We start from the raw sequence: 54,109 nt of genomic DNA, 5'->3' as shown, positions 1-54,109 counted from the left end.
CCACGACCTGTCCGGTCATCAGCAGCGTCTCGCCGTGCGAGGCGTAGCCGCGCCGCTCCAGCCGCTCGGCCAGATCCGCCGGCGCCGTCGCCCCGTCGGTCAGCTTGAAGCGCACCGGCAGGCCGCGGGCGGCGTAGAAGGCCTCGACCGCGTCGATGGCCGCCTCGGGATCTCGGTCCGGCTCGCCCAGCGGCCAGCAAGCGTTGATGCGCAGCGAGAAGCCGTCGGCAGCGTTGAGCCGCCAGCCGCCCAGGCGCTCGCGCTCCCGAGCAGGCCAGGCCGAGTCGGCGATGGGCTCCAGAGTCTCGGGGCTCACTTCTCGGCCAGCAGGGCTTCGACCAGGCCGCGGGCCTCGGGGCTGGACCAGTCGGCCTCGCCGGCGATGCGAGCCCGCTCACGCCCCTGCTTGTCGTAGATGACCGTGGTCGGATAGCCGACGGCGCGCGGCTGCAGGTCGAACGACATCTTGTAGCTCTTGTCGCGGAACGAGACGAGCGGCCGGTTGGCGGCCATCTCGGCCTGGATCAGGTTGACGTCGCTGTCGCGGTCGACGCTGATCGGCAGCACCTTCAGCGGCTGGGCGGCGTAGGCGCCCGCCAGCTTGGCCAGGGTGGGCATCTCCTTCTTGCAGGGCCCGCACCAGGTGGCCCACAGGTTCATGACCACGACCTGGCCCTTGAAGTCGGCCAGGGTGTGGGGCTGGTTGTCCATGTCGGTGAACACGGTGGTCGGCGCGGCGCGCGGCTGGGCCGGCACGTCCAGCTTGGCTAAAGACCCCTTCTTGAATTCCTTGAGGTCAGCGAGCTCTGCGGGTTTGAACGAAGCCTGGGCGATGACGTATAGGACCGCGACGACGCCGACGACCATGACGGCGCCGATCGCCCATTTCAGACCGTCGCGCTTTTGCGGCCCACCCGACTGGACTTCGCTCATATGACCGACAACGCCTCCAAATCGCCCGCCGCGAACGGCCAGGGCCAAGCCATGTGGGGCGGCAGGTTCTCGGCCAAGCCGGCCGAGCTGATGCAGGCGATCAACGTCTCCATCGGCTTCGACAAGCGCCTTTGGGCGCAGGACCTGGCGGGCAGCCGCGCCCACGCGCGGATGTTGATCAGCCAGGGCGTCATTGCAAGCAGCGACGGCGAGGAAATCCTCGAAGGCCTGGCCAGGATCGAGGACGAGCTGACCACCGGGACCTTCCCGTTCCGCGACGAGTACGAAGACATCCACATGAACATCGAGGCGCGGCTGCGCGAGCTGATCGGCCCGACGGCCGGCCGGCTGCACACCGCCCGCTCGCGCAACGACCAGGTGGCCGTCGACTTCCGCCTGTGGGTGCGCGACGCCGCCGACCGTTCGGCCGCCCAGCTCGTGGAGCTCCAGAAAGCCCTGCTGGCCCAGGCCGAGGCCTATGCCGACGCCCTGATGCCGGGCTTCACCCACCTGCAGCCGGCCCAGCCGGTGACCTTCGGCCACCACCTGATGGCCTATGTCGAGATGTTCGGCCGTGACGCCGGCCGCTTCCGCGACGCCCGCGCCCGCATGAACGAGTGCCCGCTGGGCGCGGCGGCCCTGGCCGGTTCGCCCTTCCCGATCGACCGCCACCAGACCGCCGCCTCGCTGGGCTTCGACCGTCCGACCGCCAACTCGCTGGACAGCGTCTCCTCGCGCGATTTCGCGCTGGAAGCCCTGTCGGCCGCCTCGATCACCGCCACGCACCTGTCGCGCCTGGCCGAGGAGATCGTGCTGTGGACGACGCCGATGTTCGGCTTCATCAAGCTGACCGACGCCTTCACGACCGGCAGCTCGATCATGCCGCAGAAGAAGAACCCCGACGCGGCCGAGCTGATCCGCGCCAAGGTCGGCCGGATCCTGGGCAGCCTGACCACCCTGACCGTGGTCATGAAGGGCCTGCCGCTGGCCTATTCGAAGGACATGCAGGAGGACAAGGTCCCGACCTTCGAGGCCTTCGACGCGCTGGAACTGTCCCTGCTGGCCATGGCCGGCATGATCGCCGACCTGACGCCGAACACCGAGAAGATGGCCGCCGCCGCCGGCGCCGGCTTCTCGACCGCCACCGATCTGGCCGACTGGCTGGTGCGCGAACTGAACATGCCTTTCCGTGACGCTCACCACGTGACAGGCTCGGCCGTGAAGGCTGCGGAAACCAAGGGCGTGGATCTGGCCGAGCTGAGCCTGGCCGAGTTCCAGGCCATCGAGCCGCGGATCACCGACGGGGTCTATGCCGTCCTCACCCCGGCCGCCTCGGCGGCCAGCCGCATGAGCTATGGCGGGACCGCCCCCGCCCAGGTGCGCGCCCAGATCGCGCGTTGGAAGGAAACCCTGGCATGATCCGCCCCGCCACGCTGCTCGCCATCGCCGCCCTGGGCCTGACCGGCGCCGCCCTCTCCGCCTGCGGCAAGCAGGCCGAGCTGGAGCGCCCCGCGCCGCTGTGGGGTCCGGAAAAGAAGGCCGCCGAAGCCTCCAAGCGTCGCGAGGCCTCGGCCCAGGCCAACAAGCCGGCCCGCCCCAACGGCGTGCAGGAGAACGTCGACCCGGCGTCCAGCAACCGCACGACCCGCGCGGCCCCGCTGCGCGGCGCGCCGTCCGACCCGTTCGGCGGCCCTTCCGCCGCCGGCTTCCCGTCCTCGACGCCGAACTGACAATCCCTGCGTCCTTCGAGGCCCGCTAACGCGGGCGCCTCAGGATGAGGAGGGTCTGTGCTGAGTTCCTCATCCTGAGGTGCGAGGCGCAGCCGAGCCTCGAAGGACGCACGACCGACACCGAAAGCCCCTTAAGTGAACCACTTCGAATACGGCCCCGAGGGCCTGGCCTGCGAAGGCGTCCCCCTGGCCAAGATCGCGGCCGAGGTCGGCACGCCCGTCTACGTCTACTCCCGCGCCACGCTGGAGCGGCACTTCACGGTGTTCCGCGACGCCCTGGTCGAGGCCGGCGTCGTCGATCCGCTGGTGGCCTATGCGGTGAAGGCCAATTCGAACGTGGCCGTGCTGAAGGTGCTGGGCGACCTGGGCGCCGGCGCCGACACCGTGTCGGAGGGCGAGGTCCGTCGGGCGCTGGCCGCGGGCATCCCCGGCGAACGCATCGTGTTCTCGGGCGTGGGCAAGAAGCGCGAGGAGATCGCCTTCGCGCTGAAGGTCGGCGTCGCCGAGATCAACGTCGAATCCGAGCCGGAGATGGAGCTGATCGCCAGCGTCGCCGCCGCGCTGGGCGTGCGGGCCAAGATCGCCTTCCGGGTCAATCCCGACGTCGCGGCCGGCGGTCACGCCAAGATCGCCACCGGCAAGTCCGAGAACAAGTTCGGCGTCTCGTTCGCCGAGGCCGCGCGCCTCTACGCCAACGCCAGCAACAACGCCGCCCTCGAGCCGATCGGCGTGGCCTGCCACATCGGCAGCCAGATCGTCGACCTGGAGCCGATGCGCGAAGCCTTCACCAAGATGCGGGGCCTGGTCGAAAAGCTGATCGGCGAGGGTCTGTCGGTCGAGCGCCTGGATCTCGGCGGCGGCCTGGGCGTGCCCTATTTCAACCACCCCGAGCCCCCGCCCCCGGCCGCCTTCGCCGCCATGGTGGCGCAGGTGACCAAGGGCCTGCCGGTGAAGCTGGCCTTCGAGCCGGGCCGCGTCATCGCCGCCAACGCCGGGGTGATGGTGTCGGAAGTGATCCACGTCCACGAGCGTCCGGAAGGCCGCAAGTTCCTGGTCATCGACGCGGCCATGAACGACCTGGTGCGTCCGGCCATGTACGACGCCTTCCATGACATCCGCCCCGTTCAGCCCAAGAGCGGCGAGAGCGTCTACGACGTGGTCGGCCCCGTCTGCGAGACCGGCGACACCTTCACACGCGACCGCACCCTGCCGGTGTTCGGCCCCGGCGACCTGGTGGCCTTCATGTCGGCCGGCGCCTACGGCTCGGCGATGGCCAGCGAGTACAACACGCGCCCGCTGATCCCCGAAGTGCTGGTCGACGGCGACCGCTACGCCGTGATCCGCAAGCGCCCGACCTATGACGAGATGCTGGCCCGGGACCTGGTTCCGGACTGGGTGTAGGCCAAAGCGGCGGCGGCAAATTCTTGCGCGCCGCCGCCCTGTCCGCTCACCGCCCGCAAAGTCTCGCCCCCAAACGCCCTTTGGGCTAGAAGCCTCGCCATGTCGCACAACACCTTCGGTCACCTGTTCCGCGTCACCACCTGGGGCGAGAGCCACGGGCCCGCCCTCGGCTGCGTCGTCGACGGCGTGCCGCCGGGCATCCTGCTGACGGCGGAAATGATCCAGGGTTTCCTCGACAAGCGTCGCCCCGGCAACGGCAAGTTCGTGACCCAGCGCCAGGAGCCGGACGCCGTGCGCATCCTGTCGGGGGTGTTCGAGGACGAGCGCACCGGCGGCCAGCGCACGACCGGCACGCCGATCAGCCTGATGATCGAGAACACCGACCAGCGCTCGAAGGACTATGGCGAGATCGCCCAGGCCTTCCGCCCCGGCCACGCCGACTATCCCTACTTCGCCAAGTACGGCGTGCGCGACTATCGCGGCGGCGGCCGCAGTTCGGCCCGCGAGACCGCTGCGCGGGTGGCCGCCGGCGCGGTGGCGCGGCTGGTGATCCCGGGCGTGAGCGTGCGCGCGGCGCTGGTGCAGATCGGTCCGTACAAGATCGACCGGGCCAACTGGGACTGGGCGCAGACGCAGGAAAACCCCTACTGGTCGCCCGACGCGGCGATCATCCCGGTGTGGGAAGAGCACCTGGAGAAGATCCGCAAGGCCGGCTCCTCGACCGGCGCCGTGGTGGAAGTCGAAGCGACCGGCGTGCCGGCCGGCTGGGGCGCGCCGCTGTACGGCAAGCTCGACGCCGAGCTGGCCGCGGGCCTGATGTCGATCAACGCCGCCAAGGGCGTCGAGATCGGCGAGGGCTTCGACAGCGCCGCCCTGACCGGCGAGGACAACGCCGACATGATGCGCCTTGGCCCCAATGGCGAGCCGGAGTTCCTGTCCAACCACGCCGGCGGCGTGCTGGGCGGCCTGTCGACCGGCCAGCCGGTGGTGGCCCGCGTGGCCTTCAAGCCGACCTCGTCGATCCTGATCCCGCGCCAGACCCTCAACGAGGCCGGGCAGGAGATCGACCTGCGCACCAAGGGCCGCCACGACCCCTGCGTGGGCATTCGCGGCGTGCCGGTGGTGGAAGCCATGACCGCCTGCGTGCTGGCCGACGCCTTCCTGCGCCATCGCGCCCAGACCGGCGGCGGCGCGTTCCTGCCGGGCGGCGGCGGCGAGCGGGTCTGAGGACGTTCTTCAGAACGCCCCCCCCCCTGAAGGGGGAGCTGTCGGCGAAGCCGACTTAGGGGGAAAAGATTGCTGTTTCAGCAGCCGCTCCAACCTCACAGGACACTTCCCCCTCCAGCCCTTCGGGCCAACTCCCCCTTCAGGGGGGAGGACGTGGAAGTCCTATCCCCGCCCCTGGCGTTCGCGCCAGTCTTCCGGGCGTGTGATCATCGAGGATCGCAGGAAAGGCGACTGGACGCGGTCGTAGTCGACGATGTCGAGGCCGCCGCAGATGCGGTCGAGCAGTTCGGCGCCGCTGAGATCGGGGACCGGCTCGCCGTGCAGCTCTCGCCACAGCGCCTGGGCCTCCTGTTTGATCATGTCTTCGCGGCGTGGCATCGGTCGGATCTCTGCCTTTCGACAGAGGAAGCGCTGAACATTCGGACTCGTTCCTGACTTTTTTGTTTACAAATATTAAGCAAGCTGCGCCGACGCATTTTCGCCACAAGAACTGGCGGCCAGACGACAGCGTCTTCTGGTCGCGGAGATCGTAAACCTTTGATCGGCTAGAACCCCGTGGACCATCGTTCCACGAGTTCATTTCATGCGCGCTTCCCGCCTGCTTCTCGTTCCCGCCCTGCTGGCGATCGCCGTCGGCGCCCAGGGCTGCCTGGCCGCAGCGGCCGGAAGCGCTGTCGTCGGCGCGACCGGGGCCGTGGTCGGCACGGCCGGCAAGGTCGCCGTCGGAACCGGCAAGGCGATCATCCCCGGCGAAAGCAAGAAGGACCGCGAAAAGCGTGAGTTCCGCGAGTGGAAGAAGGCCCAGCGCGGCCGCTGACCCCTACTCCGCCGCCTGCGGGACCTGGTCGCCCACGGCGACGCCTTGCAGGTAGAGCGACAGCGGCCGGATCTCGTAGGCGCCGGTCGGATTGGCCTCGCCCAGGGCGCGGGCCACGTCGAGGGCTTCGTCCATCGAGGCGCAGTCGACGATGTAGAAGCCCAGCATCGCTTCCTTGGTCTCGGCGTAGGGTCCGTCCATCACCACCGGCGGCTCCTGGCCCTTGACCAGGGTCTTGGCCGAGCCGGTGAAGCCCAGGCGCCCGGCGGGACCCAGCTTGCCCTCGGCGTACAGCCGGTCGTGGACCACCGACAGGTTGGCCATCACCGCCTCGTCCTCGGCCTTGGTCCAGCCCGAGACCAGATCCTGGTCGTTGTAGCAGAGGATGGCGTAGAGCACGGCGGGTCTCCCGGGTCGTTGGTGACGCGAGGGGTATCGTGACCAGCGTTCTCTGGAAAGAGCCCTCAGGCCTCCGGCGGCGACTCTACGACCGTTTCCGACGCCGGCTCCTCGTCGCCCGGCGCCTCTGACGGCGCGGGACGCGGGCGGCCCAGGCGCACGATCTTCTCCTCGGCGGTGCGGACCATGCGGGTCTGGTCGTTGAACTGCAGCAGCTGGGCGCAGACCGGAAAGAAACCGCCCGGCATACGGGTGTCGATACCCTCGCCCAGGCTCATCAGATAGACGCCCGCCGCCTGCAGCTTGCCCATGACCTGCAGCAGGTCGACGATGTGGGCGGCGAAGGCGTGCAGGCTGGGAACCACCAGCAGGTCGCCCGGCTTGGCCGAGGCGATGGCCGCCTCCAGGCCCGGCTTGTGCACGGCCAGGGCATAGCAGGCGTCGTGGTGCAGCGCCTGGCAGCCGGCCGCGCTCAGCTTGTCCGCCAGAGGTCCGTCGAAGGTCGCGCCCCGAACGGGCGGGACCCGGAAGTAGCCGATCATGCGCATGGCGCGTGTGTGGCGAACTCCGCGCCGCCGCGAAAGGGGGCGCGCGGCGAAAGACGGGGATAAGCGAACGCGGCGACGAGGAACCTCCCCCTCTGGGGGAGGTTCCCTTACAGCGTCAGCGCGCAGCTCTCGCCGATGGTCGGGCGCGACAGCACCACGCGCGACAGGCCGGGGAACTGCGGCTTCAGGCGCTCGGCGAAATAGAGGCAGATGCGCTCCAGGGTCGGGCTTTCCAGCCCCGGGCGGTCGTTGAGCAGGCCATGGTCGAGCTCGGTGGCGACGGCCTTGAGCGCGACGTCCAGGCTCTCGAGGTCCGCGACCCACCCGGCAGGCTGCATGACGCCCTTGACGCTGGCCTCGACGCGGAACGAGTGGCCGTGCAGGCGGCGATAGCGGTGATCGCCGGGACCTTGTTCAATGTAGTGGGCCGCATCGAAATGCGCGGCCTTCGTGATCTCGAAGACGGGTTCGGACATGGACTTCTTTTATGACTAGGCCTGGGAGGCTCTAGCGCGCGGTCCTGTCACCAAACCGAGCGCCCTATCCATCAGGGCAGGCCGAGATACTTGTGTGTCTGGACGCTTAAACGCCATTTGGGGTGGGCAAGGCAATAGGCGACGGCCAATTGCGTGTTCCTGTCGCGGTCCGGGCCGTCCATCGGCTGCAGGTAGAAGCGCTCGAAATCCATGTCCGCGAAGCGCTCGGGCATGGCCTTTTCCTGCGGGAAGACCAGCTTCAGCTCCTGGCCCGAGGTCTGCACCACGGGGGCGTCGGCCTTGGGGCTGACGCAGATCCAGTCGATGCCGTCGATGGCCGGCAGGGTGCCGTTGCTCTCCATGGCGATCTGGAAACCGCGCGCGTGAAGCGCCTCGACGATCGCCGCGTCCAGCTGCAGCAGCGGCTCGCCGCCGGTGCAGACCACCAGGCGGTCGTCCGCGCCGCCGGTCCAGGCGGCCTCGACGGCCGCGGCCAGGGCGTCGGCTGTGGCGAACTTGCCGCCGCCCTCGCCGTCGGTGCCGACGAAATCGGTGTCGCAGAAGGTGCAGACGGCCTTGTGGCGGTCCTGCTCGCGGCCGGTCCACAGGTTGCAGCCCGAGAAGCGGCAGAACACGGCCGCCTTGCCCGCCTGGCCGCCCTCGCCCTGCAGGGTGAGGAAGATCTCCTTGACGGAATAGGTCACGGGACCAGCGCCTCGCGCCCGGCCGCGTCCCATTCGGCATAGCCCTTTTCGCGCAGCTCGCAGGCGGGACATTCGCCGCAACCATGGCCCCACGGATGAAGCTCGCCGCGTTCGCCCTGGTAGCAGGTGTGGCTCTCGACCACGATGAGATCGACCAGATCCTCGCCGCCCAACAGCTTGGCCAGGGCCCAGGTCTGGGCCTTGGTCAGGTGCATCAGCGGCGTCTCGACGCGGAAATTGCGGTCCATGCCCAGGTTCATGGCGCTCTGCATGGCGTCCAGCGTGTCGCGGCGGCAGTCGGGATAGCCCGAGAAGTCGGTCTCGCACATGCCGCCGACCAGGGCGTCGATGCCCCGGCGGTCGGCCAGGGCCGCGGCGTAGATCAGGAACACGAGGTTGCGGCCGGGCACGAAGGTCGACGGCAGGCCGCGCTCGGTCATCTCGATGGCGCGGTCGGCGGTCAGGGCCGACTGGGCCACGGCGCCGAAGCTCCGGATGTCGAGCACGTGGTCCTCGCCCAGGCGATCGGCCCAGTGCGGGAAGCGGGCGGCGACCTGGTGACGGACGGCCTGGCGGGCCTCCATCTCGACCGAATGGCGCTGGCCGTAGTCGAAGCCCAGGGTCTCGACGCGAGCATAGCGCTCGAGCGCCCAGGCCAGGCAGACGCTGGAGTCCTGGCCGCCGGAGAACAGCACCAGGGCGGCGCCGGAGGGCGCGGAAGGCGTGAGGGATGCGGACATGCCCGCTCCTCTACACGACCTTGACCCCGGCTGGAACGGCGGCGCATGGACACGCGACGGCCGCCGCGCTCAGCAAACATCGTTTTGCGCTGTACCTTTTACGGGAATGAGCCAAGATACCCGGTGTGGGGGAGCAGATTTCCTCGCTGTATTCAGCATGTCTCCACGCCTGACGTTGCGTCAGGCGATACACCCGTTTTTCTAATTTCTGCGAAAACGCGAACTTTGAACAATAGGGTGACGTTGCGGAAAGTGAAAAGCCGTAACCTATCGCTGTTTACTTACAGCGCCGCCAGTTGACAGCCAAAGAACGCAAGTATGCAATCTCGCAAAGCCGAAGCAGGTCTGCCGGACACCTGCGCGCCGATCTCCGCAATGGAGATACGACAATGAAAACGTGCGGCGACGAGGAAACAACGGGACGCGGATAGGGGCCGCCAACAAGGCGTCATCGCGTCCAGGGAGGGATTTCGAATGACGCAGACCCCGCGCTTGCGGCGCCTCTTGGCCATGGGCGCTTCCGCCGCCGTGCTGACCGCCGTGGCCGCCCCGGCCTTCGCCCAGACTCAGGTTCCGGCCAAGCCGGCCTCCGACAACGTGATCGAGGAACTGGTCGTCACCGCCCAGAAGAAGGAGGAAGCCCTCCAGGACGTGCCGATCGCGGTCTCGGCCTTCAGCCAGGACAGCCTGGAAGCCCAGAAGATCGACGGCGGCCCCAACCTGCAGCAGGCCATTCCGAACGTCAGCTTTGGCAAGAGCAACTTCACCAACAGCTTCAACTTCCAGATCCGCGGCATCGGCTCCAAGGGCGTCGGCGTCTCGGCCGACAGCGGCGTGGGCGTGCACGTCAACAACGCGCCCCTCCAGGCCAGCAACCTGTTCGAGGCCGAGTTCTACGACGTCGAGCGGGTGGAAGTGCTGCGCGGCCCGCAGGGCACGCTGTACGGCCGCAACGCCACCGGCGGCGTCGTCAACATCATCACCGCCAAGCCGTCCGACCGCTTCGAGGCCCTGGGCCGCGCCGAGTACGGCAACTACGACACCAAGAAGCTGCGCGGGATGGTCAACATCCCGATCGTCGAGGAGAAGATGGCCCTGCGCATCGCGGGCGCCCTGGTGCAGCGCGACGGCTTCGTCACCAACACCTTCAACGGCCACAAGGTCGACGACCGCGACCTCTACTCCACCCGCGTCAGCCTGGCGGTGAACCCGAACGAGCGCCTGCGCGTCAACCTGATGTGGGAGCACTTCAAGGAAGATGACAACCGCGCCCGCATCGGCAAGCAGCTGTGCACCAAGGACGACGGCCCGGCCACGGTCGGCGGCGTCGCCACCGGCACGTCGCGCCGCTACCTGACCCAGGGCTGCGCCTCGGCCAGCCTCTACAGCAACGCGGCCTACGGCACGGTCAACACCTCGGGCACGCTGTACGGCGTGCTGGGCAACCTGGTGGGCTTCACCAGCGGCGACCTGAACGCCGGCGACACGGTGACCAAGGACCTGCGCGAGATCGAGACCCGCTTCGACCCGATCTACCGGTCGACCTCGGACGTCTACCAGTTCAACTTCGCCTACGACATCACCGACCAGCTGACCTTCACGTCGCTGAGCTCGATCAGCACGGGCGACATCTATTCCAAGCAGGACTACTTCCGGAACATCTCGCCGGGCACGTTCAACAGCACGGCCCTGACGCCGGGCGGCAACTTCAGCGATCCGCAGACCGGGACGGCCAACACCTTCCTGACCTACGACATCTCGAAATCCAACGCCAAGCAGATCAGCCAGGAATTCCGCCTGCAGTCGGCCTTCGACGGGCCGGTCAACTTCAACATCGGCGGCATCTATTTCGACTACCGCGGGACCACCGACTACTACGTGGTGTCGAACGGCCTGACGATCTCGGCCCTGGCGCTGAACTTCCAGAACACCGGCAATCCGAACTGCAACCCGCTGACCACGGCCAACTGCATCGGCATCGACACCTCGGCCAATCCGACGGGCGAGGGCCACAACTACTATGACAACCGCACGCCCTATCACCTGAAGGCCAYGGCGCTGTTCGGCGAGGTCTACTGGCAGGCCAGCGAAGACCTGAAGTTCACCCTGGGCCTGCGCCAGACCCACGACAAGAAGACCTCGGACAACATCTCGACCGCCCTGCTCGCCCCCGGATACGGCCTGATCACCGGCACGCCGGCGCAGCAGAAGTCGGACTTCAAGGAACTGACCGGTCGCCTGGGCTTCGACTACAAGGCCAACCTGCCGTTCACCGACGAGACCCTGCTCTACGCCTTCTATTCCAAGGGCTACAAGGGCGGCGGCGCCAACCCGCCAGGGGCCATCGGCGTGGCCGGCGTGGCGGCGACCTACCAGCCGGAATTCGTCAACGCCTACGAGATCGGGGCCAAGAACACCCTGCTGGGCGGCAGCCTGCTGCTGAACGCCACGGGCTTCTACTACGACTACCAGGGCTACCAGATCTCGAAGATCGTCAACCGCACCTCGGTCAACGAGAACATCGACGCCAAGGTCTGGGGCGTCGAGCTGGAAACCCTATGGCAGCCGGTCAAGGGCCTGCGCCTGAACGCCAATGTCGGCTACCTCAACACCGAGATCGGCAAGGGCGTCACCTCGATCGACGTCATGAACCGCACCCAGAGCGACCCGGCCCTGACCCTGGTCAAGGCGGCCCGGCCGACCGCGGCCCTGGGCAGCAACTGCGTGCTGACCACCGCCGGCGTGGCCACGATCATCGGGGCGGGCCTGGGCGGCACCCTTCCGCTGGCCTGCGCCGGTCCCGGCACGGGCGCCAGCAGCTACTACAGCAACCTGGCCAACACCCTCTACACCCTGCCCACCGCCTCGGGCGGCGCGGGCCTGACCGCGGCCCAGGCCACGGCGGTCCAGACCATCCTGGCGGCGGCCGGCGGCCCTGCGGCGGGGGCCTCGACCCTGGCCGGGGCGCTGATCTCGCAAGGCTTCACCCCGGCCCAGGCCACCGGCCTCGTCACCGTGGCGCTGACGGCCAATACCCTGGCCAACAGCACCGGCCTCTACAACTACGCCGCCGGGGCTTCGATCGACGGCCGCGCGGCCGACCTGTCGGGCAACGAACTGCCCAACTCGCCGCACTGGACCCTGTCGCTGGGCGCCCAGTACACCTTCGACCTGCCGTCGGGCTGGGCCGCCACCGTGCGCGGCGACTACTACCGCCAGAGCGAGCAGTACGCCCGCATCTACAACACCGAGTACGACCGGCTGAAATCCTGGGAGAACGTCAACCTGACGCTCAAGATCGAGAAGCCGGAGCTTGGCCTGTCGATCGACGCCTATGTGAAGAACCTGCTGAACAAGACGCCGATCACCGACGCCTACACCACCGACGACACCTCGGGCCTGTTCACCAATGTCTACACGCTGGAACCGCGCCTCTACGGGGTCAGCCTGACCAAGACCTGGTGAACCTGATCGGGCCGGATCGGCTCGAGAAGGGGGGCGGCGGATGCAAATCCGCCGCCCCTTTTGCTTTCAGCGCTGTGACTTAACGACTCTGCAAGGCCAAGTCGTCCAAGCTGTGAATTCCCCGACGCCCAGCCCCCGGCCGCATGGAAACGCTCGCCCGCCTCATCGATCGCCGCGATCCGGTCGACCCAAGCATCACCTGCAGGATGGTGCTGGAGATCTTCGCGAGCGAACCGGCCCTCGCCGCCCTGGCGGTGACGCAGGACGGCGCGCCGATCGGCCTTGTCTATCGCGACGTCTTCGTCGGCCAGATGCTGGTCGCGGCCGAGCACCTGAACGAACGCCCCGTCTCGGAGATCATGGACCCCGACCCGCGCAGCGTGCGCGTGTCTATGGAGCCCGGCGTCTTCGTCGACGCCCTGGCCCAGAGCGCCACTCCCGTCTTCCGCACCGCCTTCGTCGCCGTCGATGACGAAGGCTTCTACGCCGGCGTCGGCGGCCTGGCCTCGCTGCTGGCCTCGCACCGCCGCAAGCAGCGCGAAGCCCGCGAGGCGATGGGCCTGGTCGAGCGCATGGCGCACGACATCGGCCTGCACCTGGACGGCGTCCAGGCCTTCACCGACCGGCTGGAACAGCAGCGGCTGGCGCCCGACGCGGCCGCCTGCGTGCGCGCCATCAGCGACACCAGCCGCGACATGAGCGAGATCCTCGGCCGGGCCATGGACCTGCACCGCGCCGCCACCGGCGGCCTGGCGCTGTCGCCCGAACCGACCCGCCTGCGCGACCTGGCCGACGCGGTCGAGGCCCGCTGGGCGCCGCGCGCCGCCGAGGGCGGCTCGACCCTTCTGTTCTCCTACGACGGCGATCCCGAGGCCGCGGCCCTGGTCGATCCCTCGCGCCTGCTGCAGGTGTTCGACGCGCTGATCGACGGCGCCCTGGCCCACGGCCGCGGCGTCATCGAAGCCAGCCTGCGGGCCCGCCTCGACGACGGTAGCCTGCGCCTGGAAGGCGACGTGCGCGACAACGCCGCCTCGGTCACTGCCGAGGAACGCCTGGCCCGCGTGTTCGACCCGCTGGGCGAAGGCCGCATGGACGACCGGGCCGAGATGGCTCTGGGCGTCGGCATGGCCCTGGCTCACCGTGTGCTGCGCGAGATGGGCGGCCAGGTGCGCGCCGAGCCCAACCGCGGCGCGGGCCTGACCCTGCGCTTCGCCCTCACCGCCCCGGCCGCGCAGGTCGAAACCGTCCAGGACGAGGACATCAGCGTCTCGGCGCGCCCGGCCCACATCCTGATCGTCGACGACAACGCCACCAACCGCATGGTCGCCGAGGCGCTGTGCGAGATGTTCGACTGCACCTCCGAGCAGGTCGCCGACGGCGTCGAGGCCGTCGAGGCCGCCCGCACGGGCCGCTTCGACCTGATCCTGATGGACATCAAGATGCCGCGCATGGACGGGGTGGCCGCCACCCGCGCCATCCGCGAACTGTCCGGCCCGGCCGGCGCGGCGCCGATCGTCGCCCTGACCGCCAACGCCGGCCCCGAGGACGTCGCCGTCTACCTGGCCGCCGGCATGCAGGACGTGGTCGAAAAGCCGATCAAGCCCGAGCGCCTGGCCATCGTGCTGAGCGCCCTGCTGGGCGGCGAGGACGAGCAGGAAGCCGCCTGAGCGGCCCATCCGGTCAGTATACGATCGCCTCAACTTTTGCGAAAGCACGACTACGGGAAGTTGTCTCTAGTGTTGCCTTGAGTAAAGCCCGCGACACATCGACGCCGCTACTGGCGCTATCGCCAGGGTAGCTCTAAGTTGATGAGGGAGCGGGAGACGATAGCCTCGTGTTGAATTCGGCCGAACAGCAGGCTTGGGAGTTCCTGAGTAAGGCGCCGCATTATGATGCGCCGGCCGATGTCGAAGCGCATTTCGGGCGCGCCCTGTCCGCCTTCGGCTACGACCGCTTCGCCGCCACCCTGGTCAACGCCGAGCGCTACGGCAAGGAGCCGCCGGCCCTGTCGCGCCAGGACTTCGAGGCCTGGGACGCGCGCTACTGGGGCGAGCGTCACGTCGTCCACGACCCCTGCGTCAAGCTGCTGCTGAAATCCAGCAAGTCCTTCGCCTGGTCCGACGCCAAGCCCCTGGGCGACCAGCGCGCCCAGGCCATGTGGGGCGAGGCCTCCGAGTTCGGCATGAACGACGGCTATGTGGTGCGGGTGTTCGGCCCGGCCGGCCACGAGGTGCTGATCCGCATGTCGACGGCCGCGCCCGACACCGACCCGGCCAACCGAGCCGTGGTCGAGAGCCTGGCCACGGTGTTCGGCACCATCATGCTCAAGCACTGGGAAATGCAGGACGACAAGCCTGACTACGGCGTGATCTCCGAGCGCCAGGCCGAATGCCTGTACTGGGCCAGCCGCGGCAAGACCGACTGGGAGATCGGCGCGATCCTCGAGCTGTCGCCCCGCACCGTCCACCACCACATCGAAGCCGCCAAGAAGCGCCTGGGCGTGGTCAAGCGGCAGGAAGCGGTGATGAAGGCCGGCGAGCTGGGCCTGCTGAAGGCCGGCTGAGCGCCTACGCGCGCAAGGCTGGAGTATGAAATTTCACAACCTTGAATGCGTGTCGATCATCTGTTAGATATTCGACATATCGCTTGGCGCGTGCGTCGCGTTGCCTGGCGAAGCCCTTTTGCGCCAAGGTGTGCGTCAGCGCACAGAAGCGCCCCCTCCACTCATTGGTAATGGCCGCACGGACTGGGGCGGCGCGTCGCATAGGCCGTTTGGCCTATCGGCGATTGGGCGGATCATGCCGCCTAATGCGGGCTGTCCAGAACGGGGGACAGCCATGATCCACATCATCACCTGCGAGAACCGCCACCTCTACGGGCCCCAGCTGTGGGCCATGCACGAGGAACGCCGCAAGCAGTGCGTCGAGAAGAACGGCTGGGTCGACCTGGTCGTGCTCGACGGCGGGGAGGTCGACGACTACGACGACTCCCGCGCCATCTACCTGCTGGGCTTCGATGAAGACATGCAGCTGGAGGTCGGCCTGCGCCTGCGGCCCACCGACGACCGCTGCATGCTGGCCGACAAGTTCGCCCACCTGATCGCTCCCGGCGAGACGCCCAAGAAGGGCTGCGACGTCTGGGAAGCCAGCCGCCTGTTCACGACCGAGGCCTATCGCGCCAAGAAGGGTCCGGGTCGGGGGACCCGGGTGTTCGAGGCCTGGGCCGCGGCCATGGAGCTGGCGCTGGTCAACAACGTGACCCGCTTCGTGGGCATGATCGACATGGCGCTCTACCCCGGCATCATGAACTCGCCGATCGACACGCGCCTGGTCGGYCTGCCGCGCCCCTACGAGTTCGGCGTCGTCGCCGGCTCGGAAATTCTCCTGTCGAAAGAATTGCTTCAWCGGGTCCGCGAATCGATCGCCATCGAATCGACGGTCGGCTATCACGTCGACGAACTCGACCTGCGGGCCTTCGGCGATCTCGCCGCCGTGCAGCGTCAGGTGCTGCGGGCGATGACGCCCCAGATTCTTCCGGGTTCGGAGCGTGACGAAACCCTTTCCGCCGAAGCGCTGTACCGCTTGCACGACGCCAGCGGCCAGGCTCGACGGATCTGGAACGATCGCGGCCAGAAATCGGAGTTTCAGCTTAACGCTTAGGCGGAGCTCAAGCTCCACCTCAGCGACGTAGCGCCGCACCTGCCCTAGCTCGGCTATCGCCAACGTCCCGGTCGTGTCATTTTACACAAACAACCGTTGGAGGCGAAAAAGTTGAGTGAAGAAACCGAAGGCCGGCGACCCAACCCGGTCGATCTGCACGTCGGCGGTCGAGTCCGTATGCGTCGCAAGCTGTTGGGCGTGAGCCAGGAGCAACTGGCCGATTCCCTGGGCCTGACGTTCCAGCAGGTCCAAAAGTACGAGCGTGGCGCCAACCGCGTCAGCGCTTCGAAACTGTACGAGATCGCCCGCACCCTTCAGGTGCCGGTCTCCTTCTTCTTCGACGGCCTGGCCGACCCGATGAGCGGCGCCGAAGAGGATGAAGTCGGTCACCACGCCGAACGCGTCGTCCAGGAATTCCTGACCACGCCGGAAGGCCTGGAACTGGCCGAAGTGTTCCCGAAGATCAACCGCGGCCGCGTCCGCCGCCAGGTGCTGGATCTCGTCCGCGCCATGGCCGAGGAAGCCGCCCGCGCCGACGCCTGATCTTCGCGATCACCGAGTAAAAGCTTAGAAGAGCCTCGCCTCCCCCAGGCGAGGCTTTTTCTATGGGACATGCTCAGCCGGTGCTGGCGCGGCTCTGCGCCGCCAGCCAGATCCGCTTGGCCGTCTGCAGGCTGGCCGGCGCCAGGCCGCGCAGGTCATGGCTGCGCAGGAAGGTCAGGCCCAGTTCGCGATCCTTGCGCCAGGCCACCTTCACGTCGTGGGCGAAGCCCCCGACCAGGTCGATCAGTTGCACGTTGGCCGGCGGGGTCGATCCCGACAGCATCAGGACGCGGGCGCCGCCGTCGGACACGTCCTTGATCACGCAGTCCCAGGCGAAGGCGCCGCACAGCACCTTGCCCGACCTGTTGGTGTTCAGGCGCGGCGAAGCGCGGCGATCGTCCCCCGAGCCTGAATCAAACCTCGACATGACCTCAACAACGCATGGCGCGGTTAATCGGTCGTCGGCTTAGACGGTTTTTCCGCCGTTTACCTAAGCTTGGCCGTGGACGGTTCGGGGGACGGATCAGGCCGCGTCGCGTCCCGGCTCGGGACGCCAGCCATTGCTCAGCAGGTCCAGCGCCATCAGGTGCGCCAGTTCCAGCACCTGGCCCTCCAGGCTGTCGAGCAACTCCAGGCGGCGCGCCGGCGACGGGGTATGGGCGTAGAGGGCGCACAGCACGTGCAGGCGGGCGCGGATGCTGGGCGGCTGGAAGGTCGAGTGCAGCACCGACGGCGTGGCGAGTTCGGCGTCGGAGACCCCGCGGCGGCCGAACGGCCCGGCGGGCGCGTCCTCGGGCGCATCCCCCAGACCCGGCCACGACTGCCCCTGCCCTTGCGACTGGACCGGTCCCTGCTGCGACGACTTCCTGGACATGACTGAACTACGCTTTCCTTCCTCGAGGTACGAAATCATCAGGCCACCAGGGCCGGGGCGCCGCAGCGCATGCCGTTGGCGCGCACGTCGGCCTCGCCCAGGCCCACGCCGACCAGCGCGGTCAGGCGGTTGATCGCCACGTCCAGCGGCGCGGCGGCGGCCGAAAGCACGGGCTTCAGGGCGGCCAGGATCGAAGACTCGCCCAGGCCCAGCTGCAGGCCCAGCAGGTTCACGTCCAGCGACAGGTTGCCGACCAGGGTGGCCACGGTGGTCGAGACCAGGTCGTTGGTCTTCACGGTCTTGACCGTGCCGGCCTTCACGTCGGCGCTGCTGAACACCACGTTGCGGAACGTCGCCCCGCCCAGGTCGACCTTGGACGAGCCGTCCACCGTGAACAGCGGCGCCTGGACGATGCGGCCCTTGGTCGGGGTCAGGCCGACCTTGAAGTTCGACAGCTTGCTAGTGTCGACTTGGCCGATGGTCAGCGAGCCGACGCTGGGCTTGACCGCCAGGGTGGTCGTGCGGCCCTTGCAGTCCAGCGCGGCCAGCTTGGCCTCGCCCGAGGCCAGCTCGACCAGCAGCGGCACCTTGACCTGCGCCACGCCGCCCAGGATGCCCGAGCCCAGCAGCTTGGCCTCGACATAGAGGCGCGTCTGGGCGGTGCGGATGACCACCGACTTGTCCTGGGTGACGGTCATGTAGGGCGAGTTGTTCATCGGCTCGCCGATGGCCAGCCAGGCGTCGACGTCGGCCAGGCCCGGAACGGCGGTCCCCAGATCGAGCTGCACCTGCCGCGCGCCGTTGCTGAGCATCAGCATGGCGTTGGCCAGCTGCATGGCGTCGGTGCCGATCCCGGCGCTGGAGCCGCCGGCCACGTGGTCCTGGCCGCCATAGGGGCCAAGGTCGACCAGGGTGCTGAGCTTGACGCTCTCGCTCGAGGCGGTGGCCGAGGCCAGCACGGTGGCGGCGCTGGCCGCGCGGCTGTCGCCGGCGGCGTTCAGCACGTCGGCCAGCACCGACAGGGCCTTGCCGGTCTTCACGTTGGTGGCCAGCAGGTCGTCATAGCTGGCGGCGTTGATCCCCAGCTTGGTGTCGAGCGCGTCGAGATAGTCGAACAGGTCGACATCGGCCTGGACCAGGGCGTCGTAGTCCATCACCGACAGGCTGACCTTGCTGCCGGTCAGGCCGGTCAGCAGGGCGTTGGCGACCCCGGCGTCCAGGCTAGCCAGACGCGTGCCGATCGAGAAGCTGGCCAGGTCGGCGCGCGTGGCGGTCGCCTCGCGCCGGATCGGGATCGACTTCTTGCCCAGCAGGGCCTGGGCGAAGAAGAGGTTGGCCTCGCCTTCCAGCGTGACCCGGGCGGCGTCCGGCTCGGCCTCGCTGGGCTGGAAGCGCTGGCTGGGTCCGCCCTTGGCGCGGGGATCATAGCGGCCCCGGGCGACGCTGGCCTTCGTGGTTCCGCCGATCGGGTTGACCTCGACCGTGGCGTTGGCGGCGGCCTGGGCGCGGGCGATGTCGCCGGCGGCGGCCAGCGCCGCCAGGTCGGCCACGCCCTGCAGGCGGCGCGATTGCAGATAGACCGAGCCCAGGTCGACGGCCATGGCGGCCAGGCCGACACCCCCGGTCAGGGCGGCCGCGGCGATGATCGCCACGCCGCCGTCCTGGTTGCGAAGCCAATGACGCATCATTCAGTAGCCTCCCAGGCGAACCGAGGCCTGGCGCGTGATCATGCTCGACGGCATCGGCGCGATCTTGTCGAAGGCGAAGACGACGGTCTTGGAGGCGTCGTAGGAAACCGACACCACGGTGCGGTCGGGACGCTCGGTGACGGTGGTCTTCACCAGGGCGCTGTCGAGGCCGGCATAGTCGGCGGCGCCCTCGGCCGCGGCGGCCTTGGCCAGCGTGGCGCGCTCGGCCCCCGTCAGCCCGGCCACGGCCGCCCGCGCGGCGTCGTTGGCGACCTGCTGCACCGAGTGAGCCATCCAGAAGTATGACCCCCAGCCGAGCATCCCCACCACCAGGATGATGAGCATCGGACACACGAGGGCGAACTCGACCAGGGCGGTGCCCGCCCGATCCGCGCCAAACCTCTGGAAGAACTGCTGCTTGTCCATGGTCGCCTCCGCACATCCTCTCGGTTGCGCCCTGAGCGTAAGTCGACCTTGGCTGTCAGCGAGTTCTCACGGAAAATCCGCGTTATTTGAAGTTCGCGTAGTTGAGAACTTGGCCGTACTGCGACGTTGTGCCGCTGGGATAACACCGTTGTCCCCAGACTCGCGTGGCGGTAACTTTAAGTGGCAACCAACCAACCATTCCGAGAGTTTGTTTCGGCGATTGCGGAGCGTCCGGATTTTGCGTGGATCTGGAGAGGGTGACATGAAGTCGCGCGACATCGCACCGGCCAGGGTGACCGCCGGGGAAATCAGCAGAAATTTCGGCCAGTGGCAGGATGTGGCCCTGTCCGGACCGGTGATCGTGACTCACCACGGGCGACCGCGCGTGGTGATGATCTCGGCCGAGCACTACGCCGCGGCCGGCCTGGCCGAGGGCCCGGCGGGCTTCGACAACGACTCCGCCCTGCAGACGGCGGAGACGGCCCGCTCGGCCATACTGGGCCACCTCAACGAGGCGTTCGTGGCGCTGGATCCCGACCTACGGATCACCGCCGTCAACGCCGTGTTCGAGGACCTGAAGGGCGCCAGCGCCGCCCAGCTGGTCGGACTGGCTTGGACGGAGGTGTTCAGCGCCCCCGTGCAGGCCCTGATCGGCGAGCAGTTCCGCCGCGTGCTGCGCACGGGCGAGACGCTGGAGTTCGAGTCGGAATCGACCGTGCAGTCGGGTCGCTGCTTCGGGGTGCGGGTGTTCCCCTACCCCGGCGGCGTGGCCGCCCTGTTCGTCAACCGCACCGAGGAACGCGACCTGCGCGCGCGCCTCGACCGCGCCGCGGCGCTGGAGACGGCCCTGTCGGTGCTGCCCGGCGTGGCCACGGCCAGGCTCAACATTCGCGGGGTGCTGGCCTCGATGGACGCCGACTTCCTGCGGCTGACCGGCTTCTCCGAGGCCGAGCTGCGCGACTGCCGGCTCAGCGACATCGTCCGCCCGGCCGAGCGCCGCGCCCTGACCCAGGCCGTCGAGCACGCCCTGCAGGGCGACGCCCCCGGCCGCCTGCCCGTGACCCTGCTGGTCAAGGACGGGGCCGAGCGAACGGTCGAACTGGCCCTGGCCACGGTGCGCCGCGACGGCGTTCCCGAGGGGGTGCTGGCGGTGCTGTCGGCCTGATCGGCCGGAACGAACTTGACCGAACGGAACATTCGCGCGGCCGTCGCGGCCTAAGCGCTTGTTTTTTCGACGCCCGCGAGGCAAAGCCAAAACGTTGATTTTCGTATACGGAAATGACGTCATGGCGCCCCCGCCTCCTCCGCACCCGATCGACCGGCATGTCGGCGCGATGATCCGCGCCCATCGCCGCGCGGCCGGCGTCTCGCAGGAGGAACTGGGGGCGGCTCTGGGCCTGACCTTTCAGCAGATCCAGAAGTACGAGACCGGCGAGAACCGGATCAGCGCCTCCAAGCTGGTCGAGGTGTCACGGGCGCTGTCGCTGCCGGTCGGCGCGCTGTTCGAGGGCGTCGACGTCGTGGCCGGCGGCGGCGAAAGCCTGATCGCCCGCTTCATGAGCCTCCGCGAGGCCACGCCGTTCATGGAAGCCGCCGTCACCCTGCCCGAGCCGGTGCGCAACGAGCTCTTCCGCCTGGCGACGGTGTACGCGACCGAAGACAAGGCGGCGAGCTGAGCGCGTTGTGGACGGCTTTCCCGTTCACCAAGTCGCTTGGCTCAACCTTAAGCACGACGGAAGCACGAAAACTCACCCTCAAGGAGAGAATCATCGTGCAACCTACAGAAGCCAAGATCGTCACCGCCAAGCAGATCGACGACTGGGCCAAGTTGCTTTTCGACGCGCTGTCGCGAATTGCGCTACTTTCCGCGCTCGCTGTTCTAGCGAACGGATACGACCAGCTTTGGCTGAAGCTCGTCGTAGGGGCATCCGCCCTCTGCTTGGCCTACTGGATTGTTGGCACGCTCCTGGCGCGCTTCGCGGAGTTCGCCAAGCTTACCGGACCGCACGCGGCGACGATGTCGCTGCGCCAACGGATCAAGGTGCTGGTGATTGCGATTCCCGTCTTCGCCGTCACGCTTCTGGCGTCGTGGGGCTCAGTCGAAGCAGTAATCAGGATAAGCAAAGTCCAATACGACAAACAGTTCGCTTCGCCGATCTCAAGCACACTGACCCCACCCGTCACTGACAAGCGGATTAAGTCGAATTAGTGGGAGGAAGCGATGCAAGGTTCCTCAGGAACCTGAACCGTTGGTGGCTGGGGGCGGGATCGAACCGCCGACCTGTGGGTTATGAATCCACCGCTCTAACCATCTGAGCTACCCAGCCGCCGAAGCGGAGCGGGCTTATAAGCGCAAACCGGGGCGGGCTTCAAGCCCGGTTTGCGATCTCATCCACAACTGCGCTCAAACGCCTGGCCAGGCTGTCGGGACCATAGTCGGCCAGCACCGCCTCGCGGGCCTTGCGGCCCAGGGCGGCCGAGGCGGCCGGATCGGCGATCAGGGCGGCCAGGGCGTCGGCCAGGGCTACCGGATCGCCCGGCGCGGTCAGGCGGCCGCTGACGCCTTCAAGGATCATTTCGTCCGGACCGGGAATGGCGCTGGCCGCGACGGGCAGGCCCACGGCCATGGCCTCCAGCAGCACCAGCGGGAACCCCTCCTGGTAGGACGGGAAGGCGAAGACGTCTCCCGTGGCCAGGAAGGCCGAGGCGTCGCGCCAGCCCACGAGGCGCACACGCTCGCCAAGGCCATGCTCGCCGATCAGCCCTTCGAGCCTGCCGCGCTCGTCGCCCTCGCCGGCGATCTCGACCTCGAACGACAGGCCCCGGTCACGCAGCAGAGCCGCGGCGGCGACCAGCACGTCGAAGCCCTTCTTGGGGTGCAGGCGGCCGGCGGCGACGATGCGCGGCGGCCGGCCGGCGTCGGCGAACGGCTGGGCCAGCACGGCGGGGATCTTCACGGCGTTGGGCACGAAGTGCACGCGGCTCGCCGGGATCCCGCGCTCGATCGCCAGGTCGGCCAGATGCCGGCCCACGCAGATGTAATCGGTGCGCGTGGTCTCGACCTCGAACACCGGCTTATGCACGCAGATGGCCAGGCGCGCCTGCTTCGGCGCGGCCTTCTCGAACAGGCGGGCCGGGCGCTGGCCGTGGCTGAGGATGATGGTCGGCTGGACAGCCTTCACGATCCTGCGGGCCGCGCCCAGGGTGATCGGATCCCAGTCGGTATGGGCCGGCATCGACAGCAGCGGCGAGCTGCGGCCGGCCTGGGCCTTGGCCACCGCGCCTCCCGACCGGACCACGCCGGCGCAGATCCCGCCCCGACGCGCGGCCCAGGTCTCCAGGATCGGCTGATAGTCGAGAAACACCTGCTCCAGGCCGCCCAGACCCTTGCCAAGCATGGCGTGCAGGATGGCGGTCAAGGCAGGCTCCGGGGTCGGCGGGAAAGGCCGGGAAGCTTCCCCGCGCCGCCCCTCCTGTCAATGCGCCGAAAGAAATGGGGCCCCGCCTCTCGCCCGCCGGAGGAAAAGACGTCTATGGTCGCCCCATGCGTTCTTCCCTGATCTTCGCCGCCTCCGCCCTGCTCGCCATCGCCGCCTGCGGCCCCGGCGAGGCCCAAGACAGCAGCGCCCCGGCCGTGGCCGCCGACGGCGGTCCGGTCGAGACCCGCACCGCCAACGCCCCCGACCAGAAGCCCGCCTTCGCCGGCCAGACGCGCGCGCCGCTGAAGGCCGCCGGCGTCGACTACCAGGTGCAGGTGGTGGCCAAGGGCCTGGACCATCCGTGGGCCATCGCCTTCCTGCCCGACGGTTCGGCCCTGGTGACCGAACGCGCCGGCCGCCTGCGCATCCTGGCCAAGGACGGCAAGCTGTCGCCCGCCGTCGCCGGCCTTCCGGCGGTGGACGCCAACGGCCAGGGCGGCCTGCTGGGCCTGGCGATCGATCCGCACTACGCCAACAACGGCCTCGTCTACTGGAGCTACGCCGAGCCCCGCGACGGCGGCAACGGCACGGCGGTGGCGCGCGGCAAGCTGGTCCCTGGCGCGACGCCCAAGCTGGAGAACGTGCAGGTCATCTGGCGCCAGACGCCGACGCTGGCCTCGTCGCTGCACTTCGGCGGACGGCTGGTGTTCGCCCGTGACGGCAACCTGTTCGTCACCACCGGCGAGCGCTCGATCATCGAAGGCCGCATGCAGGCCCAGCGCCTCGACGGCACGCTGGGCAAGGTGGTGCGGATCAAACCGGACGGCTCGATCCCCGCCGACAATCCCTATGTCGGCCAGGCCGGCGCCAAGCCCGAGATCTGGTCGATCGGCCACCGCAACCTGCAGGCCGCCGCCATCAACCCCAAGACCGGCGAACTGTGGACGGTCGAGCACGGCGCCAAGGGCGGCGACGAGCTGAACATCCCCCGCGCCGGCAAGAACTACGGCTGGCCGTCGATCACCTATGGCGAGGAATATTCCGGCAAGCCGATCGGCGACGGGATCACCGCCAAGGAAGGCCTGGAGCAGCCGATCTACTACTGGGATCCGGTGATCGCGCCCTCGGGCATGGCCTTCTACCAGGCCGACCTGTTCCCCGCCTGGAAGGGCAGCCTGCTGGTCGGCGCGCTGAAGGAGCACCACATCGCCCGCCTGACGCTGGACGGCGACAAGGTGGTCGGCGAAGAGCGCATCGCCGTCGACTTCGGCGAACGCATCCGGGACGTCGTGGTCGGCCCGGACGGCGCCGTCTGGGCGGTGACCGACGAGGACGACGGCAAGGTGATCCGGATCGCCCCGAAGGGCTGAGGCCCGACCCCTAGTCCACCTCGCGGCGGGCGCGCCAGGCCTTGCGCGCCTCCGACGGCTTGCCCTTGACCAGGGCTCCGGCCGCGAGCCCGGCCAGGAACGAGGCGGTCGGGTGGGCCAGGATGATGTCTGCCACGCGCTCCTCGATGGGGGCCTTGCGCTCCTTGGCCTGCTGGTTGGACTGGGCCAGCGCCCAGATCGCCACCACCGCCGCGGCGATCGCCGCCACGATCGCGTGGGCCCAGGCCGCGCCGACCAGCGAGGCCAGGAAGGCGAACACCGCCATGGCCCCCGAGATCGCCGCGATCGCCGCGGCCATGACCAAGCCAGCGCCCCGCACCAGGCGCGAAGTCAGCCTGTCGATGAAATCGTCCACCATCGCCCTCTCCGTCGAACAGCCTTCCAGGCTAACGCACGAGGGCGGGTTTGGTGTCAGCCAGCCGACTCAAGCCGGTCGGCGACGGCCTCGCCGATGGCCAGCGAACTGGTCAGGCCCGGGCTCTCGATGCCGAACAGCGCCACCAGCCCCGGAAGGCCATGCGTGTCGGCGCCGCGCAGTTGGAAGTCGGGCTGGGGCTCGTCGGGACCGTGGATCTTGGGGCGTACGCCGGCGTAGTCGGGGCTGAGCGCGCCGTCGGGCAGCCCCGGCCAGAACTTGCGGATATAGGCGGCGAAGGCCTTCGCCCTGTCTGGATCCACCGAGTAGTCCGGCTCTGGCACGTATTCGAGATCGGGCCCGAACACCGCCTGGCCGCCCATGTCGTTGCGGTAGTGGGTGCCCAGCGCCCCGTGGATCGGCGGCGGATAGACGAGGCGCTGGAACGGCGCCTTGCCGGTCAGCCGGAAATAGACCCCCTTGCCGTAGTGGGCGGCGGGGATCTGGTCCCGCGGAAAGCCCTCGATGCTCGCCGCCACGCCCTGCGCCGACAGGCCCGGCGCGGTGACCAGCAGGCGGCAGGTCAGGGTCGTCGGCTCGGCGCCGCCGGCTCGAACCGAAAAGCCGCCGCCCTCCAGCGGGCTCGCGCCCTCGAAGGGGGTGGAGACCACCACCGCCCCGCCGGCGGCCTCGATCTCGCCGTGCAGGGCCAGCATGTAGTCGTGGCTGGCGAAGACGCCGCTTTCCGGCGACAGCAGGGCGGCGTGGGCGTTAAGACCGGGCTCCAGGGCCTGGGCCTGCGCGCCCGTCAGGCGCTCCATGCCCTCGACGTCGTTGGCCAGGGCCTGGTCCCAGATGGCGTCGAGCCGGGCGATCTCATCGTCGCTGGTGGCCACCACCAGCTTGCCGCACTTCTTGTAGGCGACGTTGTGGGCGTCGAGGAATTCATAGAGCCGCCGCCGCCCCTGCACGCAAAGCCGGGCCTTCAGCGAGCCGGTCGGATAGTAGAGCCCGCCGTGGATCACCTCGGAATTGCGCGACGACACGCCCTGGCCGATGTGGCTCTCGGCCTCCAGCACCGCCACGACCAGGCCTCGCCGCGACAGGGCGTAGCCGCAGGCCAGCCCCACGGCGCCCGCGCCCACCACGACGGCGTCGAAATCGAAGTCTGGGGTCATTTCAAGGTCGCCGAGTGTTCGATGGAACGGATGATCACCAGATCGCGCTGGGCTCGACGCGTCAGGAGGTAAGGCCGGCTCACTCGTCGGAAGCCGCGGCTCGCGCTTTCAGATCCGCAAGCATTTCGGCCAGGAACTGGCCGCCATCGACACATTCAGCCGGGTCGACAGCCTCTTGCTCCAGTTCCTGCAGCAGGGCCTCGAGCTTGTCCGAACCGCCGACAATGTCGGCGGCGCGACGATAGTTGAGTTCCGCCAGTTCGGCGGCGACCCCCTCGTCCAACGATGCAAACTCACCGCGCTCCACCCGCACCAAGAGGTCGGCCGCATCCTCTGCGCTCAAGGTGACCGTCACCTGGTCTGGATGTCGAACCGGCTTGTTCATGGACCTCAGCCTAGCACGAACCCGCCTGCCGGCCAGCGCCGACGGCCGCTCGATCGCCGCCTGCGTGAAGGCGTTGAGTCTCCCTCGTAACTTGGCCATAACGACCCAGGGGGTATTTGATCATGATTTCAACCGCACGTTTTCTGGTCCTGATCGTCAGCCTCGCCCTCGCCGGCTCCGCCACGGCCCAGCCCCCCTCGCCCGGGCGCGAAATCGTCGACGGCGTCGTCTGGAAGAGCAAACCCAACGCCAACGACATGGCCAACTACTATCCCTACCGAGCCATGCGTCAGGGCATCGGCGGCTGGGCCCTGCTGCGCTGCCGCGTCTCGGCCGACGGTCGCCTGGAAGCCTGTCGCGCGCCGGCGTCCTTCCCCAAGGACGAACACTTCGACGACATGGCCCTGAAACTGGCCGACAAGTTCCGCATGGCCCCCGCCACCACGGACGGCCAACCGGTCGCGGGCGCGATGATCACCATTCCGATCACCCTGGTGACCCCGAGCGGCCACAACAACGTCCAGATCCCCCAGCCCGGCGCGGGCGCCATCCTGACCCTGGAGCCCAACGGCCCGGCGCCGTGCATGCTGGAAGGCCAGCCCGCGGCCAAGTGCGCCCTGCACGGCCTGGACTGGAAGGCTTCGCCCACCGTCGGCCTGTACGGCCCGATCGTGGCGGTCATCGGCCCCGAGAACGGCCTGACCCATCTGGAGTGCACGGCCAAGGGCGGCGCGCTGACCGGCTGCCGCGCCATCGGCGAACACCTGACCCAGGCGGGCGGCGAGGCCATGCTGGCGCTGGCCCCGCGCTTCGTCCCGCCCGAGCGCGCCAGGGACGGCTCCAAGGTCGAAGGCCAGCAGGTGATCGCCGTCTTCGACTGGCCGGCCCTGAACGCCGCCTACGCGCCGGTCTATCGCGACGCGTCGAAATAGCCCGCCGGGAGGGGGATCACCCCTCCCACTGCTCCCACAGCTTGGCCGCGGTCGCCTTGGCCTTCTCGACCGCGGCTTCCTTGACGTGGCCGTAGCCGCGGATCTCGGAGGGCGCCTCCGCCAGCTTGACGGCCAGGGTCCTGTTCTCGGTGCGCAGGCCGGCGGCCAGGCGGTCGAGCGTGACCTCGTAGTCGGCGATCAGGCCGCGCTCCATCCGGCGTTCCTCGGTCTTGCCGAAGACGTCGAAGGCCCCGCCGCGCAGACCCTTCATGCGCGCGATCATCGGGAAGGCCAGATCCAGCATCCAGCCGCCGAAGGCGATCTTCTTGGGCTTGCCGTCCTTACCCTTGGGCGCGATCAGCGGCGGCGACAGCCAGACCTTGGCCTTGCCGCCCTTGAAGGTTCCGGCCAGCTCCTGGGCGAAGCGGCCGTCGGTGTAGAGGCGGGCGACCTCGTACTCGTCCTTGTAGGCCATCAGCTTGTAGAGGTTGCTCGCCGCCGCGCGGGTCAGGGGCAACTCGGCCCCCTCGCCCGTCGCCGCGACCTCGGCGTGATGCAGCTTGGCGATGCGCTCGGCGTAGCGGGCGGCGTAATGGGCGTCCTGGTAGGCGACCAGATCCTCGACCCGGCGGGCGATCAGGGCGTCCAGCGGCTCGGTCTGCGGCGTGGGCATCTCGACCGGCTTGTCGCCGGCCGTGGCCGGGTCGAAGGCGATCTGGCGGCCCAGCTCGAAGGCCTGCAGGTTGGCCTCGGCGTCCACCCCGTTCAGCTTGATGGCCCGGTAGAGCGCGCGGCTGGAGACCGGGATCACCCCGCGCTGCCAGGCGAAGCCGACCATGATCATGTTGGCGTAGATGGCGTCGCCGAACCGGCTTTCGGCCAGGCGCTGGGCCGGGCAGGCGTCGAAGGCCTTGGTGGCGGCCTTGACCCGGCGGGCCATGGCTCCGCCGTCGAACTTGACGTCGCGGCTGGTGACGAAGTCGGCGGTGGGCGCGAAATCGCTGTTGCCGAAGGCAATGGTGCGGTCCTTGGCGTACAGCGCCAGGGCCTCGGGGCTGGCGGCGACCAGCAGGTCGCAGGCGATCAGCACGTCGGCGCTGGCGGCCGGCACGCGACCGCCGACCACCGTCTCCTCGGTCTCGCCGATCTTAACGTGGCTGAACACCGAGCCGCCCTTCTGGGCCAGGCCCGTCATGTCGACCACGCTGCCGGCGCGGCCGTCGACGTGGGCGGCCATGGCCAGGATCGAGGCCACGGTCGTGACCCCGGTGCCGCCGACGCCGGTGAAGATGATCCGGCGCACGCCGTGGAACTCTTCGAAGGCCGGCAGAGGCGTCGAGTCCGCGGACAGCGGCGCGGGCTTGGCCTTTTCACCGGCCTTCTCGGCCCCTTCCAGCGTGACGAAGGACGGGCAGAAGCCCTCCAGGCACGAATAGTCCTGGTTGCAGCTGGACTGGTTGATCTTGCGCTTGCGGCCAAAGGCGGTGTCGAGCGGCTCGACCGACACGCAGTTGGACTTCACCGAGCAGTCGCCGCAGCCTTCGCAGACCAGCGGATTGATGAAGACCTTCTGGGTCGCCTTGGCCATGGTCCCGCGCTTGCGACGGCGGCGCTTTTCGGTGGCGCAGGTCTGGTCGTAGAGCAGCACCGTGGTCCCGGGGGTGTCGCGCAGCATCTTCTGCACGGTCATCAGCTCGGAACGCGGGAACACCTCGACGCCGGGCGCCAGGTCGGCGACGCCTTCGTAGCGCTTGAGATCATCCACCACGACCACGGTGCGGGTCACGCCCTCGCTGGCCAGCTGGCGGGTGATCTGCGCGGGGGTGAAGCCGCTTTCGGCGCGCTGCCCCCCGGTCATCGCCACCGCGTCGTTGAACAGCAGCTTGTAGGTGATGTTGGCCCCGGCCGCGACGGCAGCCCGGATGGCGAGGGAGCCGGAGTGGTTGTAGGTGCCGTCGCCCAGGTTCTGGAAGACGTGCTTCTCGGTCGTGAAGGGCGCGGCGCCCACCCACGTCAGGCCCTCGCCGCCCATGTGGGTGTTGAGGTCGGTCGACGGGTCGTTGAAGCCGGCCATGTAGTGGCAGCCGATGCCCGCCAGCGCCCGGCTGCCTTCCGGCAGCTTGGTCGAGGTGTTGTGCGGGCAGCCCGAGCAGAAGAACGGCTTGCGGGCCTGGTCCGAGGCCAGGCTGACGGCGGCGACGCCGGCGGCCGAGACGCGGTTCAGATAGGCGCGCGCCCGCTCCATGTGCGGCCCGTCGGGCAGGCGGTCGTAGATGGCCAGGGCGATTTCGGCCACCGACAGCGAGCCCAGTTCCGACAGCAGCGGATGGCCCTTCTCGTCGGTCTTGCCGATGATGCGCGGGCGGGCCTGGGCCGGCAGGTCATAAAGCGCCGCCCGAGCCTGGGGCTCGATCAGCGCGCGCTTGTGCTCGATGACCATCAGCGTCTCTAGGCCGGCGGCGAAGGCGCGCAGGCCCAGGGGCTCCAGCGGCCAGGGCATGCCCACCTTGTAGACCGAGACGCCCAGGTCGGCGGCTTCCTGCAGGCTCATGCCCATGGCCGAGAAGGCTTCGAGCACGTCCTTGTAGGCCTGGCCCTGGCAGACGATGCCCAGGCGGGCCTTGCCGACGCGAACGTGCGAGGCGCCCAGCACCACGCGGTCGATCTGGTTGGCGCGGGCGAAAGCCAGGGCGGCGGGGATCTTGTGGAGGCGGAGCCGACGCTCCTTCTCCATCGGCTGGTCCTTCAGCCGGATGCCCAGGCCGCCGGGCGGCATGGCGAATTCGGGAATGACGGCCTGGTGGCGGCCCAGCGACACGTCGATGGTCACGCCGCTGTCCATGGTGTCGGCGAGAGCGATCAGACCGGTCCAGAGACCCGAGAACCGCGACATGGCGATGCCGAGAAGGCCGTAGTCGAGCACTTCCTGCACATCGGCGGGCGACAGCACGGGAATCTCGAAGTCCTGGAAGGCGAACTCCGACTGCGACGGCAGGGTCGAGCTCTTGCAGGCGTGGTCGTCGCCCGCCACCGCCAGCACGCCGCCGGTCGGGAAGGAGCCGGCGAAGTTGGCGTGCTTGAAGACGTCGCCGGTGCGGTCGACGCCCGGCGCCTTGCCGTACCACATGCCGTAGACGCCATCGTGCGTCGCGCCGGGGAAGAGGTTCGCCTGCTGGCTGCCCCAGACGGCCGTGGCGGCCAGGTCTTCGTTGAGGCCTTCCTTGAAGACCACGTCGTGCGCGTCAAGCAGCTTGCGGATGCGCGCGGCCTGCTGGTCGAGACCGCCCAGCGGCGAGCCGCGATAGCCCGACATGAAGCCGGCGGTGTTCAGGCCGGCGAGTCGATCCAGGCGCTTGCGATCGAGCAGCACACGGAGCAGCGCCTGCACGCCGGTGATGAATGCCCGACCATCTTCGAGCACATATTTGTCGTCGAGCGTGACTTCCGAGTGCCGCATGGCAAAATTTTTCCTCCCGGGTCTTTTCGCCCGTAAGGCAATATCTTATAGAAGCCCGGAAATTGTTTGCCCAAGGCGTGCCCGACTCAGGTGGGCTTTGCGCAAAATCGACGCGTCAAACACCCTCTGGGGGGAGGAATTCTTGTCCGAACAACTCGACGCCGTGGATGCCAAGATCCTGGATCTCATCCAACACGACGCCGGACTGTCCGTCGCCGAGATCGCCGAGCGAGTCGGCCTGTCGTCCAGCCCGTGCTGGCGCCGCATCAAGCGTCTCGAAGACGCCGGCGTCATCCAGCGCCGCGTCACCATCCTGGACCGCGAAAAGCTGGGCCTGGGCTTCGAGGTCTATTGCACCGTGAAGCTGTCGCTGCCGACCAAGGAAAACCTCGAGACCTTCGAGCACGCGGTCGCCAAGTGGGCCGAGGTGGTGCAGTGCGCCACCGTGACGGGCGCGGCCGACTACGAGATGCGCATCGTCACCCGCGACATGCACGCCTTCGACGAGTTCCTGCGCGACAAGATTCTGTCGCTGGGCCTGGTCTCGAACATCGAGAGCCGCATCGTGATCCGCGGCGTCAAGAACTCGACGGCCGTGCCGCTGGGTCTGGTCAGCCCCTACGTCAGCCCGCTGGGCTGAGGGCTCGCTTCGGGGGCGGTGGGGGCCGCCCTCGACGAGACCTCTTGTGTCGCCTCTTGCATCGGGGCGCGGAGAGTCCTCCTCTAAGCGACAAGGTCGGGCCGCATCGACCGGGAGGACACGCCCCATGGGCCAGCATCGCGCCGAACACGCGCCGGGCGAGGAGCGCTATCGCACCTTCGCCGACTTCTATCCCTTCTATCTCTCCGAACATCAGAGCCGCACCAGCCGCCGCCTGCACGTGGTGGGCACCAGCCTGGTGATCGTCAGCCTGGTGATGGGCCTGACGATCAGCCCGTGGTTCTTCCTGGCCGCCCCGCTGGTCGGCTACGGCTTCGCCTGGGTCGGGCACTTCGTGTTCGAGAAGAACCGCCCGGCCACCTTCACCTATCCCCTTTACAGCCTGATGGGCGACTTCCGGCTGTTCTTCGAGACGGTGGCGGGCCGCCGCCCCTGGTGACGGGGCCCGCCTGAGACGACGATTTCCGATTGGCGCCGCCCTTGCTGGTCAAGCTGGCAAGCGACCCAATTCGAGAAAGCCGCCGCCTCATGTTCCAGAAGAAGAAAGACGCCCCCGCCCCGCTGGCCCTGGAGCCGCTGGCGGCCGCTCCGACGCCCGCCCCCCTGGCCCAGGCCGCCGCCCCGGCTCCGCCGCCGCGTCCCAAGCCCGCCTCGCTGATCGCCCAGGGCCTGACCATCCGCGGCGACGTCTCGGGCGACGGCGAACTGCACCTGGACTGCCTGGTGATCGGCGACATCAAGGTCGGCAAGCTGGTGCTGGGCCCCAACGGCCGCGTGGAAGGCTCGATCGCCGCCCAGGCCGTCGAGATCCACGGCAAGGTCATCGGGGCCGTCGCCGCCCGCCAGGTGCGCCTCTACGGCACGGCCAAGGTCGAGGGCGACATCGCCCACGAGCAGCTGGCCATGGAGAGCGGCGCCGACTTCCAAGGCCGCAGCGTCAAGTTCACCCGCCCCGCTCCGCAACCGGCTCCGGCTCCCGCCCCGGCCCCGGCCCCGGCTACTTACGCGCCCGCCGCCGGCTGATCCCCTGGCAACCGGGCGGCGCGTCCGGGTATTGTTCGAGCAAGGCGGTTCGCCGCCGCGCTTTTCGGGACAGTAACCGATGACCACCGCCCGCCTCGCCCTCCTGCTGGCCGTCCTCGCGGCGGCCGGCTGCTCGCGCAACGACGACAAGGCCGCCGCGCCGGCGGCCGGCGCCGAAGCCTCCTCGGCCAGGAGCGAGGCGGCGCCCGAGGCCGGCGGCGCGCCACGACCGCTGCGCGCGGGCCTCTGGAAGACCACCGCCGGCACGCCCAGCGGCGAACAGAGCACCACCCAGTGCATTGGCGAGGGCCACGATCCGGCCGCCGAGGCCGCCAAGGCCGCGCCCTGCGGCAAGCCCGAGGTCACGCCGGTCATCGACGGCTTCACGATCGAACTGACCTGCCGCAAGGACGCCATCACCTACAGCCTGGCCGGCGTGGTGAAGGGCGACTTCCAGACCCGCACCACCACCGACCTCGAAATGAAGGTCCAGGCCTACGGCGCCTCCAAGGTCATGCGGCTGCACAGCACGAGCGTCTATGTCGGCCCCTGCGAGCCGAAGGGCGAAAACAAGGCCGAAACGGCCTCGGCGCCCAAGACCTAGTCATCGCGCCTAGCTCAAACACCTTATGTGGCTCCCGGGCCACAAACGCCGAGCTTCGCAGAGAGCGTCGCTTTTTTACAGGAACGGCAAGGCTTGTAGGTTCATTGTCATCGCATGGGGGTTCCGTGAGTTCGAGGAGCCGATGACGATGAACGGTCCGCATCTGACCGTCGTGCCGGAAGAAACCGCCGGCGCCGAAGTCTACAACCTGACCCGCGGGCCGGAGACGACGGCCCAGCGCCTGCAACGCCTGCAACAAGAAGCCCGCCAGCTGGCCCGAGAAGAAGTCGAGGCCTTGGAACGGGACCTGATCGCGCTGGGCGAACGCGCCCATCAGATCGCCGAGGGCGGCGAAGCCTATGCCGTAGGTCTGCGGGAGATGGCCTCGCGGCTGTCGTCCGACCTGCCGATGAAGGCCCAGTCGCTGCGCGCCATCCTGGAACGCACGTCTCGCGACTGACCTCGAAAAGAAAACGGCCCGGAAGCCAAGGCTCCGGGCCGTCGAATTCTTGCAGATCGAATGCGGCGGACCCTAGAGGCCCGGCAGCTTGATCTTGCCCTGCTTGTCGCGGCTGATGATGATCGCGCCGCCGCCGGTCAGGGTCTTCAGGCGCGCCTCTTCGGCGGCCGCGTCGACCGGCACTGGAGCCGTGGCGCCGGCTTCCGCCGCCGTCACCGCGCCGGCGGTCTTGTCGTCCTTGCGCCAGAACATGACCTTCTTGGCGAAGCTCTCGTCCTTGTGGGCCAGGTCGCCGTTCTCGTCGTCCACGACGAAGCGGATCAGCGGGTCGGCCTTGTCGACGCCGGCCTTGGAGACCAGCAGCTTTTCACCGTCGGTGCGGTTGGCGGCCATGCTCTGGCCCAGCAGCGCCTGGCGGGCGGCGCTTTCCGGCTGCAGTTCCTGCGGACGCGGCTCGCCGGGCGCCGGCGGGCGCAGGCTGTAGTCGGGCGGAACGACGAGCGGAGCCTTGGTGACGACGCGGAACTCGTCGGGGACCACCTTGCTCATGCCCAGGGCCTTCGAGGCCGACTGGCAGCCGGCCAGACCGGTGGCGGCCACGGCGGCCAGCACGCTCAGGGTCGCAACCCGGTTGAACTTCATGAACCCATGCTCCAGCGGCCGCCCCCGGGGCCGAAAATCGGACGCCCTCGATACGACATCCGAAGGCGGGCGCCAATGTCCTTCGGATTTGTGGCCTTGCTTGGGCGCTAAGCCCTGGTTTGGCCCCTATTCCGTCTGGTGCGACAGCTTGTTCTCTTCACCGATGAAACTGTCCAGCAACAGGAAAGCGACACCGATCGAGATGCCCGAGTCGGCGACGTTGAACACCCACGGGAAATAGAGTCGCGACACGTCGATGAAGTCGACGACGTAGCCGTAGATCACCCGGTCGATCAGGTTGTTGCCGATCGCCCCGCCGATGATCATGCCCAGGCCCAGCGCCGTCAGCGGCCGCACGGCCTTGCGCGCCCAGACGCCCAGGCCCACCACCACCGCCGCCGAGAACACCGTCAGCAGCCAGCGCCCCCACTCGGCGTGGTCGCGCAGCAGGCCAAAGCTCATGCCGTAGTTATGGACCATGGTCAGCTTGACCGGTCCCAGCAGCGAGGCGCTGGAGCCCTGGGCCGAACCCAGGAGGCCCAGCACCCAGAGCTTGGAGATCTGGTCGAGCACCACCGTGGCGGCAGCGACGGCGTAGGCGGTCCAGCCCAGGCGGGTGATCTTCAAGGTCGTCTCCAGAACTAGTCCACCTCTCCAATCGAGAGAGGAAGGGGCCCGACGCGAAGCGTTGGGAAGGTGAGGGGTTTCAGCGGCAACCGTTTTACCCCCTCACCCTCCCACGCCTGCGGCGCGGGCCCCTCCCTCTCCCCTTGGGAGAGGTTTTAATTTTGACGCGCCGCGTCCCAGAAGGCCACGGCGTCGGCGTCGCGAAGGCTAAGCTCCGGATAGCGGGGGTCGGTTCCCACTTCCGGCAGGATGCGCCAGGAGCGGGCGCACTTGGCGCCTTCGGCCTTGACCGGATCCACCGACACGCCCTTGACCTCGTCGATCGTGAAGGCGCCGCCCTCGCCGGCGACCAGCGTCGCGGCGCTCGTGCGGAACACCTCGGCGGCGTCCAGGCCCTCGAAAGCGGCCAGCAGGTCCGCGTCGGCGACGTGGACGACCGGCGCGGCCTCAAGAGCCGAACCGATGCGCTTTTCGCGGCGCTCGACTTCCAGGGCGCCGGTGACGACGCCCGTGACAGTCCCGACCTTGGCCCAGCGCGCGGCCTCGGCCTGGTTTTCCCATTCCGCCGGGGTTTCCGGGATGGCGCGCAGGGTCACCGGACCGGCGTCGGGGAAGCGGGTCGTCCAGGCCTCTTCCATCGTGAAGCTGGCCAGCGGGGCCAGCCAGATGGTCAGGCGATCGAACACCAGATCCAGCACCGTGCGGTAGGCGCGACGCTTGAGGGCGTCGGGACGGTCGCAATAGAGGCTGTCGCGGCGGACGTCGAAATAGAGGGCCGACAGGTCGCCCTGGCAGAACTCGACCAGCGGGCGGATCACGTCCGAGAAGCGGTAGCTCTCGTAGGCGGCCTTCACCTGGCTATCCAGCTCCCACAGGCGGTGCAGGATGAACTTCTCCAGCGGCGGGAAGTCAGCGTGGTCGGTGACCCGCTCTTCCTCGGTGAAGCCGGCCAGCGCGCCCAGCAGGTAGCGCATGGTGTTGCGCAGCTTGCGATAGGCGTCGGTCGTGGTGGCCAGGATCGTCTTGCCGATGCGCTGGTCTTCCGAATAGTCGACCATCGCCGCCCAGAGACGCAGGATCTCTGCGCCGGACTCCTTGGTGATCGTCTGGGGCTCGACCGTGTTGCCCTTCGACTTGCTCATCTTCTCGCCGTTCTCGTCCATGGTGAAGCCATGGGTCAGGACGGCCTTGTAGGGCGCGCGGCCGCGCGAGCCGCAGCCTTCGAGAAGCGACGACTGGAACCAGCCGCGGTGCTGGTCGGAGCCTTCCAGATAGAGGTCGGCCGGCCAGGCGCTGTCGTCGCGGCCCTCGATGGTGAAGGCGTGGGTGCAGCCGCTGTCGAACCAGACGTCGAGGATGTCGACGACCTTCTCGTACTGGGCCGGGTCGTGGGCGCCTAGGAAGTCGGCGTCGGGACGGGTGAACCAGGCGTCGGCCCCGCCTTCCTTGATGGCGGCCAGGATGCGGGCGTTGACCTCGGCGTCCACCAGCGGATGGCCGGTGTGCTTGTCGACGAACATCGCCAGCGGCGTGCCCCAGTTGCGCTGGCGGCTGATCAGCCAGTCGGGACGGGTCTCGACCATCGAGCCGATGCGGTTGCGGCCGGCGTCGGGGTGGAAGGCGGTGTCGGCGATGGCCTGGACGGCCGTCTCGCGCAGGGTCTTGCCGCCCAGCGCCTCGACCTCGTGGTCCATGCGGATGAACCACTGCGGGGTGTTGCGGAAGATCACCGGGGCCTTGGAGCGCCAGCTGTGCGGATAGCTGTGCTCGACGCGGCCGCGGGCCAGGAGGTTGCCGGCCTCGATCAGCTTTTCCATGACCGCGCCGTTGGCCGGCCCGAACTTGCCGATCTTCTTGCCCTCGGTCTCCAGCACCTTGAGGCCGGCGAATAGGGCCACCGACGGATAGTAGGCGCCGTCCGGATCGACGGTGTCGGGGATCTCGCGATGACCGTGGGCCAGCCAGACCTGGTAGTCGTCGGCGCCGTGGCCCGGGGCGGTGTGCACGAAGCCCGTGCCGGCGTCGTCGGTGACGTGGTCGCCGGCCAGCAGCGGCACGGCGAAGCCATAGTGGCTGTCCAGATCCGCCAGCGGATGAGCCAGGACCATGCCTTCGCAGTCGACGCTCTCGACCTTTTCGAACTCAGCCACCTTGGCGGCCTTGAACACGTCGCCGGCCAGCTTCTCGGCGATGATCAGGCGATCGCCCGGCTTGGCCCAGGGTTCGAACTCCAGGCCTTCCTCCAGCGCCTTCACCTCGAAGACGGCGTAGGGGATGTCGGGGTTGTAGGAGACCGCGCGGTTGGCCGGGATGGTCCAGGGCGTGGTGGTCCAGATCACCAGCTTGGCGCCCTGGGTGGCGTCAGAGCCCTCGACGACCGGGAACTTCACCCAGATCGTGGGCGAGACGTGGTCGTGGTACTCGATCTCGGCGTCGGCCAGGGCCGTGCGCTCGACCGGGCTCCACATCACGGGCTTGGAACCGCGATAGAGCTGGCCGCTCGAGGCGAAGCGGTGGAATTCCTCGACGATCTTGGCTTCCGAGGTGAAGTCCATGGTGGCGTAGCGGTTCCACCAGTCGCCCAGCACGCCCAGGCGCTGGAACTCGACCTTCTGGGCCTCGATCCAGCCGGCGGCGTAGGCGCGGCATTCGCGGCGGAACTCCTCGGCCGGGACCTCGTCCTTGCGGCGGCCACGGCTGCGGAACTGTTCCTCGATCTTCCACTCGATCGGCAGGCCGTGGCAGTCCCAGCCCGGCACGTAGTCGACGTCGTAGCCCAGCGCGAAGCGCGAGCGGACGACGAAGTCCTTGAGGATCTTGTTCAGCGCGTGGCCGATGTGGATCGCGCCGTTGGCGTAGGGCGGGCCGTCGTGCAGCACGAACAGCGGCGCGCCGGCGTCCTGACGGGCCTTGCGGACGGCGCCGTAGAGGCCCTTGTCGGAGAGGGCCGCCCAGCCCTCCAGGATCTCGGGCTCCTTCTTGGGCAGGCCCGCGCGCATCGGGAACGGGGTGTCGGGAAGGAAAACGGTTTCGCGGTAGTCGCGGGCGGGCGCGGCGTCGTCGGCCATGGGAGGGCTATCCAGCTCTGGAATGTCGGAAGAAAGGCGGGTGAACCCGGCGCGCGCTGGAGGTCTCGTCCGGCGGCGTCACGCCGGGCGGATAATTCGCGCGATCTTCCGAACGGAACTCATGGAGGCAGGGGATAGCAGAGCGGCGTCCGCCCGCAAAGGGTGAAGCCGCAAAAGGAAACGGCCGCCTCGGTTTCCCGAGGCGGCCGTCCCGCAAGCGATCGGAAGAAGGATCAGCCCAGCTTGGCCAGTTCTTCTTCGCTGATGTCGGCGCTGGAGTAGACGTTCTGGACGTCGTCGTCCTCGTCGAGCGCGTCGAGCAGCTTCATCAGGGTGGCCACGGCGTCGCCGGTGACCTCGTTCAGCAGCTTGGCCTTCCAGACGATCTTGGTCGAGGAGGCTTCCCCGAACTTGGCTTCCAGGGCCGAGGAAACCTCGTTGAGGTCTTCGAAGGCGGTGTAGACGGTGTGGCCGCCCTCTTCGCCCATGTCGCTCTCGACGTCCTGGGCGCCGGCCTCGATGGCGGCTTCCATCATGTCGTCTTCGCTGGCCTTGGCGGCCGGATACTCGATCTGGCCCAGGCGGTCGAAGTTGAAGGTCACCGAACCGGTGGCGCCCAGGCTGCCGCCGTACTTGGTGAACAGCGAGCGGACATTCGACGCCGCGCGGTTCTTGTTGTCGGTCAGCACCTCGACGATCACGCCCACGCCGCCCGGACCCATGCCCTCGTAGCGGATCTCGGTGTAGTCGCCGGCGTCGCCCATCTGCGACTTCTTGATGGCGCGCTCGATGACGTCCTTGGGCAGACTTTCGGCCTTGGCGTTGTTCACGGCCAAGCGCAGGCGCGGGTTCATGGCCGGGTCGGGCAGGCCCGTCTTGGCCGCCACGGTGATTTCGCGCGACAGCTTGGAGAACAGCTTGGAGCGCGCGGCGTCGGCGCGGCCCTTGCGGTGCATGATGTTCTTGAATTTCGAGTGGCCGGCCATTCGGAGGCTCTTCTCTGATCTGACGATGAAATGGGTTGGCGGGGCTTCTACCGCCTGGAGGCGTGTGTTGTCACCCCAGGCGGCGCTCGCGGCTTCCCATTCCACCGTCAATTCAGAGTCAGGGGCCTGATCAGGCGACCTTCAGCTCCACCACCACGTTGCCGCGGGTGGCCTTGGAGTACGGGCACACCTGGTGGGCCTTGTGCAGCAGGTCCTCGGCCACGGCGCGGTCGACCTCGGGGGCGTTCAGCGTCAGGCGCACGCCGATGTGGAAGCTGACCTCGTCCTTGATCAGATCGACCTCGCTGTCGAGGCTGTGCTCGCCCAGCTTGACGCTCTGGTTACGGGCCACTAGGCCCAGCGCGCCGAGGAAGCAGGCCGCGTAGCCCGCCGCGAACAGTTGCTCGGGATTGGTGCCCTCGCCGTTGCCGCCCAGCGACTTGGGATAGCCCAGCTGGACGTCCAGGTGGCCGTCGTCGGTCTTGGCGGTTCCCTGGCGCCCGCCCACGGCGTGGGCCTTGGCGGTGTAGACGGTGGCGTCGGTCATGGAGGGCTCCTGTGCTTGCCTCGGCGAGAGGTTGGCCAGGGACCATGACGGATGCAAGCGGGAGCGGATTGAACGTCCTTGATCCCTCTCCCGGAGGGGAGAGGGAGGGGCCCATGCGCAGCATGGGAGGGTGAGGGGTCACGCCCTCAGCCGGAGCGCCGCGCCAATGGCGAGCAGAACCTCGCCTGGGTCGGTTAGGACGAATTCGTTGTCGAAGTGCAGCACGCGATAACCGCAGCGCTGGAGAGCCTTCGTCCGCTCTGCGTCATGCAGTTCGCGCCCTTCATGGGAAGCCCCGTCGAGCTCCACGATCAGGTTGGCGTCGCGGCAGGCGAAGTCGGCGAAGTACCGATCAACCGGCATCTGGCGACGGAACTTGAAACCGGCCAGACGACGACCACGCAACAGCGCCCAGAGCTTTTCCTCGGCGAGAGTCTGGTCACGGCGCAGACGGCGGGCGTTGGCGATATTGGGCATGACGCCATGCTTTGGCGGCGTCCTAGAAACGGCAAGCGGAGGAATGGGGGTTTTCGCGGTTGGCCGCGTCACCCCTCACCCTCCCATCGCAAGGCGATGGGCCCCTCCCTCTCCCCTCCGGGAGAGGGTTTTATACCTGCGGCACGCTCTGGCTCAGCCGGCCGCCGACGCGGATCGGCTCGACGCGCACCGCAAGACCCGTGCGGTCGTCGGTCTCGACGAACACGCCGCAGACCGTGGCCGGGCCGCTGGCCGGCTGGTAGCGGCCGCCGCTGATCTTGGTGGTGAAGCGCCGCAGGGGCTCTTCCTTCTGGTTGCCGATGACGCTGTCGTAGTCGGCGCAGGCGCCGGCGTCGGTCTGGTAGGCGGTGCCGCCGGTCAGGATCTGGCAGTCGGCGGTCGGCACGTGGGTGTGGGTGCCCACCACCAGGCTGGCGCGGCCGTCGCAGTAGTGGCCCATGGCCATCTTCTCGGACGTCGCCTCGCAGTGCATGTCGACGATCACCGCGTCGGCCACCTGGCCCAGCGGCGCCTTGTCGAGCTCGCGGTCGGCGGCGGCGAACGGATCGTCCATGGCGTCCATGTGCACCCGGCCCAGCAGGTTCACCACGAACACGGTCTTGCCGCTGTCCGTCTGGAAGAGATGGCTGCCGCGCCCGGGGGCGTCGGACAGGATCGGGTAGTTGGCCGGACGGATCAGGCGCGGCTCGCGCACGATGTAGGTCAGGGCCTCGCGCTGGTCCCAGCTGTGGTTGCCCAGCGTCAGGCAGTCGGCCCCGGCGTCGAACAGCTCGCGGGCGGTGTTCTCGGTGATGCCGAAGCCGGCGGCGGCGTTCTCGGCGTTGATGATGACGAACTCGAGGCCCAGCTGGCGACGGAGGCCCGGCAGGTGGTCGGCCAGGCCGTCGCGGCCCGACTTGCCGACGACGTCGCCGAAGAAAGCAAAACGCATGATCGATCAGTCCTTTCGGACCTCGATATACTCGTTTTCGGTCAAGATCGCGTCCAATCGTTGATCGTGCCGCTCGTCGGGCAGGCCGTGGGTCTCCTGGCCCTGGTAGGCGAGGCCGACGACGAACACCGACTTGCGCCCGCGCAGGGCCTCCAGCGCTCGGTCGTAATAGCCCCCGCCCTGCCCCAGGCGTCGTCCCTCGCGATCCCAGGCCAGCAAGGGCGCGACCACCAGGTCGGGCTGGACGACGGGATTGTGGGCGACCGGCGCGACCAGGCCGATGGCGTCGCGGGCCAGGGGCTCGCCGGGCGTCCAGGCCCGGAAGACCATCCGTCCGCCCTTGCCGTGCGGATCGGCGCCCTCGACGCTGGGCAGGGCCAGGCTCCAGCCCTCCCCCGCCAGCCAGTCGGCCAGCGCGCGGGCCGAAACCTCCGATCCCAGGCCGTGATAGAGCGCGGCGATCTTGCCTTGCGGATGGGGAAAGCGCGCCGACAGCGGCTCGCGCGCCACGTCCACCGCCATCCAGTCGGCCTCGGGGTGCTCAAGGGCCAGCTGCTTGCGGCGGTTGCGCACGAAGACGCGCAGGGCGGTCTTGGCGGCGGCGGGGTCGGCGATGGTCATCGCGACCTTCTAGCCGAAGGACGGGGATGAAGGGAAAGGGTGGCGGCGCCGCGAAGAACCGTGAAGACGTTTCAATCCACTCGAACCTGTTAGTTACAGGTGGGCCCCGTGTTCCCGCAGCCACGGCCACGGGAGGGAACAGGTCCCGATAGAGAGATTAAGGTCCCTGGGAATAGAAATCTTCGACGAGAGCCGCAGCACGACCCGCCGTCAGCCAATATAGGAGGTCGGATCGCCGAGCGATAGGGGCCGCGCGTCCGGCGAGATGTCGCGCCGCTCGAAGCCCCCCTCAGTCGCTTCGCGACAGCTCCCCCAAAAGGGGCGCATCTTGGCGCTTCAGATCCCCCTCCGGGGGAGGTGGCCCGGAGGGCCGGAGGGGGTCACCCCGCCGCCAGCTTCTCGATGCGCTCGGCCGCGGCGTCGATGGCCTTGATGGCGCGGATCTCGACGCGGGTCTGCTCGTTCTGCAGGCGGGCCAGTTCCGACTGGTTGTGGGCCAGGCGCAGCTTCAGGTCCGACAGCTCGTCGGCCAGCAGCAGGGCGCCCATCAGGAACAGGCGGGTCTCGCCCAGTTGGCCGACCTCCTGGCTGACCTGGCGGACCTGGCGGTCGAACAGGCGCGCGATCTCCAGCAGGTGGGCCTCCTGGCCGTCTTCGCAGCCCACGCTGTAGGGGCGGCCGTTCACGTGGATGGTCAGTTGCGCCATGGGCTCAGGCCTTCGCGGGCGGGTCGGGGTCGAACGGCGGGTCGTCCTCGTCGTACAACGCTTCGGGATCGTCTTCGGCTTCGTCGGCGAAATCGGCGGGCGCGGCGCCCTCCTCCTCGTCGTCGTGGACACCCTCGCCGATCAGGCTCTCGTCGCCCAGGGCGGCGCGGATCTCGGCGATGGCGCGGCCCAGGGCCTCGCTGGCCTGCTCGCCGGCCTCCTCCAGGGCGCGCTCGCGGACGCGGGCGGCCTCCAGGTCGGCGGCCAGCTGGGCGGCCTTCTCGACCACGGCGGCGTCGGCCGCGGCCGGAGCGGCGGCGAACAGGTCGCCGGCCGCCGGCTGGGCGGCAGCCTGCGCTCGCTCGGCCCGTTCGGCGGCGATCTTCTGCTCCAGGTTCGCGACGGCGCGCTCAAGCCGGCGCGCGGCCAGGTCGAGGGCGCTTCCTTCGCCCGGGGTCATCGGCAAGTTCCCATCATGCGGCGCAACATATAGATCGTCGCCGACTTCGCCAGCCGGCGTGACCACAATTGGGCGATGTAACGAGCGTCACAACAATAGCTAATGTGTTGTGAGCGTTCCTGGGCTTGACTTCGCCGCTTTCGACCGCGAAACCCCCTGCAAAATCAAGGAACGCCGCTCGCTTCCGAGCGGGTCCGATCGTGAGGAGAAAGACCACATGGCCCTTCGCGTCGCCATCAACGGCTTCGGCCGCATCGGCCGCCTCGTGCTGCGCTCCATCGCCGAGCACGGCCGCCGTGACATCGAGGTGGTGGCGATCAACGATCTGGGCCCGGTCGAGACCAACGCGCACCTGCTTCGCTACGACAGCGTGCATGGCCGCTTCCCCGGCGTCGTCACCTCGGGCGAAGACTGGATCGACGTCGGCACCGGCAAGATCAAGGTCACCGCGATCCGCAACCCCGAAGAGCTGCCGCACGCCGAACTGGGCGTCGACATCGCCTTCGAGTGCACCGGCATCTTCACCGCCCGCGACAAGGCCGCCCTGCACCTGAAGGCCGGCGCCAAGCGCGTGCTCGTGTCGGCTCCCGCCGACGGCGCCGACAAGACCATCGTCTACAAGGTCAACCACGAGACCCTGACCGCCGACGACATCGTCGTCTCGAACGGTTCGTGCACCACCAACGCCCTCGCCCCGGTCGCCAAGGTCCTGCACGACCTGTTCGGCATCGAGCGCGGCTACATGACCACGATCCACAGCTACACCGGCGACCAGCCGACGCTGGACACCATGCACAAGGATCTCTACCGCGCCCGCGCCGCGGCCCTCTCCATGATCCCGACCTCGACCGGCGCCGCCAAGGCCCTGGGCCTGGTTCTGCCGGAACTGAAGGGCAAGCTGGACGGCTCGTCGATCCGCGTCCCGACCCCGAACGTCTCGGTCATCGACCTGAAGGTCGTCGCCGGCCGCGAGACCTCGATCGCCGAGATCAACGCCGCGCTGCAGGCCGCCGCCGACGGTCCGATGAAGGGCGTCCTGGCTACGACCACCGACCCGCTGGTCTCGACCGACCTCAACCACATCGCCGCCAGCTCGACGGCCGCCCTGCCCCAGACGCAAGTCATCGAAGGCAAGCTGGCCCGCGTGCTCAGCTGGTACGACAACGAATGGGGCTTCGCGACCCGCATGAGCGACACCGCTCTGGAAATGGCGAAGTTCCTCTAAGATGAAACGCTGGCCCGCCATCGCCGCCTTGGGAGTGATGGCGTGGCCAGTGTCTGCTTTGATCGGCAAAGCGTTCGTAGGCATTGTCGAATCCTGGAAGTACGGCCCTCCGGCCTCCTGCAGCCACGATCCCGCCACCGGCCTCAGAAGCCATTGCCTCACGCCGATCACGGCCGTGTCCCCGGCGATGGTCATGCCGCTCATCGGCATCGTTCTCTTGATCGCCGGACTTTGGTGGGTCGGCTGGTTCTACCAGGCCCGTTCAGCCCGCCGCCGCGCCGACAACCCGTCGGCGCTGCCTGCTTCCAGCCTTTTCCTCGCCCTGTGGTTTGTCGGCGCAACGGCGCTGTGCACCGCCTGGGCGGCGCATACTCACACCTTCATGTAGGCTCACGCACCATGACCTTCCGCACCCTCGACACCGCCGATCTCGCCGGCAAGCGCGCCCTGGTCCGGGTGGACTTCAACGTGCCCGTCGACGGCGGCAAGGTGGCCGACGACACCCGCCTGCGCGCGGCCCTGCCGACCATCGCCTTCCTGTCCAAGGCCGGCGCCAAGGTCGTGCTGCTGGCCCACTTCGACCGCCCCAAGGGCAAGGTCGTGCCGGAAATGAGCCTCGGCTTCGTCGCCGAACCGCTGAGCAAGCTGCTGGAGCAGCCGGTGGCCTTCGCCAGCGACTGCATCGGCCCGGAAGCCGCCAAGGTCGTCGACGGCCTGGAGAACGGCGGCGTGGCCCTGCTGGAGAACGTCCGCTTCCACGCCGGCGAGGAAAAGAACGACGCCGAGTTCGCCAAGGCCCTGGCCGCCAACGGCGACGTCTACGTCAACGACGCCTTCAGCGCCGCCCACCGCGCCCACGCCTCGACCGAGGGCCTGGCCAAGCTGCTGCCGGCCTATCCGGGCCTGGCCATGCAGCGCGAGCTGGAAGCCCTGGACGCCGCGCTGGGCAACCCCAAGAAGCCGGTGATCGGCATCGTCGGCGGCTCCAAGGTCTCGACCAAGCTTGATTTGCTCAACAACCTCGTCGCCAAGCTGGACCGACTGGCCATCGGCGGCGGCATGGCCAACACCTTCCTCTACGCCCAAGGCCACGACGTCGGCGGCTCGCTCTGTGAAAAGGATCTGGCCGACACCGCCCGCGAGATCATCGCCAAGGCCGAGAAGGCCGGCTGCGAACTGCTGCTGCCGGTCGACGTGGTGGTGGCCAAGAAGGTCGCCCCGGGCGTCGAGACCGCCGTGCGCGGCCTGTCGGACGTGCAGGCCGACGACCTGATCCTCGACGCGGGCCCGCAGAGCGCCAAGAAGCTGCTGGCGGCCATGGACCAGAGCGTCACCTTGATCTGGAACGGCCCGCTGGGCGTGTTCGAGGTGCAACCTTTCGACGAAGCGACCGTTTCGGCGGCGAAACACGCCGCGTCTCTCGCGAAATCGGGTAAGATCGTGGCGGTCGCGGGCGGCGGTGATACCGTCGCGGCGTTGAACCACGCGGGCGTGTCGGCCGACTTCACCTTCGTTTCGACGGCGGGCGGCGCGTTCCTGGAATGGATGGAGGGCAAGACGCTTCCGGGCGTCGCGGCTCTCGAAGCCTAAAGGGAGGATCCCGGGGAGCCCACGACGGCCACGGGACCATCGATCAAGTCGGAACGCCCCGCCCCGAGCCTTTCGGGGCGCAGGCCTCCGCTCTCGGGACGCCGGACGAGGAACCGGCCCCGGGGTCTTCGGGCAAAGAGCGCAAAAGCGCCGCGCCCCAAAAACAAGAACGAACCCAACGACTTCAAAGCTTGCAGGAGAAATACCACGTGGCGAGGATCACGCTTAGGCAGTTGCTGGATCATGCGGCGGAGCATGAATACGGGCTGCCCGCCTTCAACATCAACAACATGGAACAGGGCCTGGCCATCATGGAGGCCGCCGACGCGGTCGACAGCCCGGTCATCATCCAGGCCTCGCGCGGCGCGCGGAACTACGCCAACGACATCATGTTGGCCAAGATGATCGACGCCCTGGTCGACATCTACCCCCACATCCCGGTGTGCATGCACCAGGACCACGGCAACGGCCCGGCGACCTGCGCCACGGCGATCCAGTACGGCTTCACCTCGGTGATGATGGACGGCTCGCTGATGGAGGACGCCAAGACCCCGGCCAGCTACGAGTACAACGTCGACGTCACCCGCCGGGTGGTCGAGATGGCTCACGCCTGCGGCGTGTCGGTCGAGGGCGAACTGGGCGTGCTGGGCTCGCTGGAGACCGGCATGGGCGAGGCCGAGGACGGCCACGGCTTCGAAGGCAAGCTGTCGCACGACGAGCTGCTGACCGATCCGGACCAGGCGGTCGACTTCGTGCAGGCCACCGGCGTCGACGCCCTGGCCATCGCCATGGGCACCAGCCACGGCGCCTACAAGTTCACGCGCAAGCCGGACGGCGACGTCCTGGCCATGAACGTGATCGAGGAAATCCACCGCCGCCTGCCCAACACCCACCTGGTGATGCACGGCAGCTCCAGCGTTCCGCAGGACCTGCAGGACATCATCAACCAGTACGGCGGCGAGATGCCCCAGACCTGGGGCGTGCCGGTCGAAGAGATTCAGCGCGGCATCAAGCACGGCGTGCGCAAGATCAATGTCGACACCGACAACCGCATGGCCATCACCGGCGCCGTCCGCAAGCTGCTGATCGAGAAGCCGCACGAGTTCGACCCGCGCGCCTATCTGAAGCCGGCCAAGGACGCCATGCGCAAGGTCTGCCAGGCCCGCTTCGAGCAGTTCGGTTCGGCCGGCCACGCCGGCAAGATCCGCGCGATCTCGACCGCGGCCATGGCCAAGCGCTACCTGTCGGGCGAACTGAACGCCAAGTTCGGCGCCCCGGCCGGCAAGGCCGCCGCCGAGTAAGCCTTCCCGCTTCACGCAGGAACGAGGGCCCTTCCGGTTCGCCGGGAGGGCCTTTTTCGTTCACCGAGGCGCAGGCGGACAGTTTCTTGCTGACCACAGCGCCCAGAGGCTGCTAGAAGTCGTCCGTCACCTCGGAGACGGCATCTTCATGCCCATGGGCCTGAACAGCTTCGACGCCCGCCGCGACGGTCTTGCGACCRCCGCCGGCCGCGTCGCGCCCGTCTCCGCCCGCGCGCTCCTTCTCACCGTACTTATTACCGCCTGGCCTTCAGGAACGGGACGAACGCGCGCGTCTTAGCGACCGCCGATCAGAGATCGCAGGATCTTCGAACCCCGCTCCTTCCAAGGCGCGGGGTTTTTTGTCGTGCGGTCCGTCGGCCTGACCCTCAGGAGAAACGACCATGACCTTGCAAGCCCCCTCCCCGTCCGAACAGCCCGCGCCGCCCGTCGGCCGGATCCGCGCGGCCGCCCGCCGCTTCGTGCGCGGCCTGGCCGCCGACGAACTGCTGGAGCACGTGGGCCGCATCGAGTCGCTGGTGGCCGCGCCGCCCGCGCCCGAAGCCTCGCGGGCGGTGATCGTCGGGCTGGCGGGACTGGCGCCGTTCGACCCGGCCCGCGACCTGATCTTCACGGGCGGCGAGGGTCCGGCCGTGCAGCTGACAGCCTTCGATCGCAGGGGACGGGTGCTGCAGCGCGTCGAACTCGCCGCGCCGTGAGGTCAGAGCGCGGCCAGCCGGTTCAGGGCGGCGCCGGCCAGACCGCACAGCAGCACGCCGCCCAGATACCACAGGCCCACGAAGACGAAGGTCGAGTGCGGGCAGTGCAGGCCGTAGACGCTGGCGGCCAGGCCGCCGGCGAACACGCCGGCCGCGAAGCCGGCCAGGATCGGCCGCTCGGTCTCGACGCCGCGCAGCACCGTCAGGGTCAGCAGCAGGGTCGGCAGGGCCAGGGCGACGACGTTGAACAAGCACGCGCCCACCGAAGCCGGCGCGAACAAGCGCGCCAGCTTGGCCGGCTCCAGCTGGGTGGCTTCGGTCGCGCCGCCGACGGCGAAGACCAGCAGCGCGATCACCGCCACGACGATCGCCGTGGGGGCCGGCGGGCCCCGCCGGATCAGGCGGGCCAGGCCGTCGAAGCCCGCGGCCGCCAGGGCCGCCGTATAGACCATCTTCAGCCAGAAGAACGGCTGCTGAGGAGCGGTTTCGATGTCGGGGCGCAGGTCCAGCCAGAACAACACGAGCAGCAGAGCCGCAAGGCCGCCGGCGACGCCGATCTCGGCTAGGCGCCAGGCCGGCCTGGTGGCCTTGGGCCGCCAGCCGGACGCGTCAGGCGTCCGCACGGCGAGCACGCCGTCGTCATAGGTCGCGTCGTCGAAGGCCAACCGCTTCCCCCCGCAACAGGCTTGTTTTTCGGCCGCCCGTCCCCTGGCGACGCGCTCGTGAGAGGCGATCTCAAAAGCCGGGGCGAATGCGTAAAGGTTAGGCAGCGGAAGTCAATACCGACGTTCTGCGAGCCCTGTGGAGCGGCTGTGGACACACCCTCAATGCTCGGTTGAGCGGCGCCGTCGGCCGTGAGCGGCGGTCGCAGCGCCTCATCCGGCGGCGGACGGATCGCCGCGCCAGCGCCGGTCGACCAGCACCGCCAGGCCCACGCCGACGGCGTAGCAGGCCAGGTCCTTCAGATCGAACACGCCGCCGAACACCACCCGCGCCACGCGGTTGCCGCCCAGACCCGCATGGTCGAGCACGTGCAGCGCCTGGCCCAGTTCGATGACCGCGCCCAGGCCGAAGGCCGAGGCGGCCGCCAGGCTCCGCCCGACGGGCGCCGCGCTTCGCATGGCGAAATAGACCATCGCCGTGGCCAGCACGTCGCCCAGATAGGGCCGCACAAAGCCGTCGCGCACGAACAGCGCGATGCCCACCTCGACCACGAACAGGGTCGCCGCGGCCGCCAGGTGTCCGAACCGAATCCGCATGGTCCCTCCCCGCTCGAAGGCGGGGAGAAGGCCGCGCGAAGGCAGTCAGTGCAAGGTGGGACGGACCGGAGGGCGACGCCACAGCTGGGCGGTCAGCGCGTTGGCCACGCCCAGCCAGCCCAGATCGGGCGACGAGGCGCCGCCGACCTTGCGCGCCTCGACGGCGTAGGCGGCCGAGGCGCCCAGCGACGCGGTGGCCACGGCCAGCTGTCCGCCGCCGCGCTTCGTGCCGAAGGCCAGCCACAGGGCGTTGAAGCCCTGGGTCAGGCTCCACAGGGTCAGCGCCCGGGTGCGGGCGGGGCTGGAGGGCGCGTTCCAGGTGCGCAGGCCAGACAGGGTCATTGCGATGAACAGCGGCGGCAGCAGCAGGCTGGTCAGGGGCTTGGGCTGGTGGGCGACCGGCTCGTGCATCTCGGCATAGCCGACCGCGTACTCCTCGTCGTCGATCACCCGCTCGTGGCGGCGGCCCAGCAGGGTGGCGGCCAGAATCGCGCCGCCGGCCAGGGCCAGGCCTATGGCCAGCTGCGCGCCGGCGCTGTTGCCGCTGGTGTCCGGCTGGAACGCTTCGCGGCCGGCCAGGGCGCGGGGGGCGTACGGCTTGCCGGGGGTGATGCGCATTGACGGACTCCTCGTTAACTCGGAACCCTAAACCGTCCAGTTTCCGGCTTGGTTCCAGATGAACAGCGCCCCCGCGCCCATCCTGCTACGTCCCGCGCGCGCCGTCGAGGTCGAGGCGATCCGCGACCTGGAGCGCGCCTCGGCCCAGCGGTTCCTGGGCCTGATGGACGACATCGCCGCCGATGAGCCGACGCCCGCCCCGATCCTGGCCCGGCGAATCGTCGAGGGCGGCCTGCTGGTCGCACAGGCGGGCGACGCCATCGCCGGCTTCGTGATGTTCCGTCCGCTGGAGGGCGGCCTCTATGTGGAACAGCTGGACGTGCTGCCCGCCTTCGCCGGCCGCCGGATCGGCGCGGCCCTGCTGGACGCCGCTGGCGAGCGCGCGGGCGACGCCGGCCTGACCCTGTCGACCTTTCGCGACGTGCCCTGGAACGCGCCCTACTACGCCCGCCTGGGATTTGCGCAGGTCGGCGAACTGACGCCCGGCATGGCCGCGATCCGCGCCGAGCACCTGGCGCGCGGCCTGGACGAGCGCGCGCGGATGTTCATGCGCCGGCCGGGCGCGAGGAGACTACCGCCAAGCGCGCACTGTCGCGCCGCCCAACCTTGACCAGAATTTCCTTGTGAACTCAGCCGACGAACAGGGGGAGTTCCAGGATGATGCTTCGAACCACGCTGGCGACGGCGGCGCTCGCCATTGCCACATCGACCGCCGCCCACGCCCAGACGACCTTTCCAGATCTGCCGCCCGGGTCGCTGGTCCAGGACTGCGGCGCGGCCAACGCCAGTCCCGACATCTGTCGCCTGCGCGAGGCGATCCCCGCCGAGACCATCGCGACCCAGCTGGGCCAGGCCCGTTCGGCCGTCTGGCGCGAGGGCGATCGCCTGCTGGTCGCCGCCCAAACGCAGGCGGCCGAGCCGATGCTGGCGGGCGCGATCCTGGCGCCCCTGGCCAAGGTCGAGGGAACTGACCTCGCCACCCTGGTCGTCCGGATACCCCGTCTCGACGAGGCGCTGATCGACGTCTTCATGGTCGGCGGGACGGGTCCGGTCACGCCGCTGGTCTATCGCGGCCCCAAGACCCCGCCGGCCCAGACCCCCGTGCCTGAACTGCGGGGCCGAATGGTGGAAGAGAGCCTCGACGGCAAGGCCCTTGGCGCGCCGCGCGGCCTGACGGTCTACCTGCCGCCCGGCTTCGACCAGGCCAGGACCTATCCGGTCGCCTACCTCGCCGACGGCCGCAGCGTGGCCTTCTACGCCCGGTGCATCGAGCCTGCGATCCTCGACGGACGCATCCGGCCGGTGGTGCTGGTCGGCGTGCATTCCGGCCAGGGCCAGCAGCGCGCCGTCGACTACCTGCTCGACTGGAAGGGCTCAAACGCCGGCTTCGAGGCGCATGAACGCTTCTTCCTCGACGAGGTGATGCCCCGGGCCGAGACGCTGTACGGCGCCTCGAAGAAGCGCGAGGAGCGCCTGGTCACCGGCAAGTCGAACGGCGGCGACTGGGCGCTGGACATCGCCCTGCGCCATCGCGACCTGTTCGCCCAGGCCGCGCCGGCGGCGATGGCGCGCACCAAGGCGCAGGGCGTCGAGGCGCCAGGCCGGCCGCGGCTGCTTGTGACCACCGGCCTGTTCGATCCGGGGATCAACCGCTCGCGGGAGATCGTCGCGCGCGCCAAGGGTTCCGGCGACGAGGTCGCGCTGGTCGAGCCGGTCAGCGGCCACGGCGGGCTGTTCTACCAGGAGCGCCTGATCGAGATCCTGGGCTGGGCCTTCGGCCGTCCGTAAGCGCCTGGAGGCCTTAGCGCGGCAGCAGCGAGATCGCGGTGCTGGCCACGGTGCTGACCGGCAAAGCCTTCAGGTCGGGCGACTTGATCACCGCAACGTGGCCGCGCGGGCCGCACAGCGCCGGATCCGAGGCGTCGGAGAACAGGGCGATGGTCGGCGCGCCGGCCGCGGCCAGAAGGTGCGTGGGGCCGGTGTCGTTGCCGACCACCAGGGCCGCCTTGGCCCCGAGCACGGCCAGTTGGGCGAAGTCGGTGCGGCCGGTAAGGTCGCGCGCCTGGCCGGCGGCCTTCTGGATCTGGCGAGCCATGGCGCTTTCCTGCGGCCCGCCGATGATGACGATGTCCAGGCCCTTGGACTTCAAGAGGGCCGCCAGCTGGGCGTAGCTCTCGACCGGCCAGCGCTTTTCGGGGCGGTGGGCCGAGCCGCCGGGCACCAGCAGGACGTAGGGCTTGGGCGCCACCGCGCCGGCGACCGGACGGGCGTCCTTGTGCTTGCGCAGGATCCACGACAGGTCCGGCGGCGGAGCGCTGCCCGGCTCGGTCGGCGCATCGGGCCAGATACCGGCCTGGCGCAGCTGGTCGGCGTGACGCTCCAGCGTGTGCATGTGATAGCGGGCGCGGCCGCGCTGGGGCAGGCTGGCGCCGTTGGCGATGCCCGACCACTGCGGCGGGAACGGCCGCAGGGCCTGGAAGTACCAGCCGGTGCGGTTGTTGGTCTGCAGGTCGTAGACGCGGTCGTACTTGGCCTTGCGGATCCGGCCCAGCATCTTGAAGAGGTCGCCCGCGTCGCTGGGACGGCCGTCCACCTCGACGGCGTTGAAATAGGGCGACAGGCGGGCCAGGGCCTCGAACGGCGGGGTGGTCAGAAGGGTGATCTTGGCGCGCGGGTGCGCCTCGCGGATCTTCTTCATCGCCGCCAGGGCCAGGACGAAATCGCCCAGCGCGCCCAGCTTGATGACCAGGACCTTCTTGATCTCCTTGCTCAACCCTTCGACTCCGAAACTCCCGCCCCAGCCTTCCGGGCGGCCATGACGCGCGCATAGACCTTAAGGGTCGCCTCGACCATCGCGTCCACAGAATACAACCGTCGCGCACGGGCGCGGGCGGCCATGCCTATCGCCTGACGCCCGGCGGCGCCCGCTTCGCAGGCGTCGTTCAGGGCCTGGGCCCAGGCTTCGACGTCGCCGGGCGCGGCCAGCCAGCCGGTCTCGCCCGGAACCACCGTCTCGCGCGTGGCGCCGTGGTCGGCGGCGATCACCGGACGCCCCATCACCTGCGGCTCGACCGCCGTGCGGCCGAAGGCCTCCGGCTCCAGCGACGGGGCGATGGCCAGGTCGGCCAGCAGATAGGCGGCCGGCATGTCGTCGCAGTGGCCCACCAGCCTGACGCTGTCTTCCAGGCCCGCCTGGGTGATCATGTGCTCGAGCTGCGCGCGATAGCCCTTGCGACCCTGGTCGTCGCCGGCCAGCAGCAGCAGCACCCGCGTGTCGTTCAGGGCCTTCAGCCGCGCCACCGCCTCGATGGCCAGGCCCTGGCCCTTCCAGCGGGTCAGGCGGCCGGCCAGCAGCACCTTGAGGCGGCGCTCGTCGCTCGCCACGCCCCAGGCCTTGCGCAGGGCCTCGACCCGCTCGGCCGAGACGAAGCCGGGCTCGAAGCGCGACAGGTCCACCCCGCGCGGGATGGCCACCACCTTGTCGGGGTGGATCCCGTGCTCGGCGATGACGTGGGCGCGGGTGTATTCGGAATTGGCGATGACCAGGTCGCCCTTGGTCATCACCGCGTTGTACCAGCGCTTGAGGCTGGACTTGGCGTTGTAGACCCCGTGATAGGTGGCCACGAACGGCGTCCGGGTGGCGTGGGCCGCCCACAGGGCCGAAAAGGCCGGCGCGCGCGAGCGGGCGTGCACCAGGGTCACCTTCTCGCGGCGGATCAGGTCGATCAGGCGGGCGGCGTTGCCCAGCATCACCAGCGGGTTCTTCGACTGGGCCGGCATCTGGGCCAGGCGCCCGCCGTCGGCCTCCAGGCGCGAGGCCATGCGGCCGCCACGGGTCGCCACCAGGGCCTTGCCGCCCTGGGCCACCACGCCGTGCGCGACATCGATCGTGGTCTGCTCGGCGCCGCCGGTCTCCAGTTCCGGAGTCACCTGCAGCAGGGTGAATTCATCGGGAAGGATGGACACGCCGCGCTCTGAAGAGGTTAGGAGGGGTTAGTTAGCGAAACGAACAAGGCCGCGCCATGACCGAAGTCCGTGATTTCCATCCGCGCGAGGAAAATCAACGTCTCGCCTACCGCAGGATCGACGGCGAAGGCCCGACGGTGGTGTGGCTGGGCGGCTTTCACTCCGACATGACCGGCACGAAGGCCCAGGTGCTGGCCGAACAGGCCCTGGCCACGGGCGGATCGTACGTCCGCTTCGACTATTTCGGCCACGGCGAATCGTCGGGCGCGTTCAGGGACGGCACGATCAGCCGCTGGCGCGCCGATTCGCTCGCCGTCATCGACGAGCTGACCGACGGCCCGCTGGTGCTGGTCGGCTCGTCGATGGGCGGCTGGCTGGCGTGCCTGGCCGCCATCGCTCGGCCCGAGCGGGTGAAGGCCCTGGTGCTGATCGCCCCCGCCCCCGACTTCACCGACAAGCTGATGGCTCCCGAACTGTCCGACGAGGCCAGGACCGCCATCGCCCGCGACGGCTTCTGGATCCGGCCGTCCGAGTACGACGACGGCGGCTACGCCATCACCCGCGAGCTGCTGGAGGACGGCGCGCGCTGGTCGATCCTGCCAGGACCCGTGCCGATCGACGTCCCGGTGCGCGTGCTGCAGGGCGGCGCCGACGCCGACGTGCCCTGGACCCACGCCCTGGAGCTGGCCAACGGCCTGACCAGCCAGGACGTGGTCTTCTCGCTGATCAAGGACGGCGACCACAGGCTGTCGCGCCCGCAGGACCTGGAGCGGCTGACGGCCGCCGTGGCCGAGGCCCGCGTGCTGGCCACGCCCGTCGACGACGACCCCGTCGCCCGCCGCCTGGCCGGCC

At 68.9% G+C, this 54,109-nt stretch carries 61 protein-coding genes, 1 tRNA gene, 1 other RNA gene and 1 pseudogene (1 of these 64 cut by a window edge); 28 read left to right on the top strand and 36 right to left on the bottom strand.

Features of this window, described 5'->3' with window-relative positions; genetic code table 11:
• A protein-coding gene (locus AC1DCG_RS10060) for a GNAT family N-acetyltransferase (protein ID WP_477036533.1) crosses the window boundary here: on the bottom strand, window positions 1-316 show its beginning. 425 nt of this gene lie to the left of the window's left edge; the window shows 316 of its 741 coding nt (coding positions 1-316); it begins with the start codon at window positions 314-316; its stop codon lies off the left edge, out of view.
• Window positions 313-933 (bottom strand): TlpA family protein disulfide reductase, encoded by a 621-nt coding sequence (locus AC1DCG_RS10055; protein ID WP_477030192.1) that lies wholly within the window; start codon window positions 931-933, stop codon window positions 313-315. The genes AC1DCG_RS10060 and AC1DCG_RS10055 overlap by 4 nt, the downstream gene beginning before the upstream one ends.
• Between AC1DCG_RS10055 and argH the strand changes: the two genes are divergently transcribed.
• Entirely contained in the window at window positions 934-2,352 is a 1,419-nt protein-coding gene (gene argH, locus AC1DCG_RS10050; protein ID WP_477030193.1) for an argininosuccinate lyase, read from the top strand.
• Window positions 2,349-2,663 carry a hypothetical protein gene (locus AC1DCG_RS10045; protein ID WP_165257656.1) on the top strand — a complete coding sequence of 105 codons (315 nt, stop codon included), beginning with the start codon at window positions 2,349-2,351 and terminating at the stop codon, window positions 2,661-2,663. The genes argH and AC1DCG_RS10045 overlap by 4 nt, the downstream gene beginning before the upstream one ends.
• 4 nt (window positions 2,664-2,667) lie before the next feature.
• Here AC1DCG_RS10045 and AC1DCG_RS10040 read toward each other — a convergent pair.
• Window positions 2,668-2,755: pseudogene (locus AC1DCG_RS10040) on the bottom strand (hypothetical protein); the annotation flags it as partial.
• Window positions 2,756-2,798: 43 nt separating this feature from the next.
• Here AC1DCG_RS10040 and lysA point away from each other — a divergent pair.
• Window positions 2,799-4,064: a diaminopimelate decarboxylase gene (gene lysA, locus AC1DCG_RS10035; protein ID WP_477030194.1), complete on the top strand. Its 1,266-nt coding sequence runs from the start codon at window positions 2,799-2,801 to the stop codon at window positions 4,062-4,064.
• A gap of 99 nt (window positions 4,065-4,163) precedes the next feature.
• Window positions 4,164-5,291 (top strand): chorismate synthase, encoded by a 1,128-nt coding sequence (gene aroC / locus AC1DCG_RS10030; protein ID WP_477030195.1) that lies wholly within the window; start codon window positions 4,164-4,166, stop codon window positions 5,289-5,291.
• Window positions 5,292-5,453: 162 nt separating this feature from the next.
• Here aroC and AC1DCG_RS10025 read toward each other — a convergent pair whose 3' ends face one another.
• Window positions 5,454-5,669, bottom strand: a complete 216-nt coding sequence (locus tag AC1DCG_RS10025; RefSeq protein ID WP_165257661.1) for a hypothetical protein — start codon at window positions 5,667-5,669, stop codon at window positions 5,454-5,456.
• A gap of 205 nt (window positions 5,670-5,874) precedes the next feature.
• Here AC1DCG_RS10025 and AC1DCG_RS10020 point away from each other — a divergent pair, with 205 nt between their 5' ends.
• The gene (locus AC1DCG_RS10020) at window positions 5,875-6,108 is read left to right on the top strand and encodes a hypothetical protein (RefSeq protein ID WP_165257662.1); all 234 of its coding nucleotides are present in this window, start codon (window positions 5,875-5,877) and stop codon (window positions 6,106-6,108) included.
• A 3-nt stretch (window positions 6,109-6,111) separates the two neighbouring features.
• Here AC1DCG_RS10020 and AC1DCG_RS10015 read toward each other — a convergent pair whose 3' ends face one another.
• The 5 genes from AC1DCG_RS10015 to queC all read right to left on the bottom strand — a co-directional run bounded on the left by AC1DCG_RS10015 (window position 6,112) and on the right by queC (window position 8,975).
• Complete coding sequence (locus AC1DCG_RS10015) at window positions 6,112-6,507, bottom strand: YciI family protein (RefSeq protein ID WP_165257663.1); 396 nt, start codon at window positions 6,505-6,507, stop codon at window positions 6,112-6,114.
• Between the two features lie 65 nt (window positions 6,508-6,572).
• Window positions 6,573-7,049, bottom strand: a complete 477-nt coding sequence (locus AC1DCG_RS10010; RefSeq protein ID WP_477030196.1) for a recombinase family protein — start codon at window positions 7,047-7,049, stop codon at window positions 6,573-6,575.
• Window positions 7,050-7,162: 113 nt separating this feature from the next.
• Entirely contained in the window at window positions 7,163-7,531 is a 369-nt protein-coding gene (locus tag AC1DCG_RS10005; protein WP_109099966.1) for a 6-pyruvoyl trahydropterin synthase family protein, read from the bottom strand.
• Between the two features lie 71 nt (window positions 7,532-7,602).
• The gene (queE, locus tag AC1DCG_RS10000; RefSeq protein WP_477030197.1) at window positions 7,603-8,235 is read right to left on the bottom strand and encodes a 7-carboxy-7-deazaguanine synthase; all 633 of its coding nucleotides are present in this window, start codon (window positions 8,233-8,235) and stop codon (window positions 7,603-7,605) included.
• On the bottom strand, window positions 8,232-8,975 hold the full coding sequence (queC, locus tag AC1DCG_RS09995; protein ID WP_477030198.1) for a 7-cyano-7-deazaguanine synthase QueC: 744 nt from the start codon (window positions 8,973-8,975) through the stop codon (window positions 8,232-8,234). Before queC ends, queE begins: the two co-directional genes overlap by 4 nt.
• Window positions 8,976-9,449: 474 nt before the next feature.
• Between queC and AC1DCG_RS09990 the strand changes: the two genes are divergently transcribed.
• The 5 genes from AC1DCG_RS09990 (at window position 9,450) to AC1DCG_RS09970 (ending at window position 16,642) form a co-directional block, all read left to right on the top strand.
• Window positions 9,450-12,440, top strand: a complete 2,991-nt coding sequence (locus AC1DCG_RS09990) for a TonB-dependent receptor (protein WP_477041471.1) — start codon at window positions 9,450-9,452, stop codon at window positions 12,438-12,440.
• 143 nt (window positions 12,441-12,583) lie between these two features.
• Window positions 12,584-14,107 (top strand): response regulator, encoded by a 1,524-nt coding sequence (locus tag AC1DCG_RS09985; protein ID WP_477030200.1) that lies wholly within the window; start codon window positions 12,584-12,586, stop codon window positions 14,105-14,107.
• Between the two features lie 167 nt (window positions 14,108-14,274).
• A complete protein-coding gene (locus AC1DCG_RS09980) occupies window positions 14,275-15,003 on the top strand; it encodes a helix-turn-helix transcriptional regulator (RefSeq protein ID WP_477030201.1) in 729 nt (242 codons plus the stop codon).
• A 274-nt stretch (window positions 15,004-15,277) separates the two neighbouring features.
• Window positions 15,278-16,099, top strand: coding sequence for an acyl-homoserine-lactone synthase (locus AC1DCG_RS09975; protein ID WP_477041470.1), 822 nt, complete (start codon window positions 15,278-15,280; stop codon window positions 16,097-16,099).
• Window positions 16,100-16,210: 111 nt separating this feature from the next.
• On the top strand, window positions 16,211-16,642 hold the full coding sequence (locus AC1DCG_RS09970; protein WP_058348070.1) for a helix-turn-helix domain-containing protein: 432 nt from the start codon (window positions 16,211-16,213) through the stop codon (window positions 16,640-16,642).
• A gap of 73 nt (window positions 16,643-16,715) precedes the next feature.
• Here the strand turns inward: AC1DCG_RS09970 and AC1DCG_RS09965 are convergent, their stop codons facing one another.
• The 4 genes from AC1DCG_RS09965 to AC1DCG_RS09950 all read right to left on the bottom strand — a co-directional run bounded on the left by AC1DCG_RS09965 (window position 16,716) and on the right by AC1DCG_RS09950 (window position 19,630).
• A complete protein-coding gene (locus tag AC1DCG_RS09965) occupies window positions 16,716-17,069 on the bottom strand; it encodes a PilZ domain-containing protein (protein WP_477030202.1) in 354 nt (117 codons plus the stop codon).
• Between the two features lie 96 nt (window positions 17,070-17,165).
• Entirely contained in the window at window positions 17,166-17,516 is a 351-nt protein-coding gene (locus AC1DCG_RS09960; protein ID WP_240903411.1) for a hypothetical protein, read from the bottom strand.
• A gap of 38 nt (window positions 17,517-17,554) precedes the next feature.
• Window positions 17,555-19,201, bottom strand: a complete 1,647-nt coding sequence (locus tag AC1DCG_RS09955; protein ID WP_477036535.1) for a pilus assembly protein TadG-related protein — start codon at window positions 19,199-19,201, stop codon at window positions 17,555-17,557.
• Between the two features lie 3 nt (window positions 19,202-19,204).
• Window positions 19,205-19,630: a TadE/TadG family type IV pilus assembly protein gene (locus AC1DCG_RS09950; protein WP_165257679.1), complete on the bottom strand. Its 426-nt coding sequence runs from the start codon at window positions 19,628-19,630 to the stop codon at window positions 19,205-19,207.
• Window positions 19,631-19,892: 262 nt separating this feature from the next.
• Here AC1DCG_RS09950 and AC1DCG_RS09945 point away from each other — a divergent pair, with 262 nt between their 5' ends.
• From AC1DCG_RS09945 to AC1DCG_RS09935, 3 genes are all read left to right on the top strand, one after another.
• Window positions 19,893-20,795, top strand: coding sequence for a PAS domain-containing protein (locus AC1DCG_RS09945; protein ID WP_165257680.1), 903 nt, complete (start codon window positions 19,893-19,895; stop codon window positions 20,793-20,795).
• Window positions 20,796-20,916: 121 nt separating this feature from the next.
• Window positions 20,917-21,306, top strand: coding sequence for a helix-turn-helix domain-containing protein (locus AC1DCG_RS09940; RefSeq protein WP_477030204.1), 390 nt, complete (start codon window positions 20,917-20,919; stop codon window positions 21,304-21,306).
• Window positions 21,307-21,311: 5 nt separating this feature from the next.
• On the top strand, window positions 21,312-21,839 hold the full coding sequence (locus AC1DCG_RS09935; RefSeq protein ID WP_477030205.1) for a hypothetical protein: 528 nt from the start codon (window positions 21,312-21,314) through the stop codon (window positions 21,837-21,839).
• A gap of 41 nt (window positions 21,840-21,880) precedes the next feature.
• Here the strand turns inward: AC1DCG_RS09935 and AC1DCG_RS09930 are convergent.
• Together AC1DCG_RS09930 and AC1DCG_RS09925 are read right to left on the bottom strand one after the other, a co-directional pair.
• Window positions 21,881-21,957: transfer RNA gene (locus AC1DCG_RS09930), tRNA-Met, on the bottom strand.
• Between the two features lie 42 nt (window positions 21,958-21,999).
• Window positions 22,000-23,049, bottom strand: a complete 1,050-nt coding sequence (locus tag AC1DCG_RS09925; protein WP_477030206.1) for a glycosyltransferase — start codon at window positions 23,047-23,049, stop codon at window positions 22,000-22,002.
• A 125-nt stretch (window positions 23,050-23,174) separates the two neighbouring features.
• On the opposite strand from AC1DCG_RS09925, the gene AC1DCG_RS09920 reads away from it, so the two are divergent.
• Window positions 23,175-24,419: a PQQ-dependent sugar dehydrogenase gene (locus AC1DCG_RS09920; protein WP_477030207.1), complete on the top strand. Its 1,245-nt coding sequence runs from the start codon at window positions 23,175-23,177 to the stop codon at window positions 24,417-24,419.
• Window positions 24,420-24,429: 10 nt separating this feature from the next.
• On the opposite strand, the gene AC1DCG_RS09915 is transcribed toward AC1DCG_RS09920, so the two are convergent.
• From AC1DCG_RS09915 to AC1DCG_RS09905, 3 genes are all read right to left on the bottom strand, one after another.
• Window positions 24,430-24,798 (bottom strand): hypothetical protein, encoded by a 369-nt coding sequence (locus AC1DCG_RS09915; protein ID WP_101719401.1) that lies wholly within the window; start codon window positions 24,796-24,798, stop codon window positions 24,430-24,432.
• Window positions 24,799-24,851: 53 nt separating this feature from the next.
• A complete protein-coding gene (locus tag AC1DCG_RS09910; protein ID WP_477036536.1) occupies window positions 24,852-25,973 on the bottom strand; it encodes an NAD(P)/FAD-dependent oxidoreductase in 1,122 nt (373 codons plus the stop codon).
• Between the two features lie 79 nt (window positions 25,974-26,052).
• On the bottom strand, window positions 26,053-26,358 hold the full coding sequence (locus tag AC1DCG_RS09905) for a hypothetical protein (protein ID WP_477030209.1): 306 nt from the start codon (window positions 26,356-26,358) through the stop codon (window positions 26,053-26,055).
• 122 nt (window positions 26,359-26,480) lie between these two features.
• On the opposite strand from AC1DCG_RS09905, the gene AC1DCG_RS09900 reads away from it, so the two are divergent.
• Complete coding sequence (locus AC1DCG_RS09900; RefSeq protein ID WP_477030210.1) at window positions 26,481-27,290, top strand: energy transducer TonB; 810 nt, start codon at window positions 26,481-26,483, stop codon at window positions 27,288-27,290.
• 16 nt (window positions 27,291-27,306) lie between these two features.
• On the opposite strand, the gene AC1DCG_RS09895 is transcribed toward AC1DCG_RS09900, so the two are convergent.
• Window positions 27,307-30,747 (bottom strand): indolepyruvate ferredoxin oxidoreductase family protein, encoded by a 3,441-nt coding sequence (locus AC1DCG_RS09895; protein ID WP_477030211.1) that lies wholly within the window; start codon window positions 30,745-30,747, stop codon window positions 27,307-27,309.
• A gap of 142 nt (window positions 30,748-30,889) precedes the next feature.
• Between AC1DCG_RS09895 and AC1DCG_RS09890 the strand changes: the two genes are divergently transcribed.
• The 5 genes from AC1DCG_RS09890 to AC1DCG_RS09870 all read left to right on the top strand — a co-directional run bounded on the left by AC1DCG_RS09890 (window position 30,890) and on the right by AC1DCG_RS09870 (window position 33,495).
• Window positions 30,890-31,387: an Lrp/AsnC family transcriptional regulator gene (locus AC1DCG_RS09890; protein WP_058348122.1), complete on the top strand. Its 498-nt coding sequence runs from the start codon at window positions 30,890-30,892 to the stop codon at window positions 31,385-31,387.
• 127 nt (window positions 31,388-31,514) lie between these two features.
• The gene (locus AC1DCG_RS09885; RefSeq protein ID WP_165257695.1) at window positions 31,515-31,847 is read left to right on the top strand and encodes an Mpo1-like protein; all 333 of its coding nucleotides are present in this window, start codon (window positions 31,515-31,517) and stop codon (window positions 31,845-31,847) included.
• 89 nt (window positions 31,848-31,936) lie between these two features.
• Window positions 31,937-32,431, top strand: a complete 495-nt coding sequence (locus AC1DCG_RS09880; protein ID WP_477030212.1) for a bactofilin family protein — start codon at window positions 31,937-31,939, stop codon at window positions 32,429-32,431.
• A gap of 79 nt (window positions 32,432-32,510) precedes the next feature.
• A complete protein-coding gene (locus AC1DCG_RS09875; protein WP_477030213.1) occupies window positions 32,511-33,035 on the top strand; it encodes a DUF3617 family protein in 525 nt (174 codons plus the stop codon).
• 148 nt (window positions 33,036-33,183) lie between these two features.
• Window positions 33,184-33,495, top strand: coding sequence for a hypothetical protein (locus tag AC1DCG_RS09870; RefSeq protein ID WP_165257700.1), 312 nt, complete (start codon window positions 33,184-33,186; stop codon window positions 33,493-33,495).
• A gap of 72 nt (window positions 33,496-33,567) precedes the next feature.
• Here AC1DCG_RS09870 and AC1DCG_RS09865 read toward each other — a convergent pair whose 3' ends face one another.
• The 12 genes from AC1DCG_RS09865 to AC1DCG_RS09810 all read right to left on the bottom strand — a co-directional run bounded on the left by AC1DCG_RS09865 (window position 33,568) and on the right by AC1DCG_RS09810 (window position 42,582).
• The gene (locus tag AC1DCG_RS09865) at window positions 33,568-34,137 is read right to left on the bottom strand and encodes a DUF3035 domain-containing protein (RefSeq protein WP_165257702.1); all 570 of its coding nucleotides are present in this window, start codon (window positions 34,135-34,137) and stop codon (window positions 33,568-33,570) included.
• Window positions 34,138-34,263: 126 nt separating this feature from the next.
• Window positions 34,264-34,776, bottom strand: coding sequence for a signal peptidase II (lspA, locus tag AC1DCG_RS09860; RefSeq protein WP_240903420.1), 513 nt, complete (start codon window positions 34,774-34,776; stop codon window positions 34,264-34,266).
• Window positions 34,777-34,919: 143 nt separating this feature from the next.
• Complete coding sequence (gene ileS, locus AC1DCG_RS09855) at window positions 34,920-37,832, bottom strand: isoleucine--tRNA ligase (RefSeq protein WP_477030214.1); 2,913 nt, start codon at window positions 37,830-37,832, stop codon at window positions 34,920-34,922.
• Between the two features lie 78 nt (window positions 37,833-37,910).
• Window positions 37,911-37,955, bottom strand: a complete 45-nt coding sequence (locus AC1DCG_RS09850) for a hypothetical protein (protein WP_199228414.1) — start codon at window positions 37,953-37,955, stop codon at window positions 37,911-37,913.
• Between the two features lie 110 nt (window positions 37,956-38,065).
• Window positions 38,066-38,818: a YebC/PmpR family DNA-binding transcriptional regulator gene (locus tag AC1DCG_RS09845; RefSeq protein ID WP_165257707.1), complete on the bottom strand. Its 753-nt coding sequence runs from the start codon at window positions 38,816-38,818 to the stop codon at window positions 38,066-38,068.
• Window positions 38,819-38,948: 130 nt separating this feature from the next.
• Window positions 38,949-39,365 (bottom strand): organic hydroperoxide resistance protein, encoded by a 417-nt coding sequence (locus AC1DCG_RS09840; RefSeq protein WP_165257709.1) that lies wholly within the window; start codon window positions 39,363-39,365, stop codon window positions 38,949-38,951.
• Between the two features lie 138 nt (window positions 39,366-39,503).
• The gene (locus tag AC1DCG_RS09835; protein ID WP_477030215.1) at window positions 39,504-39,842 is read right to left on the bottom strand and encodes an endonuclease domain-containing protein; all 339 of its coding nucleotides are present in this window, start codon (window positions 39,840-39,842) and stop codon (window positions 39,504-39,506) included.
• A 130-nt stretch (window positions 39,843-39,972) separates the two neighbouring features.
• Window positions 39,973-40,794, bottom strand: coding sequence for a TIGR00282 family metallophosphoesterase (locus AC1DCG_RS09830; RefSeq protein ID WP_165257711.1), 822 nt, complete (start codon window positions 40,792-40,794; stop codon window positions 39,973-39,975).
• A gap of 6 nt (window positions 40,795-40,800) precedes the next feature.
• Entirely contained in the window at window positions 40,801-41,415 is a 615-nt protein-coding gene (locus tag AC1DCG_RS09825; protein ID WP_165257713.1) for a 5-formyltetrahydrofolate cyclo-ligase, read from the bottom strand.
• Between the two features lie 41 nt (window positions 41,416-41,456).
• Window positions 41,457-41,619, bottom strand: a non-coding RNA gene (ssrS, locus tag AC1DCG_RS09820) — 6S RNA.
• A 176-nt stretch (window positions 41,620-41,795) separates the two neighbouring features.
• On the bottom strand, window positions 41,796-42,122 hold the full coding sequence (locus AC1DCG_RS09815) for a cell division protein ZapA (RefSeq protein WP_058348093.1): 327 nt from the start codon (window positions 42,120-42,122) through the stop codon (window positions 41,796-41,798).
• Between the two features lie 4 nt (window positions 42,123-42,126).
• A complete protein-coding gene (locus AC1DCG_RS09810) occupies window positions 42,127-42,582 on the bottom strand; it encodes a hypothetical protein (RefSeq protein WP_165257719.1) in 456 nt (151 codons plus the stop codon).
• A 217-nt stretch (window positions 42,583-42,799) separates the two neighbouring features.
• Between AC1DCG_RS09810 and gap the strand changes: the two genes are divergently transcribed.
• The 5 genes from gap to AC1DCG_RS09785 all read left to right on the top strand — a co-directional run bounded on the left by gap (window position 42,800) and on the right by AC1DCG_RS09785 (window position 47,414).
• Window positions 42,800-43,807: a type I glyceraldehyde-3-phosphate dehydrogenase gene (gap, locus tag AC1DCG_RS09805; RefSeq protein WP_477030216.1), complete on the top strand. Its 1,008-nt coding sequence runs from the start codon at window positions 42,800-42,802 to the stop codon at window positions 43,805-43,807.
• A gap of 1 nt (window position 43,808) precedes the next feature.
• Complete coding sequence (locus AC1DCG_RS09800; protein WP_477030217.1) at window positions 43,809-44,195, top strand: hypothetical protein; 387 nt, start codon at window positions 43,809-43,811, stop codon at window positions 44,193-44,195.
• 11 nt (window positions 44,196-44,206) lie between these two features.
• On the top strand, window positions 44,207-45,397 hold the full coding sequence (locus AC1DCG_RS09795) for a phosphoglycerate kinase (RefSeq protein WP_477030218.1): 1,191 nt from the start codon (window positions 44,207-44,209) through the stop codon (window positions 45,395-45,397).
• A 209-nt stretch (window positions 45,398-45,606) separates the two neighbouring features.
• Window positions 45,607-46,698 (top strand): class II fructose-bisphosphate aldolase, encoded by a 1,092-nt coding sequence (gene fba, locus AC1DCG_RS09790; RefSeq protein WP_165257727.1) that lies wholly within the window; start codon window positions 45,607-45,609, stop codon window positions 46,696-46,698.
• Window positions 46,699-47,099: 401 nt separating this feature from the next.
• Window positions 47,100-47,414 (top strand): hypothetical protein, encoded by a 315-nt coding sequence (locus tag AC1DCG_RS09785; RefSeq protein WP_477030219.1) that lies wholly within the window; start codon window positions 47,100-47,102, stop codon window positions 47,412-47,414.
• Window positions 47,415-47,416: 2 nt separating this feature from the next.
• Here the strand turns inward: AC1DCG_RS09785 and AC1DCG_RS09780 are convergent, their stop codons facing one another.
• From AC1DCG_RS09780 to AC1DCG_RS09770, 3 genes are all read right to left on the bottom strand, one after another.
• Window positions 47,417-48,079, bottom strand: coding sequence for a DUF1109 domain-containing protein (locus AC1DCG_RS09780; protein ID WP_477030220.1), 663 nt, complete (start codon window positions 48,077-48,079; stop codon window positions 47,417-47,419).
• A 210-nt stretch (window positions 48,080-48,289) separates the two neighbouring features.
• Window positions 48,290-48,673, bottom strand: a complete 384-nt coding sequence (locus AC1DCG_RS09775) for a ribosomal maturation YjgA family protein (RefSeq protein ID WP_477030221.1) — start codon at window positions 48,671-48,673, stop codon at window positions 48,290-48,292.
• A 45-nt stretch (window positions 48,674-48,718) separates the two neighbouring features.
• A complete protein-coding gene (locus AC1DCG_RS09770) occupies window positions 48,719-49,291 on the bottom strand; it encodes a TspO/MBR family protein (RefSeq protein ID WP_165257738.1) in 573 nt (190 codons plus the stop codon).
• A 58-nt stretch (window positions 49,292-49,349) separates the two neighbouring features.
• Here AC1DCG_RS09770 and AC1DCG_RS09765 point away from each other — a divergent pair, with 58 nt between their 5' ends.
• Window positions 49,350-49,901, top strand: coding sequence for a GNAT family N-acetyltransferase (locus AC1DCG_RS09765; RefSeq protein ID WP_477030222.1), 552 nt, complete (start codon window positions 49,350-49,352; stop codon window positions 49,899-49,901).
• A gap of 47 nt (window positions 49,902-49,948) precedes the next feature.
• On the top strand, window positions 49,949-51,079 hold the full coding sequence (locus tag AC1DCG_RS09760; protein ID WP_477030223.1) for an alpha/beta hydrolase: 1,131 nt from the start codon (window positions 49,949-49,951) through the stop codon (window positions 51,077-51,079).
• A 13-nt stretch (window positions 51,080-51,092) separates the two neighbouring features.
• Here the strand turns inward: AC1DCG_RS09760 and AC1DCG_RS09755 are convergent, their stop codons facing one another.
• Together AC1DCG_RS09755 and AC1DCG_RS09750 are read right to left on the bottom strand one after the other, a co-directional pair.
• On the bottom strand, window positions 51,093-52,064 hold the full coding sequence (locus AC1DCG_RS09755) for a glycosyltransferase family 9 protein (protein ID WP_165257744.1): 972 nt from the start codon (window positions 52,062-52,064) through the stop codon (window positions 51,093-51,095).
• The gene (locus AC1DCG_RS09750) at window positions 52,061-53,257 is read right to left on the bottom strand and encodes a glycosyltransferase family 4 protein (RefSeq protein ID WP_477030224.1); all 1,197 of its coding nucleotides are present in this window, start codon (window positions 53,255-53,257) and stop codon (window positions 52,061-52,063) included. The genes AC1DCG_RS09755 and AC1DCG_RS09750 overlap by 4 nt, the downstream gene beginning before the upstream one ends.
• A gap of 56 nt (window positions 53,258-53,313) precedes the next feature.
• On the opposite strand from AC1DCG_RS09750, the gene AC1DCG_RS09745 reads away from it, so the two are divergent.
• On the top strand, window positions 53,314-54,109 hold a 796-nt coding region (locus AC1DCG_RS09745; protein WP_477041469.1), incomplete at its 3' end, for an alpha/beta fold hydrolase.

The sequence above is a fragment of the Caulobacter sp. 10L414 genome, from assembly GCF_056395525.1.
This window is presented reverse-complemented; position numbering and strand designations above follow the sequence as displayed.

Bases quoted from the DNA above. Each gene is read 5' to 3' on its own strand.
- AC1DCG_RS10055 (WP_477030192.1), bottom strand. From the start codon at position 933: ATGAGCGAAGTCCAGTCGGGTGGGCCGCAAAAGCGCGACGGTCTGAAA.
- argH (WP_477030193.1), top strand. From the start codon at position 934: ATGACCGACAACGCCTCCAAATCGCCCGCCGCGAACGGCCAGGGCCAA.
- AC1DCG_RS10045 (WP_165257656.1), top strand. From the start codon at position 2,349: ATGATCCGCCCCGCCACGCTGCTCGCCATCGCCGCCCTGGGCCTGACC.
- aroC (WP_477030195.1), top strand. From the start codon at position 4,164: ATGTCGCACAACACCTTCGGTCACCTGTTCCGCGTCACCACCTGGGGC.
- AC1DCG_RS10025 (WP_165257661.1), bottom strand. From the start codon at position 5,669: ATGCCACGCCGCGAAGACATGATCAAACAGGAGGCCCAGGCGCTGTGG.
- AC1DCG_RS10020 (WP_165257662.1), top strand. From the start codon at position 5,875: ATGCGCGCTTCCCGCCTGCTTCTCGTTCCCGCCCTGCTGGCGATCGCC.
- AC1DCG_RS10010 (WP_477030196.1), bottom strand. From the start codon at position 7,049: ATGATCGGCTACTTCCGGGTCCCGCCCGTTCGGGGCGCGACCTTCGAC.
- AC1DCG_RS10005 (WP_109099966.1), bottom strand. From the start codon at position 7,531: ATGTCCGAACCCGTCTTCGAGATCACGAAGGCCGCGCATTTCGATGCG.
- queC (WP_477030198.1), bottom strand. From the start codon at position 8,975: ATGTCCGCATCCCTCACGCCTTCCGCGCCCTCCGGCGCCGCCCTGGTG.
- AC1DCG_RS09985 (WP_477030200.1), top strand. From the start codon at position 12,584: ATGGAAACGCTCGCCCGCCTCATCGATCGCCGCGATCCGGTCGACCCA.
- AC1DCG_RS09965 (WP_477030202.1), bottom strand. From the start codon at position 17,069: ATGTCGAGGTTTGATTCAGGCTCGGGGGACGATCGCCGCGCTTCGCCG.
- AC1DCG_RS09960 (WP_240903411.1), bottom strand. From the start codon at position 17,516: ATGTCCAGGAAGTCGTCGCAGCAGGGACCGGTCCAGTCGCAAGGGCAG.
- AC1DCG_RS09955 (WP_477036535.1), bottom strand. From the start codon at position 19,201: ATGCGTCATTGGCTTCGCAACCAGGACGGCGGCGTGGCGATCATCGCC.
- AC1DCG_RS09950 (WP_165257679.1), bottom strand. From the start codon at position 19,630: ATGGACAAGCAGCAGTTCTTCCAGAGGTTTGGCGCGGATCGGGCGGGC.
- AC1DCG_RS09945 (WP_165257680.1), top strand. From the start codon at position 19,893: ATGAAGTCGCGCGACATCGCACCGGCCAGGGTGACCGCCGGGGAAATC.
- AC1DCG_RS09940 (WP_477030204.1), top strand. From the start codon at position 20,917: ATGGCGCCCCCGCCTCCTCCGCACCCGATCGACCGGCATGTCGGCGCG.
- AC1DCG_RS09920 (WP_477030207.1), top strand. From the start codon at position 23,175: ATGCGTTCTTCCCTGATCTTCGCCGCCTCCGCCCTGCTCGCCATCGCC.
- AC1DCG_RS09915 (WP_101719401.1), bottom strand. From the start codon at position 24,798: ATGGTGGACGATTTCATCGACAGGCTGACTTCGCGCCTGGTGCGGGGC.
- AC1DCG_RS09910 (WP_477036536.1), bottom strand. From the start codon at position 25,973: ATGACCCCAGACTTCGATTTCGACGCCGTCGTGGTGGGCGCGGGCGCC.
- AC1DCG_RS09905 (WP_477030209.1), bottom strand. From the start codon at position 26,358: ATGAACAAGCCGGTTCGACATCCAGACCAGGTGACGGTCACCTTGAGC.
- AC1DCG_RS09900 (WP_477030210.1), top strand. From the start codon at position 26,481: ATGATTTCAACCGCACGTTTTCTGGTCCTGATCGTCAGCCTCGCCCTC.
- AC1DCG_RS09895 (WP_477030211.1), bottom strand. From the start codon at position 30,747: ATGCGGCACTCGGAAGTCACGCTCGACGACAAATATGTGCTCGAAGAT.
- AC1DCG_RS09885 (WP_165257695.1), top strand. From the start codon at position 31,515: ATGGGCCAGCATCGCGCCGAACACGCGCCGGGCGAGGAGCGCTATCGC.
- AC1DCG_RS09880 (WP_477030212.1), top strand. From the start codon at position 31,937: ATGTTCCAGAAGAAGAAAGACGCCCCCGCCCCGCTGGCCCTGGAGCCG.
- AC1DCG_RS09875 (WP_477030213.1), top strand. From the start codon at position 32,511: ATGACCACCGCCCGCCTCGCCCTCCTGCTGGCCGTCCTCGCGGCGGCC.
- AC1DCG_RS09870 (WP_165257700.1), top strand. From the start codon at position 33,184: ATGAACGGTCCGCATCTGACCGTCGTGCCGGAAGAAACCGCCGGCGCC.
- AC1DCG_RS09865 (WP_165257702.1), bottom strand. From the start codon at position 34,137: ATGAAGTTCAACCGGGTTGCGACCCTGAGCGTGCTGGCCGCCGTGGCC.
- ileS (WP_477030214.1), bottom strand. From the start codon at position 37,832: ATGGCCGACGACGCCGCGCCCGCCCGCGACTACCGCGAAACCGTTTTC.
- AC1DCG_RS09845 (WP_165257707.1), bottom strand. From the start codon at position 38,818: ATGGCCGGCCACTCGAAATTCAAGAACATCATGCACCGCAAGGGCCGC.
- AC1DCG_RS09840 (WP_165257709.1), bottom strand. From the start codon at position 39,365: ATGACCGACGCCACCGTCTACACCGCCAAGGCCCACGCCGTGGGCGGG.
- AC1DCG_RS09835 (WP_477030215.1), bottom strand. From the start codon at position 39,842: ATGCCCAATATCGCCAACGCCCGCCGTCTGCGCCGTGACCAGACTCTC.
- AC1DCG_RS09830 (WP_165257711.1), bottom strand. From the start codon at position 40,794: ATGCGTTTTGCTTTCTTCGGCGACGTCGTCGGCAAGTCGGGCCGCGAC.
- AC1DCG_RS09825 (WP_165257713.1), bottom strand. From the start codon at position 41,415: ATGACCATCGCCGACCCCGCCGCCGCCAAGACCGCCCTGCGCGTCTTC.
- AC1DCG_RS09815 (WP_058348093.1), bottom strand. From the start codon at position 42,122: ATGGCGCAACTGACCATCCACGTGAACGGCCGCCCCTACAGCGTGGGC.
- AC1DCG_RS09810 (WP_165257719.1), bottom strand. From the start codon at position 42,582: ATGACCCCGGGCGAAGGAAGCGCCCTCGACCTGGCCGCGCGCCGGCTT.
- gap (WP_477030216.1), top strand. From the start codon at position 42,800: ATGGCCCTTCGCGTCGCCATCAACGGCTTCGGCCGCATCGGCCGCCTC.
- AC1DCG_RS09800 (WP_477030217.1), top strand. From the start codon at position 43,809: ATGAAACGCTGGCCCGCCATCGCCGCCTTGGGAGTGATGGCGTGGCCA.
- AC1DCG_RS09795 (WP_477030218.1), top strand. From the start codon at position 44,207: ATGACCTTCCGCACCCTCGACACCGCCGATCTCGCCGGCAAGCGCGCC.
- AC1DCG_RS09785 (WP_477030219.1), top strand. From the start codon at position 47,100: ATGACCTTGCAAGCCCCCTCCCCGTCCGAACAGCCCGCGCCGCCCGTC.
- AC1DCG_RS09775 (WP_477030221.1), bottom strand. From the start codon at position 48,673: ATGCGGATTCGGTTCGGACACCTGGCGGCCGCGGCGACCCTGTTCGTG.
- AC1DCG_RS09770 (WP_165257738.1), bottom strand. From the start codon at position 49,291: ATGCGCATCACCCCCGGCAAGCCGTACGCCCCCCGCGCCCTGGCCGGC.
- AC1DCG_RS09765 (WP_477030222.1), top strand. From the start codon at position 49,350: ATGAACAGCGCCCCCGCGCCCATCCTGCTACGTCCCGCGCGCGCCGTC.
- AC1DCG_RS09760 (WP_477030223.1), top strand. From the start codon at position 49,949: ATGATGCTTCGAACCACGCTGGCGACGGCGGCGCTCGCCATTGCCACA.